General features: G+C 65.0%; 51 protein-coding genes and 1 riboswitch (1 of these 52 running past the window's edge). Of the genes, 30 read left to right on the top strand and 21 right to left on the bottom strand.

Annotation, left to right across the window (positions count from 1 at the left end; all coding sequences use genetic code 11):
- The 3 genes in view from sctN to sctT are tightly spaced (at most 16 nt apart) and all read left to right on the top strand, a layout consistent with a single transcriptional unit that may run on beyond the window.
- Nucleotides 1-58, top strand: partial view of a type III secretion system ATPase SctN gene (sctN, locus tag AACH06_RS00865; RefSeq protein ID WP_341424213.1) — the end only. The gene continues 1265 nt to the left of window position 1, outside the view; 58 of the gene's 1323 nt are visible here — the last part of the coding sequence; its start codon lies beyond the left edge, outside the window; it ends in the stop codon at nucleotides 56-58.
- Nucleotides 55-579 carry a hypothetical protein gene (locus tag AACH06_RS00870; RefSeq protein WP_341423696.1) on the top strand — a complete coding sequence of 175 codons (525 nt, stop codon included), beginning with the start codon at nucleotides 55-57 and terminating at the stop codon, nucleotides 577-579. Before sctN ends, AACH06_RS00870 begins: the two co-directional genes overlap by 4 nt.
- Before the next feature lie 16 nt (nucleotides 580-595).
- The gene (sctT, locus tag AACH06_RS00875; RefSeq protein WP_341423697.1) at nucleotides 596-1381 is read left to right on the top strand and encodes a type III secretion system export apparatus subunit SctT; all 786 of its coding nucleotides are present in this window, start codon (nucleotides 596-598) and stop codon (nucleotides 1379-1381) included.
- A gap of 74 nt (nucleotides 1382-1455) precedes the next feature.
- Here the strand turns inward: sctT and AACH06_RS00880 are convergent, their stop codons facing one another.
- Complete coding sequence (locus tag AACH06_RS00880; RefSeq protein WP_341423698.1) at nucleotides 1456-2238, bottom strand: response regulator transcription factor; 783 nt, start codon at nucleotides 2236-2238, stop codon at nucleotides 1456-1458.
- 185 nt (nucleotides 2239-2423) lie between these two features.
- Between AACH06_RS00880 and AACH06_RS00885 the strand changes: the two genes are divergently transcribed.
- Entirely contained in the window at nucleotides 2424-3008 is a 585-nt protein-coding gene (locus AACH06_RS00885) for an ECF-type sigma factor (RefSeq protein WP_341423699.1), read from the top strand.
- Between the two features lie 135 nt (nucleotides 3009-3143).
- Here the strand turns inward: AACH06_RS00885 and AACH06_RS00890 are convergent, their stop codons facing one another.
- The 3 genes from AACH06_RS00890 to AACH06_RS00900 are packed head-to-tail and all read right to left on the bottom strand — an operon-like array spanning nucleotide 3144 to nucleotide 8973.
- Nucleotides 3144-6257 (bottom strand): efflux RND transporter permease subunit, encoded by a 3114-nt coding sequence (locus AACH06_RS00890; RefSeq protein WP_341424214.1) that lies wholly within the window; start codon nucleotides 6255-6257, stop codon nucleotides 3144-3146.
- Nucleotides 6258-6273: 16 nt separating this feature from the next.
- Nucleotides 6274-7479 carry an efflux RND transporter periplasmic adaptor subunit gene (locus AACH06_RS00895; RefSeq protein ID WP_341423700.1) on the bottom strand — a complete coding sequence of 402 codons (1206 nt, stop codon included), beginning with the start codon at nucleotides 7477-7479 and terminating at the stop codon, nucleotides 6274-6276.
- 33 nt (nucleotides 7480-7512) lie between these two features.
- Entirely contained in the window at nucleotides 7513-8973 is a 1461-nt protein-coding gene (locus AACH06_RS00900) for an efflux transporter outer membrane subunit (RefSeq protein WP_341423701.1), read from the bottom strand.
- A 313-nt stretch (nucleotides 8974-9286) separates the two neighbouring features.
- Between AACH06_RS00900 and AACH06_RS00905 the strand changes: the two genes are divergently transcribed.
- Together AACH06_RS00905 and AACH06_RS00910 are read left to right on the top strand one after the other, a co-directional pair.
- Nucleotides 9287-9934, top strand: a complete 648-nt coding sequence (locus AACH06_RS00905) for a TetR/AcrR family transcriptional regulator C-terminal domain-containing protein (RefSeq protein WP_341423702.1) — start codon at nucleotides 9287-9289, stop codon at nucleotides 9932-9934.
- Nucleotides 9935-10013: 79 nt separating this feature from the next.
- Nucleotides 10014-11324, top strand: a complete 1311-nt coding sequence (locus tag AACH06_RS00910) for a glycoside hydrolase family 18 protein (RefSeq protein WP_341423703.1) — start codon at nucleotides 10014-10016, stop codon at nucleotides 11322-11324.
- A gap of 128 nt (nucleotides 11325-11452) precedes the next feature.
- On the opposite strand, the gene AACH06_RS00915 is transcribed toward AACH06_RS00910, so the two are convergent.
- Entirely contained in the window at nucleotides 11453-14002 is a 2550-nt protein-coding gene (locus AACH06_RS00915; RefSeq protein ID WP_341423704.1) for a GspE/PulE family protein, read from the bottom strand.
- A 187-nt stretch (nucleotides 14003-14189) separates the two neighbouring features.
- Here AACH06_RS00915 and AACH06_RS00920 point away from each other — a divergent pair, with 187 nt between their 5' ends.
- The 10 genes from AACH06_RS00920 to AACH06_RS00965 all read left to right on the top strand — a co-directional run bounded on the left by AACH06_RS00920 (nucleotide 14190) and on the right by AACH06_RS00965 (nucleotide 27263).
- Nucleotides 14190-15104, top strand: a complete 915-nt coding sequence (locus AACH06_RS00920) for a LysR family transcriptional regulator (RefSeq protein WP_341423705.1) — start codon at nucleotides 14190-14192, stop codon at nucleotides 15102-15104.
- Between the two features lie 232 nt (nucleotides 15105-15336).
- Nucleotides 15337-16134 carry a putative hydro-lyase gene (locus AACH06_RS00925; protein WP_341423706.1) on the top strand — a complete coding sequence of 266 codons (798 nt, stop codon included), beginning with the start codon at nucleotides 15337-15339 and terminating at the stop codon, nucleotides 16132-16134.
- An 81-nt stretch (nucleotides 16135-16215) separates the two neighbouring features.
- Nucleotides 16216-17184 (top strand): TRAP transporter substrate-binding protein, encoded by a 969-nt coding sequence (locus AACH06_RS00930; protein ID WP_341423707.1) that lies wholly within the window; start codon nucleotides 16216-16218, stop codon nucleotides 17182-17184.
- An 80-nt stretch (nucleotides 17185-17264) separates the two neighbouring features.
- Entirely contained in the window at nucleotides 17265-17798 is a 534-nt protein-coding gene (locus AACH06_RS00935) for a TRAP transporter small permease (protein WP_341424215.1), read from the top strand.
- Between the two features lie 20 nt (nucleotides 17799-17818).
- On the top strand, nucleotides 17819-19129 hold the full coding sequence (locus AACH06_RS00940) for a TRAP transporter large permease (RefSeq protein WP_341423708.1): 1311 nt from the start codon (nucleotides 17819-17821) through the stop codon (nucleotides 19127-19129).
- A 50-nt stretch (nucleotides 19130-19179) separates the two neighbouring features.
- On the top strand, nucleotides 19180-20184 hold the full coding sequence (locus AACH06_RS00945; RefSeq protein ID WP_341423709.1) for a TRAP transporter substrate-binding protein: 1005 nt from the start codon (nucleotides 19180-19182) through the stop codon (nucleotides 20182-20184).
- 57 nt (nucleotides 20185-20241) lie between these two features.
- Nucleotides 20242-23898 (top strand): hydantoinase B/oxoprolinase family protein, encoded by a 3657-nt coding sequence (locus AACH06_RS00950; RefSeq protein ID WP_341423710.1) that lies wholly within the window; start codon nucleotides 20242-20244, stop codon nucleotides 23896-23898.
- Nucleotides 23898-24554 carry a pyroglutamyl-peptidase I gene (gene pcp, locus AACH06_RS00955; RefSeq protein ID WP_341423711.1) on the top strand — a complete coding sequence of 219 codons (657 nt, stop codon included), beginning with the start codon at nucleotides 23898-23900 and terminating at the stop codon, nucleotides 24552-24554. The genes AACH06_RS00950 and pcp overlap by 1 nt, the downstream gene beginning before the upstream one ends.
- Before the next feature lie 108 nt (nucleotides 24555-24662).
- Nucleotides 24663-25838 carry a hypothetical protein gene (locus AACH06_RS00960; RefSeq protein WP_341423712.1) on the top strand — a complete coding sequence of 392 codons (1176 nt, stop codon included), beginning with the start codon at nucleotides 24663-24665 and terminating at the stop codon, nucleotides 25836-25838.
- A gap of 189 nt (nucleotides 25839-26027) precedes the next feature.
- Nucleotides 26028-27263, top strand: a complete 1236-nt coding sequence (locus AACH06_RS00965; protein WP_341423713.1) for a hypothetical protein — start codon at nucleotides 26028-26030, stop codon at nucleotides 27261-27263.
- 86 nt (nucleotides 27264-27349) lie between these two features.
- On the opposite strand, the gene AACH06_RS00970 is transcribed toward AACH06_RS00965, so the two are convergent.
- Both AACH06_RS00970 and AACH06_RS00975 read right to left on the bottom strand, forming a co-directional pair.
- Nucleotides 27350-27568 carry an anti-sigma factor family protein gene (locus AACH06_RS00970; protein WP_341423714.1) on the bottom strand — a complete coding sequence of 73 codons (219 nt, stop codon included), beginning with the start codon at nucleotides 27566-27568 and terminating at the stop codon, nucleotides 27350-27352.
- Nucleotides 27565-28140, bottom strand: coding sequence for a sigma-70 family RNA polymerase sigma factor (locus tag AACH06_RS00975; RefSeq protein WP_341423715.1), 576 nt, complete (start codon nucleotides 28138-28140; stop codon nucleotides 27565-27567). The genes AACH06_RS00970 and AACH06_RS00975 overlap by 4 nt, the downstream gene beginning before the upstream one ends.
- 101 nt (nucleotides 28141-28241) lie before the next feature.
- Between AACH06_RS00975 and AACH06_RS00980 the strand changes: the two genes are divergently transcribed.
- The 4 genes from AACH06_RS00980 to AACH06_RS00995 are packed head-to-tail and all read left to right on the top strand — an operon-like array spanning nucleotide 28242 to nucleotide 30738.
- Complete coding sequence (locus tag AACH06_RS00980) at nucleotides 28242-28523, top strand: BufA1 family periplasmic bufferin-type metallophore (RefSeq protein ID WP_341423716.1); 282 nt, start codon at nucleotides 28242-28244, stop codon at nucleotides 28521-28523.
- Nucleotides 28524-28547: 24 nt separating this feature from the next.
- Nucleotides 28548-29441 (top strand): MNIO family bufferin maturase, encoded by an 894-nt coding sequence (gene bufB / locus AACH06_RS00985; protein ID WP_341423717.1) that lies wholly within the window; start codon nucleotides 28548-28550, stop codon nucleotides 29439-29441.
- Complete coding sequence (locus AACH06_RS00990) at nucleotides 29438-30262, top strand: HvfC/BufC family peptide modification chaperone (protein ID WP_341423718.1); 825 nt, start codon at nucleotides 29438-29440, stop codon at nucleotides 30260-30262. The genes bufB and AACH06_RS00990 overlap by 4 nt, the downstream gene beginning before the upstream one ends.
- Before the next feature lie 11 nt (nucleotides 30263-30273).
- Nucleotides 30274-30738 carry a DoxX family protein gene (locus AACH06_RS00995; protein ID WP_341423719.1) on the top strand — a complete coding sequence of 155 codons (465 nt, stop codon included), beginning with the start codon at nucleotides 30274-30276 and terminating at the stop codon, nucleotides 30736-30738.
- Here the strand turns inward: AACH06_RS00995 and tolA are convergent.
- The 11 genes from tolA to ribD all read right to left on the bottom strand — a co-directional run bounded on the left by tolA (nucleotide 30710) and on the right by ribD (nucleotide 39895).
- Nucleotides 30710-31630, bottom strand: coding sequence for a cell envelope integrity protein TolA (gene tolA, locus AACH06_RS01000; protein WP_341423720.1), 921 nt, complete (start codon nucleotides 31628-31630; stop codon nucleotides 30710-30712). The genes AACH06_RS00995 and tolA overlap by 29 nt on opposite strands.
- A gap of 48 nt (nucleotides 31631-31678) precedes the next feature.
- Complete coding sequence (locus AACH06_RS01005) at nucleotides 31679-32110, bottom strand: ExbD/TolR family protein (protein ID WP_341423721.1); 432 nt, start codon at nucleotides 32108-32110, stop codon at nucleotides 31679-31681.
- 17 nt (nucleotides 32111-32127) lie between these two features.
- Nucleotides 32128-32820 carry a protein TolQ gene (tolQ, locus tag AACH06_RS01010; protein ID WP_341423722.1) on the bottom strand — a complete coding sequence of 231 codons (693 nt, stop codon included), beginning with the start codon at nucleotides 32818-32820 and terminating at the stop codon, nucleotides 32128-32130.
- Entirely contained in the window at nucleotides 32817-33212 is a 396-nt protein-coding gene (gene ybgC / locus AACH06_RS01015) for a tol-pal system-associated acyl-CoA thioesterase (protein ID WP_341423723.1), read from the bottom strand. The genes tolQ and ybgC overlap by 4 nt, the downstream gene beginning before the upstream one ends.
- A gap of 92 nt (nucleotides 33213-33304) precedes the next feature.
- The gene (locus tag AACH06_RS01020) at nucleotides 33305-33700 is read right to left on the bottom strand and encodes a TssQ family T6SS-associated lipoprotein (protein WP_341423724.1); all 396 of its coding nucleotides are present in this window, start codon (nucleotides 33698-33700) and stop codon (nucleotides 33305-33307) included.
- A complete protein-coding gene (locus tag AACH06_RS01025; RefSeq protein ID WP_341423725.1) occupies nucleotides 33700-35340 on the bottom strand; it encodes a serine/threonine-protein kinase in 1641 nt (546 codons plus the stop codon). Before AACH06_RS01025 ends, AACH06_RS01020 begins: the two co-directional genes overlap by 1 nt.
- A gap of 76 nt (nucleotides 35341-35416) precedes the next feature.
- Nucleotides 35417-36601, bottom strand: coding sequence for a pyridoxal phosphate-dependent aminotransferase (locus AACH06_RS01030; RefSeq protein ID WP_341423726.1), 1185 nt, complete (start codon nucleotides 36599-36601; stop codon nucleotides 35417-35419).
- Nucleotides 36602-36607: 6 nt separating this feature from the next.
- On the bottom strand, nucleotides 36608-37090 hold the full coding sequence (nusB, locus tag AACH06_RS01035) for a transcription antitermination factor NusB (RefSeq protein WP_341423727.1): 483 nt from the start codon (nucleotides 37088-37090) through the stop codon (nucleotides 36608-36610).
- A complete protein-coding gene (gene ribH / locus AACH06_RS01040; protein ID WP_341423728.1) occupies nucleotides 37087-37551 on the bottom strand; it encodes a 6,7-dimethyl-8-ribityllumazine synthase in 465 nt (154 codons plus the stop codon). The genes nusB and ribH overlap by 4 nt, the downstream gene beginning before the upstream one ends.
- A gap of 36 nt (nucleotides 37552-37587) precedes the next feature.
- Complete coding sequence (ribBA, locus tag AACH06_RS01045; protein ID WP_341423729.1) at nucleotides 37588-38685, bottom strand: bifunctional 3,4-dihydroxy-2-butanone-4-phosphate synthase/GTP cyclohydrolase II; 1098 nt, start codon at nucleotides 38683-38685, stop codon at nucleotides 37588-37590.
- Between the two features lie 88 nt (nucleotides 38686-38773).
- On the bottom strand, nucleotides 38774-39895 hold the full coding sequence (ribD, locus tag AACH06_RS01050) for a bifunctional diaminohydroxyphosphoribosylaminopyrimidine deaminase/5-amino-6-(5-phosphoribosylamino)uracil reductase RibD (RefSeq protein ID WP_341423730.1): 1122 nt from the start codon (nucleotides 39893-39895) through the stop codon (nucleotides 38774-38776).
- 226 nt (nucleotides 39896-40121) lie between these two features.
- Here ribD and AACH06_RS01055 point away from each other — a divergent pair, with 226 nt between their 5' ends.
- The 7 genes from AACH06_RS01055 (at nucleotide 40122) to AACH06_RS01085 (ending at nucleotide 47494) form a co-directional block, all read left to right on the top strand.
- Nucleotides 40122-40715 carry a GspH/FimT family pseudopilin gene (locus AACH06_RS01055; RefSeq protein WP_341423731.1) on the top strand — a complete coding sequence of 198 codons (594 nt, stop codon included), beginning with the start codon at nucleotides 40122-40124 and terminating at the stop codon, nucleotides 40713-40715.
- Between the two features lie 111 nt (nucleotides 40716-40826).
- Nucleotides 40827-41393: a GspH/FimT family pseudopilin gene (locus AACH06_RS01060; protein WP_341424216.1), complete on the top strand. Its 567-nt coding sequence runs from the start codon at nucleotides 40827-40829 to the stop codon at nucleotides 41391-41393.
- 2 nt (nucleotides 41394-41395) lie between these two features.
- Nucleotides 41396-41959: a type IV pilus modification protein PilV gene (gene pilV / locus AACH06_RS01065; RefSeq protein ID WP_341423732.1), complete on the top strand. Its 564-nt coding sequence runs from the start codon at nucleotides 41396-41398 to the stop codon at nucleotides 41957-41959.
- The gene (locus AACH06_RS01070; RefSeq protein ID WP_341423733.1) at nucleotides 41956-42831 is read left to right on the top strand and encodes a PilW family protein; all 876 of its coding nucleotides are present in this window, start codon (nucleotides 41956-41958) and stop codon (nucleotides 42829-42831) included. Before pilV ends, AACH06_RS01070 begins: the two co-directional genes overlap by 4 nt.
- A gap of 41 nt (nucleotides 42832-42872) precedes the next feature.
- On the top strand, nucleotides 42873-43346 hold the full coding sequence (locus AACH06_RS01075; protein WP_341423734.1) for a pilus assembly PilX family protein: 474 nt from the start codon (nucleotides 42873-42875) through the stop codon (nucleotides 43344-43346).
- 15 nt (nucleotides 43347-43361) lie between these two features.
- A complete protein-coding gene (locus AACH06_RS01080; RefSeq protein ID WP_341423735.1) occupies nucleotides 43362-47033 on the top strand; it encodes a pilus assembly protein in 3672 nt (1223 codons plus the stop codon).
- Nucleotides 47034-47044: 11 nt separating this feature from the next.
- Nucleotides 47045-47494, top strand: coding sequence for a type IV pilin protein (locus tag AACH06_RS01085; protein WP_341423736.1), 450 nt, complete (start codon nucleotides 47045-47047; stop codon nucleotides 47492-47494).
- A 70-nt stretch (nucleotides 47495-47564) separates the two neighbouring features.
- Here AACH06_RS01085 and nrdR read toward each other — a convergent pair whose 3' ends face one another.
- From nrdR to AACH06_RS01100, 3 genes are all read right to left on the bottom strand, one after another.
- Complete coding sequence (gene nrdR / locus AACH06_RS01090; protein ID WP_341423737.1) at nucleotides 47565-48008, bottom strand: transcriptional regulator NrdR; 444 nt, start codon at nucleotides 48006-48008, stop codon at nucleotides 47565-47567.
- 47 nt (nucleotides 48009-48055) lie between these two features.
- Complete coding sequence (gene glyA, locus AACH06_RS01095; protein ID WP_341423738.1) at nucleotides 48056-49306, bottom strand: serine hydroxymethyltransferase; 1251 nt, start codon at nucleotides 49304-49306, stop codon at nucleotides 48056-48058.
- A gap of 63 nt (nucleotides 49307-49369) precedes the next feature.
- Nucleotides 49370-49505: riboswitch (ZMP/ZTP riboswitch) on the bottom strand.
- A gap of 58 nt (nucleotides 49506-49563) precedes the next feature.
- Entirely contained in the window at nucleotides 49564-50469 is a 906-nt protein-coding gene (locus AACH06_RS01100; protein ID WP_341423739.1) for a transglycosylase SLT domain-containing protein, read from the bottom strand.
- A gap of 267 nt (nucleotides 50470-50736) precedes the next feature.
- On the opposite strand from AACH06_RS01100, the gene AACH06_RS01105 reads away from it, so the two are divergent.
- From AACH06_RS01105 to msrA, 3 genes are all read left to right on the top strand, one after another.
- Entirely contained in the window at nucleotides 50737-52293 is a 1557-nt protein-coding gene (locus tag AACH06_RS01105; protein WP_341423740.1) for a UbiD family decarboxylase, read from the top strand.
- 321 nt (nucleotides 52294-52614) lie between these two features.
- Nucleotides 52615-56313: a DUF748 domain-containing protein gene (locus AACH06_RS01110; RefSeq protein ID WP_479723917.1), complete on the top strand. Its 3699-nt coding sequence runs from the start codon at nucleotides 52615-52617 to the stop codon at nucleotides 56311-56313.
- Between the two features lie 40 nt (nucleotides 56314-56353).
- Nucleotides 56354-56890, top strand: coding sequence for a peptide-methionine (S)-S-oxide reductase MsrA (gene msrA / locus AACH06_RS01115; protein ID WP_341423742.1), 537 nt, complete (start codon nucleotides 56354-56356; stop codon nucleotides 56888-56890).
- Nucleotides 56891-57083 lie beyond the last annotated feature (193 nt).

The following is a 57083-nucleotide window of genomic DNA, read 5'->3' on the forward strand; positions in this document are numbered from 1 at the left end:
CGACCTGTGGGACTACCACCGCAGCGTGGAGGCGCTTGCTCGCGTGGCCAACGGATGAGCAACATCCGCTCGTGGCGGGCGCTGACACGCATCAAGGAGCGGCGCCTGGCGCAGCAGGACGAGGCCGTGCAGGCGGCCCGCAACGATCTCGCCGCCTGCCAGGCCGCGCAGGAAGAAGCCGAGCAGGTTGAATCGGAGCGACGCGCCGATTGGCAACGGGCGCGCGAACGGGTGCTGGGCCTGCTCGATGGCGAAGAGGCGTTCAAGCCCGACCTGCTGATGGCCCGGGGCCGGCAGGTGGACGACTGCGTGCAGGCGCTCCGGCGAGCCGAAGACGACACCGAGCGGCACCGGCAGCGGGTGAGGGTGGCCGAGCACGAGCTGCAGATGGCGCTGGCGCAACGGCAACGCCTGGATCAGCAACTGCAACTGGCGCGAGAGGCGCTGGACAAGGCGCTGGCCTGCCGAGAGCAAGCCGATCAGGATCAACAGGACGAAGACGCCGAAGAGACCGCCGTGGCACGCCTGCTGGCAGCTGCGCGCGCCTCGGCAGGGGAGGCCCGTGGGACAAGGGTTTGAGCGCTACCTGCTCCTCATGAACCATGGGGAGGAGCTGAAGAACATGGTGGCGCTGATCGCGCTGTGTGGCGCGCGGATCGTCGCGACGCTGTTGGTGCTGCCTGCCACCTCGGGCCAGAAGCTGCAGGGCATGAGCCGCGCCGCGTTGCCGGTGTGGATGGGGCTGTACATCGCCTGGGGCCAGCCGCTGGATGTGATCGCGGATCTGAACACGCCGATGCTGGCCGTGCTGATCCTGAAAGAGACGCTGATCGGCTTTCTGATCGGCTTTGCGGCCGCCACCATCTTCTGGGTCGCCGAAGGCGTGGGCTCGATGATCGACAACCTGGCGGGCTACAACAACGTCCAACAGTCGAACCCCAACAGCTCCGACCAGAGCACGCCGGTGGGCTCGTTCCTCTCCGAGCTGTCGATCTACTCGTTCTATGCACTGGGCGGCATGGTCGCCTTGCTGGGCACCTTGTTCGAGTCGTACAAGTGGTGGCCGCTCACCGCCACACTGCCCAACACGGCCAACCTGCTGGAGGTCTTCGCCCGCGAGCAGGTGATGACCTACATGACCACCGTGGCGCGCTTGGCCGCACCGGCCCTGCTCACCTTGTTGCTCATCGACCTGGGTTTCGGCCTGTTGACGAAGACCGCTGAAAAGCTGGAGCCCAACAGCCTCGCGCAGCCAGTGAAAGGGGCCGTCACGATGGTGCTGTTGTCACTGATCATCGCGGTCTTTTTCCAGCAGGTGCGCGCCGAGTTGTCGCTGAGCGATCTGGCGCGTCACCTGCAGGCGATGTGGGGGCCGCGTTGACGGAGAGGCCGAGAGTCTTTCAACCGTGCCCGCTTGGCACGGCCGAAGAAATCTCGGCCGCTGAGGGCACGCGATCAGCGTGAGTCGCCGGCGGTGGCACCGAACAGGAAGCGGTCGGTGTAGCCGGGGTGACCTTCCGCCACCTGGCGCTCTTGGGGCTCTTGGCGCTCTTGGCGTTGGTGAACCAGTTGGTAACCCTTGCCGTACACCGCGCGCAGCTGCACGCCCCGGTCCACGCCCAACTGCAGTTTCTTGCGCAGCGAATGCACGTGCTGCTCCATCGTTCGATTGGAGATGTCGGCGCCCACGCCCCAGACGGACAAGCTGATCGTGCGCCGGGAAACGCAGTCGCCCAGGTGTGAGAAGAGCAACCAGGCCAACGCGAACTCGCGCGGCGTGAGCAACACCTCTTCGCCGTGATCGCGAAGCGAACCCTCGTGGCGATCGAGCTCGAAGCCGCAGGCGCGCAGGATGGGCGCTTCGAGCTTGCCGCGGTATCGGCGGATGGCCGCGTGCAGCCTCGCCGCGAGTTCGAGCGCATCGGTGCCTCGCGTGACGACGTCTGCCGCGCCGGCTTCCAATGAGCGGGCCACGTGCGTGGACCGCGCGTCGGCCATCTGCATCACCACGGGCGTGTGGCGGTCGCGCCGAGCTTCGAGCCAGGCCAGCAGGTGCTCTTGCTCTTGTGCGCCGGCCCATCCGACATCGATCAGGCCCACGTCGGCCCCGGCGTGCTGCAGGCCTCGCAGCAGATCTACATCGGTTGAGCAGCGAGCGCATGAGAAATGATGGGCCGACAGACGGCGACGCACATCCTGAAAGACAAGGTCATCGGCGATGAGACAGGCGACTTGCATAATCACTCCAACGATCCAGTGTTCGGTTTCGAAGTTCGTTTCTGCTGAAGAGCCAGCGGCGCGCATAACGCAAACGGTCAGCGAATCCGGACATCACTTGATCGATGTCATTCAATTTCAGGGAAAACACGAAGCGCTTCGCCCGGGCGAGCCGGCGCTGAGTGACGTGCAATGGATGCATGACGATGTCCGTGACCGATGCCGCCGCCCACGCCGATGCCGAACCCGATGCCGACCCCGTGCTGCGCGAGGGTTCGCATCCGGTCGATGAGTTTTTTCTGGCCTCGTATCGCGAGTTGCGTCGCCTGGCGCACAGCCGCCTGCACGGCAACAACAACCTCACGCTGCTCGACACCACCTCGCTGGTGCACGAGTGTTACCTGCGCCTGAGCCACGGTGAGTTGCCCGCGTTCGAGCGGCCGGGAGACATCCTCGCCTACTCAGCGCGGGTGATGCGGTCGGTGGTGGTCGACTTCGCCCGGCGCCGCCTGGCTGAGCGCCGCGGGGGCGGCTCGGTGCACATGAGCCTGCAGGCAGACGATCTGCCGTGCGGTGCACCGGGTGCCTCCGAAGAGCAGATCCTCGAGGTGGACGAGGCACTCAGCCTGTTGGCCGAGGCCGAGCCGCGCCTGGCTCAGGTGGTCGAGATGAAGTACTTCGGTGGCTTCACCGAAGCCGAGATCGCCGACACGCTCGGCGTGGTCGAGCGCACCGTGCGCCGCGACTGGGAGAAGGCGCGAGCACTGCTGCGCGTGGCGCTCGGCCGTTGATTCCGAAACGCATCGAAAGGCCTCGAAGAGGCGAGGGCGCGAGAGGGCGCGCGACGCCGAGGTAAGCGCCCCGTGCCGACCGAAGCCGCGCATCTCAAGTGTCGAGCGGCAGCACCGCCCGACACTCGATGATGCTCAATGGGGCTCGGTGGCGTTGCTCTGGCCGACAGCCGAGTGGGGTTGCGCGGCCGCGTGATGACGATTCTTGAAGAAGCCCTGGATCTTGTGCACCACGTCGTCGACGAAGGTGAAGATCACTGGAATCACCAGCAGGCTCAGGAACGTCGAGGTGATCAGACCGCCGATCACGACGATCGCCATCGGTGAACGGAAGCTGGGGTCCACGCCCAGGCCCAGCGCGATCGGCATCATGCCGGCGCCCATAGCGATGGTGGTCATCACGATCGGTCGTGCACGCTTGTGGCAGGCGTCGAGCAGGGCTTCCATGCGCGACAGGCCATGCTCGCGCCGCGCCATGATGGCGTACTCGACCAGCAGGATCGAGTTCTTCGTCGCAATGCCCATCAGCATGATCAACCCGATCATCGAGGGCATCGACAACGCGGTGTGCGTGACGAACAGCGACAGGAAGGCGCCCGGGATCGACAACGCCAACGCACCGAGGATGGTCACCGGCTGCACGAAGTCCTTGAACAGCAGCACCAGCACGATGTAGATGCACAGCACGCCCGTGAGCATCGCCAGGCCGAAGCTGCCGAAGAGTTCGGCCATCGCCTCGGCGTCGCCCACGCTGCGCTGGATCACGCCTGGCGGCAGCTTGGCGAGGCTCGGCTTGGCGAGCGCCTGCTCTTCCACCTCGCCCAGGGGCTGGCCGTTGAGCTCGATCTCGAAATTGATGTTGCGCAGCCGGTCGTAGCGATCGATCTGCGCGGCGCCGCTGTCGATGCTCAGCGTGGCCACATTGCCCAGCATCACCGGGCCGCGCGCACCGGGCACCGACAGGCGCGACAGCAGATCGAGGTCCGTGCGCGCATCGTCGGTGAGCTTCACCACCACCGGCACCTGGCGTTGCGAGAGGTTCAGCTTGGGCAGCGCCTGGTCGTAGTCGCCCGAAAGTGCGATGCGCAGCGTGTCCGCGATGGCCGACGAGGTGACCCCCAGATCGGCAGCGCGCGCAAAGTCGGGCCGCACCACCACCTCGGGGCGCACCAGGCTCAGCGTCGACGTGACCGCGCCGATGCCGGGGATGGTGCGCAGATCACGTTCCACCAGGCGGGCGTGCTCGGCCAGCACCCGGCCGTCTTCACCGGCCAGCACGAGCAGGAACTTTTCGGCTGAGCCGCCGAAGCCCACTTTCACGCGGGCCCCCGGCAGCGGCTGCAGGGCCTCGCGCAGTTGTGCCTCGATGTCCTGCTTGCTGACGCCGTGGCGATCGCCGCGTGGCGTCATGTTGATCGTCAGCGTGGCCTTGCGCACATCGGCCGCGCCCGATGGCATGAAGGGGTCAGCGCCGGTAGAGCCACCGCCGATGGCGGTGTAGACCAGCTTGATGTGCGGATTGCGAATGATCAGCGCCCGCGCCTGCTCGGCAGCCGCGTAGGTCTGGTCGAAGGTGCTGCCCGGCGGCAGCGTGACCGTGACCTGGGTTTGCGAGAGATCATCGGGTGGCACGAAGCCGGTCGGCAACAACGGCACCAGTGCGAACGAGCCCACGGTGAAGCCGATGGCGGCCAAGGTCACCTTGATGCGGTGCTGCAGCGCCCAGGCCGCCCAGCGCATGTAGATCGACATCCACTTCGGATCCGGCTTCTCGGGCTGGGGCTTCAGCATGTAGGCGGCCATCATCGGCGTCAGCATCCGCGCCACCACCAGCGAGAAGAAGACCGCGATCGCGGCCGTCCAGCCGAACTGCACGAAGAACTTGCCCGGCACACCGGCCATGAAGGCGGTGGGCAGAAACACGGCGATCAGCGTGAAGCTCGTCGCGATCACGGCCAGGCCGATTTCGTCAGCGGCCTCCTTCGCGGCCTGCAGCGGCGTCTTGCCCATGCGCAGGTGGCGCATGATGTTCTCGATCTCGACGATCGCATCGTCGACCAGGATGCCCACCACCAGCGACAGCGACAGCAGCGTCACGATGTTGACGGTGAAGCCCATGAAGTACATGACGCCGAAGGCGGGGATCACCGACAGCGGCAGCGCTGTCGCCGAGACCACCGTGGCACGCCAGTCGCGCAGGAAGAACCACACGACGATCACCGCCAGCAGCGCGCCTTCGTACAGCAGCTTCATCGAGCCGTCGTAGTTCTCGACCACCGGGTCGACGAAGTTGAAGGCTTCGGTGATGGTGATGTCAGGGTGCAGTGCCTTGAGCTTGTCCAGCTCGGCCCGCACGCCGTCGGCCACGTCCACCTCGCCCGCGCCGCGGCTGCGCACGATCTCGAAGCCCACCACCGGTTTGCCGTCCAGCAGCGCGGCCGAGCGTCGCTCGGCCACCGTGTCCTGCACCGTGGCCACCTGGTCCAGGCGGATGTGGCGCCCGTCGCTGAGCGTGATGTCCATCGCGGCCAGTTCGTCGGCCGATTGCACGGTGGCGATGGTGCGCACCGATTGCTCGGCACCGCCCACGTCGGTGCGGCCGCCGGCGGCTTCCTGCTGAGTCTGTTGCAGCTGGCGCGAGATGTCGGCCGCGCTGGCGTTCAAGGCCTGCAGCTTCAACGGATCGAGCGCCACGCGCACTTCACGCGACACCCCGCCCACGCGGGTGACAGCGCCCACGCCCCGCACGCTGAGCATGGACTTGGCGACCTGGTTGTCGACGAACCACGACAGCGCCTCGTCGTCCATCCGTTCCGATGCCACGGTGTAGGTGAGGATGGGGGTGCCGGCCAGCTCCATCTTGCTGATCACCGGGTCGCGCAGATCGCCGGGCAGGTCGGAACGCACGCGCGACACGGCATCGCGCACATCGTCGACCGCCTGCTGCGTCGGCTTTTCCAGCCGGAACTCGACGGTGATCGTGGCCACGCCGTCCTGCACGGTGGTGTAGATGTGCTTGACACCTTGCACCGTGGCGACCGAGTTCTCGATCTTGCGGGCGACCTCGGTTTCGAGCTGCGAGGGCGCGGCCCCGGGCAGCGATGCCGTCACGATGACGGTGGGCAGGTCGATGTCGGGGAAGTTCTGGATCTTCATCCACCGAAAGCCCATCAGGCCCACGAGCGTGAGCATGATGAACAGCAACACCGAGGGAATCGGGTTGCGGATGGACCAGGTTGAAACATTCATCATGGAATGGGCTTCCTCACTTGGCCGAGGTGGCGGTCGGCACCACGGCACCGAGGGTGGACGCCGACGAGCGGCTGGCCTGCGCCTTGGGCGCGGCGGGAGGGGCGTCGACGATGCGCACGAGATCGCCATCGGCGAGGAAGGCGCCGCCCGAGGCCACCACGCGGGCCTGTGCATCGAGCCCGCTGGTGATCTCGACGCGGTCGCCCACACGGCGGCCCACGCTCACTTTGGTCTGTGCCACCTTGTTGCCGGCTCCGAGCTTCAGCACATAGCTGAAACCGTCACGCAGCACCACGGCGCTTTGCGGCAGGGTCAGGCCCTGGCCACTGCCGACCTCGAATTCACCGCGGGCGAACATCCCCGCCCGCACGTCCGGTGACGCGGCGAGATCGACGTACACCAGGGCGTTGCGGGTCTTGTCGTCGACCGTGGGTGCCAGCATCCGCACCTTGCCGCCGATGGTGCTGCCAGTGGGCAGGGCCACCTGCACCGGCATGCCCGGCTTCAGCTGCGGCAGGTCACTGGATGGCACTTCGGCGCGCCATTCGAGCCGGCCCTGGCGAATCAGGCGGAACATCTCGCTGCCGGCGGGCAGCACCGCGCCGATCGTGGCGTTGCGCGCCGAGATCACGCCGTTGTCCGGTGCCAGCACCTGCGTTTGCTTGAGGCGCAGTTCCTGCAGGCGGGCCATCGCCTTCTGGGCGTCGAGCCGGGCCCGCGCGGTGCGCTCGGCGGTGAGGTACTGGTTGATCTGCTGGGCGCTGAGTGCACCGGTGGCCGAGAGTTCGCGCGCGCGCTGCGCGTTGGCTTCAGCTTCGGCCAGCGTGGCTTCGGCCTCGCCCACCGCGGCGCGTGTCTGGTTCAGCTCGGCTTGCACGGTCTCGGCGGCGAAGGTGGCCAACACCTGGCCCTTCTTGACCACATCGCCCACGTTGACGCGAACGTCGGCCAGGCGCAGGCCATTGGCTTCGGTGCCGATCACGGCTTCCTGCCAGGCGGCAATGTTGCCGTTGGCGCTGAGCTTGTGGGCCAGCGTGGTGGCTTGTGCGGTGGTGGTCGTCACCGTGAGTGCGGCCTGAGCGGCCGACGCGCCCGCAGCGGCGGCGGCAGCCTTGTCCTTGTCGGCTGCTTGCACCCAGGTGGCCCAGGCGGCCAGGGTGAGGGTGGCCACGGCGGTGGGGGCAGCCCAGCGGGTGCGATGCCAGTGGGAGGTCTTCATGCTCTCGTCCTGTGAATGTCTTGGGTATGCGGTTCAGCGGGCGGCGACGTCGGTGCGGACGTCGTTGGCGAGATCGGCCTTCCAGCCGCCGCCGAGCGCGCGGTAGAGCGCGATCCAGGCGCTGACGCGCTCACGCTCGAGGTCGATCAGTTGGCTGCGGGCCAAGGCGGCGCTGCGGCGGGCGTCTTCCAGCTCGAACAGGCTGGCCAGGCCGCCGCGGTAGCGTGCCTCGGCGGCACGGAAGGAGGCGTCGAAGCCGTCCACCGCGAGGCTGGCGTCGTCGCGGCGGGCGGCGGTGCTGGCCAGTTGCACCAGCGCGCTTTCCACTTCCCGCACCGCTTCACGCAGCTTGCCGCGGTAGTTGGCCACCGCTTCGTCGTAGCGGGCGCGGGCGGCGTCCACATTGGCGGCGCGTCGGCCGGCGTCGAAGATCGGCAGCGACACGCTCAGCGGCCCCAGCGTCCAGAGGTTGCCCTCGGTGCTGAAGCCGGCCGTGTCGATGCGCGCGCGGGTCACCGAGCCGAGCAGGCTGACGCGCGGCAGGCGGTCGGCCTGGGCCTCGCTCACGTCGGCGCTGGCGGCTTCCACGGCGAGCGCCGCGGCGGCCACGTCGGGCCGCTGGCCCAGGGTCTCAGCGGGCACGGCCGATACGGCCAGCTGCGACGGCGCCGGCAGCTTGGCGCGGCCGGCTTCGAGCTTGCCGCGCAGGGTGGATTCGTCGATGGCGGTCAGGGCGACGAGCGATTTCAGCGCCAGGTCGCATTGGGCCGTCTGCGCGATGAGCTGGGCGCGGGCCTGGGCGGCGCTGGCCTGGGCCAGGGCTTCGTTGGCGGGCGGCTGGAATCCGGCCTTGGCGCTGAGGGTGGTCAGCCGCGCCGTCTCGATGCGCGAGCTGGCGTCGGTCTGGGTCTGCAACCACTGGGCTTCGCAGGCGCGCAGCGCCACATAGCTTTGTGCCGCCTCGGCGGCCACCAGCACGCGGGCGTCATGCCAGCCGGCTTCGGCGCCGGACAGGCGTGCGATCGCGGCGCTGCGGCCTGCCCGGCCCGCACCGAACACGTCGATCTCCCACGCCGCCTGGGCACCCGCCAACGTGGTGGTGGCGAGCGGCCCGCCGATTTCGGCGCGGCCGCGGCTGATGCTGGCGCTGGCGTCGAGCGTGGGCAGCAGGGCGGCACCAGCGGCCGTGCGCGCCGCCTGGGCCTGAGCCAGGCGCGACTGGGCTGCGGCCAGCGTCGGGCTGGCGGCCTGGGCGGCGCTCACCAGCTCGGCCACCAGCGGGTCATCGAACTGCTGCCACCAGCGGGCCAGATCGGCCTGGGTGCCCTGATGGGGCAGCTGGGGGTTCTGGCCGGGGGTGTCTTGAGGCAGTGGGCTGTGCCACTGGGCCGGCGAGGCGGTCTGCAAGGGTTCGGGGGCCGGCAGCGGGCCGGCGCAACCCGCGGCGAGCAGTGCCACCGCCGGCAGGGCGGCGGTCCACGTCGTGCGCGTCATCGAGAAATCTCCTGGTGCGCGCCGTGCGGGAGTCGCCGGTGCGCGATCTTCTGGTTAAAGGGGACGGGGAGGGCTGCGGGCAAGCAGCGGGCCGGCGGGTCCAGCGGGTTCACCCGGAGTGCGCCGCATGGTAGAAGCGTTCGATGCGGGATTCCGTCAGTTGACATTTAATGTTACGTGCCCGGGGAAACGAGAATTCGGAATCCCGGAGCGTCTGCTCTCGCCGCTCCTGATGTCCTGGGGCTGAACACCTAACGTTGTTAGTTTTTTGGCAGATGCTAATCTAACGTCGTTAGATTAGCAAGGAGCCCGGGTGGCGATACAGCGTGAAGAGGTGATCCGCAAGGCCTTGGACTTGCTGGACGAGGTGGGCCTGGAAGGCCTGACCATGCGTCGGCTGGCTGATGCGCTGGAGATCAAGGCCGCCTCGCTCTACTGGCACTTCACCAACAAGCAGGCGCTGATCGACGGCATGGCCGACGCCTTGCTGGACGATGTCGCGCAGGAGCCCGTGGCCGGCACGTGGCAAGACCAGATGCGGCACACCGCCCTGGAGCTGCGCCGCGCGTTGCTCAGCCGGCGCGACGGCGCCCGGGTGTTCGCCGGCACGACGCTGGCCACGCGCAACATGATGCGGGTGGCCGAGGCCCTGACCGCGCCGGCCTACGGCGCAGGCGCCAGCGCCCGCCTGGCCGGCTGGGGCGGCTTTTCGCTCGCGTGCTTCGTCTATGGCTTCGTGATCGAAGAACAGGGCTGGCTCGCCCAACTCGCCAGCGGGGTCGATCTGGACACCATTCGAGGGGCGATGCAGGGTGTGGTCGCCGGCGGCGAGTTTCCGGCGATCGAGGCGGCGATGGAGGAACTCACCCACATCGACGCCGACGTTCGCTTCGTCCACGGCGTGGACCTGTGGATCGCCGGCATCGAGGCCGGCCTGGCGCCCAATCGAGCTGCAGGCTGATCTGCAGGGTCGATTGGTATTTAACTGGTAGCTAACTGGTGCTAGCCTTGTGGTCCGATTCAGATCGAAAGGGTTCTCGGTGTCGCTGTCGTTGAAAACTGTGGCACGCGCGGGTCTGTGTGCGTGGATGGCGGCTGCGGCCGGCATGGTCCAGGCGGCCGATGCACCCGCGAAGGCCGCCAAGGAGCCGCCGGTCTCCACGCTGTTCAGCGGCCAGTTCATGGACTTCGAACGCAGCAGCGGCAAGGTGGTGGGCGTCTATGTGCCCAACTGGGAGCCGGTCTCGGTGGTCGACCGGCTGGGCGGCCACAACGTGAGCCATCTGCTCTATGCCTTCTTGCATGTCTGCGGCCCGGGCCAGCTCGACAAGGACGCGCCGCGCTGTGAAGGCAAGGGCGACCAGCAACTGGCGGTGTCGGCCATTGACAGCACCTTCAACGACGCCTTCCTGCGCCTGAAAGCCCGCGCGCCGCATGTGAAGGTGGTGGCGTCGGTGGGCGGCTGGGGCGGCTCGGACCCGTTCTTCCACCTCGCCAACGACGCCGCCAAACGCGCCCGCTTCGCCGAGTCGGTGGCCGATTTCCTGCGCAGCCACCCCGGCTTCGACGGCATCGACATCGACTGGGAGCACCCCACCTCCAACGGCAGCGCCAATGGCGTGCCGCTGGGCAGCCCGGCCGATGGGCAGGGCTATGCCGACCTGATGCACACGTTGCGCAAGACGCTGGACAAGCTGACCGGCGAAACCGGCCGCTCTTACCTCGTGACCAGCGCGATCAACACCAACGCGGAGATGGTCTCGAAGATCAACTACCGCGACGCGGCGAAGGCGCTGGATCTCATCTTTATGATGAGCTACGACTACTTCGGCCCTTGGACGCCCACCGCCGGGCACCACACCGCGCTGCACAGCCGCGGCAACTCCCCCGACGAAAGCCTGTCGGCCGGCTTGAAGACGATGCTGAGTGCCGGTGTGCCGGCGGCCAAGCTCGTGGCGGGCGTGGGCATGTACGGTCGCGGCTTCACGGGCGTGGTGCCGCCGCCGGCCGGCTCGCCCAACTTCAATGGCCAAAAGCGCGAGGGCGTCTTCGCCGGCGCCGATGGATCGGTGATCTACCGCGAGATCGTCGCCCGCTACCTTGATCGCCAGGGGCGGGGCAAGGCCGGCTACCAGGTCGTTTACGACCCGCAGGCCCAGGCCTATGCGCTGTGGAACCCGTCGACGCGCCTCTACCTGGGCTATGACGACCCGCGCGCGGTGTGGCACAAGGGCCGCTTCGCGGTCGAGCAGGGGCTGGCCGGCGTCTTCGCGTGGGAGCTGTCGCAAGACAACGGCGACCTGCTCAATGCGATGAATCTGGGCGTGGGGCACATCCCCCGCCCCCGTTGAACGACGGGCCCTCGTCCTGCCTCGCCGCTCATCCGTCCGCGGGCAGCTCGTCGGCCCACTCGTTGAGGTTGGCCTCGGTCTGGTGCGCGGGCCGAGCCGCCCTGGCGGTCGGTAGTGAATCGGCGCCCTCAGCCGTTGCTGGTGGCGCGCACTTCCTCAATGGTGGTGATGCCTGCCAGCACCTTCTCCAGGCCGTCCTGGCGCAAGGTGCGCATGCCTTCGGCCATCGCCTGACGCTGGATCTGTTCGGCGCGGGCGCCGGTCTGGATCATCTGCCGGACGCTGCGCGAGACGGTGAGCAGCTCATGGATGCCGGCGCGGCCGCGCAGGCCGCTGTGATCGCATTGCGGGCAGCCCGGCGCGCGCCAGGCTTGCAGTCGACCATCCGGGCCGGCGAACCGCTGTGTCCAGTCGGCGATCACCGCGTCCACGCTCGGCGAGGTGGCGTCACCATGCCACGAGTGAAGGTGGTCGTGCACCCACTCGTCCACCTCGTCCGCGTGGGCCGGGCGGCTTTGCCGGCAATGGGGGCACACCCGCCGCACCAGCCGCTGGGCCAGCACGGCCAGCAGCGAATCGGCGAAGTTGAAGGGGTCCATGCCCATGTCGAGCAGGCGGGTGATCGTCTCGGCGGCGCTGTTCGTGTGCAGCGTCGACAGCACGAGGTGGCCGGTGAGCGATGACTCGACGGCGATCTGCGCGGTCTCCTGGTCCCGGATTTCGCCGACCATGATCACGTCTGGGTCGGCGCGCAGGAAGGCGCGCAAGGCCTTGGCAAAGGTCCAGTCGATCTTCGGGTTCACCTGCACCTGACGCAGGCCGGCCTGGGTGATTTCGACCGGATCTTCGGCCGTCCAGATTTTGCGCTCGGGCGTGTTGATGTGGCTGAGCGCCGAGTGCAGGGTGGTCGTCTTGCCCGAACCCGTGGGGCCGACGCACAGCACCATGCCGTAGGGCCGCTCGATGGCCGTCTTCAGGGCCTCAAGGTTGGGCGGTGAGAGCCCCAGCTTGTCCAATGGCAGGGGCTTGGCCGAGGCCAGGATGCGCAGCACCGCATCTTCCAGGCCGTTGGCGGTGGGAATGGTTGCGACGCGCAGCTCGATCGGGCAACTGGTGACGAAGCGGCTGAAGGTGATCTTGCCGTCTTGCGGTCTGCGGCGCTCGGAGATGTCCAGGTCGCACATGATCTTCAGCCGCGCGATCAAGGCGTTGCGGTAGGTGTGCGGCAGCTCCAGATAGGGCCTGAGCGCGCCATCGCGCCGGAAGCGGATGCGCACCTTCTCGCGCCCCGGCTGGGTCTCGATGTGGATGTCCGACACGCCCTGGCCATGGGCCTCGACGATCATCGTATTGATCAGCCGGACGAGCGAGTTGTCGCTCTGCTCGATGGGCTTTTCTTCCTCGGACGGCGGCGAGGCGATGTCGTGTGACTGCTCCAGCGCGGCCAGCAACTGGTCGGTACCACCTTCGTCGAAGTTGAAGGCGGCCGACAGCTCGGCGGCCACGCCAGTGGCCGCCGCTTCGTCCAGACCGTGTTTTTGATAGACCTGCGCAATGCTGCGGGTGAGGTGGTCGCCCGCTGGCAGCACGGGAACGGCCTTGTTCTGCGAGATGAACTCCACCTCGTCCAGCACGTCGCGGCGAGAGGGATCCTCGATCGCGATGACCAGCCGGCCTGGCAGCAACTGAAGCGGCAACACCTGCAAGCGCTTGGCGGCTTGGGCCGGCAGCTGGCGCAATGCTTCGGCTTCGATGGGGTAGGCATCCACATCGACGACGGGGTAGCCCATCTTGCGTGACAGCGCGGTGCGCAGGTCGTGCCGTCGCACCGCGCCACTGCGCACCAGCAATTCGCCCAGCGGCACCGAGCGGTCGCTTTGCTGCTGCGCCAACGCATCGTCCAACTGGCCGGGCGAGATGTAGCCGAGTGCGATCAAGGCCTCGCCGACGCGCACCATGGGCATGCGCGACTGGCTCTCGATCGCCTGCATCAACTGCTCGGGCGTGACCACCCGGTTGCTCAGCAGCATGTCACCGATGCGCTGCTCGCGCAGCTTGGCCTGCTCGGCCAGCGCGGCGGCGATCTGGGCTGGGGTGGCGGTGTCATCGGCCAGCAATTGCTCGCCCAGTCGCGGCCCGTATTCGAAGGTTTCGTAGGCGCTGCGCGGGCAGAACATGCGCAGCACGCCGCCCTTGTCATCGACCGGCGGGAAGAAGTACAGGCCGTGCGACGTCTCGACATGGCCGATGCTGCGCCCGGTCAATTCGCCGCCGCCGACCAGTCGCACGGTGAAGGCCGTGGCGGGGAGAAAGTCCATCAGCGCCCCCGGGGCACCGGTGGCCGCGATGAGCCCGGGGCGCAGCGGCTGGGTGAGGGTGAGGCTGCGGAACTGCGACGAGCGCAGGGTCAGCGTGGTGCGAGAGGGGGGCACCTGCACCTGGGCCACGCCCTCGGCCGGGTCGAAGGTGACCAGCCGGGCCGCCATGGCTTTGCCGTTCAGGCCCAGCACCTCGCAAGGCTCGAACGCCGGATGGTCGGCGACGTTGGGGTAGACGGCGTACGGCGGCGTGGGCCACGCGAAGCCGGGCGCGGCAACGGGGGCTGCCGCTTCGGGGTCAGCGGCAGGGGCATCCGCGTCACGCGGGACGAGAGACAACTGCGAAGAAAGATCCGACATGGCCGTGGGTCAGGAAGGGCGCGTTTCGATGCTAGGCAGCCGGGCCTGGCGGCGATGTGCCGATAAGCGGCGCCCGGACGAGCCAGATCGATCGATGCCGAGGCGCCGCAGGGTTCGCGAGCGGAGCCGACCACGCATCAGCGGGCCGTCACAATGCAGCAGGGCAGTACTCACCAGCGCGCAGCCTATGAATCTTCGTTTCGTCGAGGCCTTTTACTGGGTGGCCACGCTCAAGAGCGTGTCGCGGGCTGCGGAAAAGTTGTTCATCACGCAGTCGGCGATGTCCAGCCGCATCGCAGCGCTGGAAGACGAGCTGGGTGTCTTGCTGCTGGACAGGCGCGACAAGCAGGTGCGCCTCACGGCAGCCGGTGGGCGCTTTCTGGTGATGGCCGAGCGGCTGCTCTCGCTGCAGCGTGAAATCCGAGACGAAATGGGCCGCAGTGCCGAATCGGGCCTCAGCCTTCGGATTGGTGCGATCGAGTCGGTGCTGCATTCCTGGCTGATCGACTGGGTGCGCGAGATGCGCGCCGCTCAACCCGGGCTGGAGCTGGAGCTGACGGTTGAAACCACACCGGTGCTGGTCGACCAGATGCGGCGTGGGCGGCTGGATCTGGCGCTGGCCGCGCTGCCGGCCTCAGGCGACGGGCTGCGCCAACGTGCGCTTCCGCCGATGCCGATGTGTTTCGTGGGCCACTCGCAGCTGCACAAAAAGCGCCGCTACTCGGCCGCGGACCTGGCCTCGCTGGAGCTGCTGACCTTCCAGCGCGGCTCCCAGCCCCATGTGGCGCTGGTGGACCTGATGCGCCAGGCCGGGCACAGCCGGTTGAAGATGCACGCCATCTCTTCGGTGTCGGCGATGGTCGAGCTGATCGAGGGCGGGCTCGGGGTGGCAACCTTGCCGCTGGCGGTGGTCAAGCGGCTGGCCGAGCGGCAGCCGCTGCGCGCGCTGCCCAGCGACATCGAGATGCCGCCGTTGCCGATCTTCTTGAGCTACCGGGACGACCCCGGATCGGGATTAACCCGTACGGTGGTCGACGCACTGCTCGGATTCGACCGCATTTTCCAAGCCGCTCCACGCGCCCGGAAGGTGCGCAGCGGGTGACTTTCGGCGTTCGCTGAACGAGCCGCCTGGCGCTAACTTCTGCGAGTGAAAAGCGGGCCCGCCGGCGTGGGGCCGAGCACGTTGATGCACCGCCACAAAGTGCGACGGCGATCCAACTTGGGTCATCGGAAAAATCGATGAGGTCATAGAGAAACTATCCGTTAGCATTCGTCGCGACCCACTTCCACAATCCGCCCCATTGTTGAACCCATAGCGAAAAAGGGGTGATTCGATGAGCATGGATGCGGCGTTTGCCGGCAGTGCTGCGCTGGCCCGAGCAGCGATTCGCTCGGGGCAGGTCGTGGGCCACACCAGTGGCCTGGCGGGCCGGCATGTGCAGGGCAATCTGGTGATCCTGCCCGCCGATTGGGCGGCGGAGTTTCTGCAGTACTGCGAGGCCAATCCGAAGCCTTGCCCGCTTCTGGCGGTGGGCGAGCCTGGCAACTGGGCGCTGCCCACACTGGGCGACGGCATCGACATCCGCACCGACGTGCCGCGCTACCGCGTCTGGCGTCATGGCCAGCTCGTCGACGAGCCCACCGACATCCGCGCGCTGTGGCGCGACGATCTGGTGAGCTTCGTGATCGGTTGCTCGTTTTCATTTGAGCAGGCGCTGGCCGACGAAGGCGTGCCACTGCGGCACATCGCGCAGGGGCGCAACGTGGCCATGTACCGCAGCGCCATCCAGACCGTGCCGGCCGGCCGCTTCGCGGGGCCGATGGTGGTGTCCATGCGGCCGCTGCGGGCGCCAGACGCCGAGCGCGCCGCCGAGATCACCGGCCGCTACCCCCGCGTGCATGGTGGCCCTGTCCACATCGGCGACCCGGCGGCGATCGGCATCACCGATCTGTCGCGGCCGGACTACGGCGATGCCGTCGATGTGCTGGACGACGAGCTGCCGGTGTTCTGGGCCTGTGGCGTCACACCGCAGGCGGCGCTGGCCGCTGCCAAGCCCGAGTTCTGCATCACCCACGCGCCAGGCGCCATGCTGATCACCGACTGGCTGAACCATCAAATGGCGGGCCATTGAGCCGCTCGCCACGTTGTCGCCCCGTTGTCGCCCGCACCTTTGATTTGTTGTTCGTCCCTACGGACTGGAGAGGAGACCGTCATGAAGACTCGCTGGATCCTGGCCACGCTGGCCGTCGCTGCTTGGGCCCCCACCGCATTCGCGCAGACCAAATGGGACCTTCCTTCGGGATATGGGACCAACACCTTCCAGGTGCAGAACCTGCAATGGTTCGCCGACGAGGTGGCGAAAGCGAGCGGGGGAAAGCTCAAGATCACGTTGCACCCCAACGCATCGCTGTTCAAGGCCAATGAAATCAAGCGGGCGGTGCAGTCCGGGCAGACGGCGATCGGCGAGTTCATCCTGTCAAGCGCCGCGAACGAACACCCGATGTTCGGCCTGGATTCGATTCCCTTCCTGGCGACGAGTTACGCCGAGGCCAAGAAGCTGGATGAAGTGTCCCACCCCCAGTTGGCGAAGGTGCTCAGTGACCAGGGGATCAAGCTGCTCTACACCGTGCCGTGGCCGCCCCAGGGCCTCTACTCCACGAAGCCGGTCGCGTCGATGCAGGATTTGAAGGGCACCAAGATGCGGGCGTACAACCCGGCCACCTCACGCATCGCAGAGTACGTCGGTGCGCAGCCAGTGACGATCCAGCTGGCCGAGTTGCCGCAGGGCCTGGCCACCGGGACGGTGCAGACCTTTCTCACTTCCAGTGCGTCAGGCGTCGACAGCAAGTTGTATGAGCAGGTCAAGTACTTCTACGACGTGAACGCCTGGCTGCCGCGAAATGCGGTCGTGGTGAACCAGAAGGCCTTTGATGCGCTGGACAAGCCCACCCAGGACGCGGTGGTGAAGGTGGCAGCCGAGGCGGCCAAGCGCGGCTGGCAGATCAGCGAGCAGAAAGACGCCGAATACATGAAGGAGTTGGCCTCCAAAGGCATGACCGTGGACACGACCAGCGATGCCCTCAAGCGTGAGCTGAAGGTGATCGGCGGTCGCATGACGATCGAATGGCTGAAGACCGCCGGTGACGACGGCAAGGCCGTGATCGACAACTTCCGCAAGTGAAGCAGGGCGACCACGTCATGGACAACACGGCAACACTGGCCGCCGCAGTGGTGCCCTCGTCGGCACCGTCCCTCGGGCCGATGCGAAGGGCACTGGATGGCTTGTTCCTCGCCGCCGGAGGGCTGGGGGCGATCTGCGTCGCATTGATCTGCGCGCTGATGATCTGGCAGAGCATTGGCCGAGAGCTGGGGGCGTCGACTGGCGCCATCACCGACATCGTGGCCTGGCTTTGCGCCGCCTCAGGCTTCTTCACCATGGCCCATGCGTTCAAGCATGGTGACTTCGTGCGGGTGACGCTGCTGATGGAGAAACTGCCCAGCAGACCGCGCCGCGCGATGGAAATCGCCTCGCTGGGCATCGCCGCAGTGGCGGTGGGCTACCTCGCCTGGTGGGCTTGCGCCTTCACCTACGAAAGCTGGCGCTTTCATGAGCTGGCCCAGGGCCTGCTGCCCATGCCGATGTGGATCCCTCAGTCCAGCTTCGCGGTGGGATCGATCCTGCTGTGGCTAGCCGTGTTGGACGAGCTGGTGATCGTGCTGCGCGGCGGTGTCCCGACCTATGTCCGTCTCGTGGCTGAGCGCCATGCTGCGGGCGACTACTCATCCGATCTTTGACCGCGCGGGAACCCTTGACCATGAGTACCTTGATGGTGGGCGGCGTTCTGCTGCTGTTGATGATGACGTTGCTGTCCGGCGGCGTCTGGATTGCGATGACGCTGGCGATCTGCGGTTGGGTGGGCCAGGCCTTCTTCACCAGCACCCAGCCCGGCCTGAACCTGTTTTCGGCCTTTTGGGAGTCGAACGCGAGCTGGGAACTGGCGGCGCTGCCGCTGTTCATCTGGATGGGCGAGATCCTGTTTCGCAGCAAGCTGAGTGAAGAGATGTTCGAAGGCCTCAGCCCCTGGTTGAGCCGCATCCCGGGCCGGTTGATGCACACGACGATTCTCGGGTGCGGCATCTTCGGCTCGGTCTCCGGCTCATCCGCGGCCACCTGCGCCACGATCTCGAAGGTGGCATTGCCCGAGTTGAAGAAGCGTGGCTACAACGAGAAGATGGTGCTGGGTTCGCTGGCCACGGCGGGCACGCTGGGCATCCTCATCCCGCCTTCGATCACGATGGTGGTGTACGCGGTGGCGGCCGACGCATCGATCATCCGGGTGTTCTTGGCGGGCTTCCTGCCAGGGGCGTTGCTGATGGCACTGTTCTCGGGCTACATCGTCTGGTGGAGCCTGAAGCACAAGGATCAGATGCCGCCCGCCGAGCCGCCGATGAGTTTCATGGAGAAGATCCGCCGCTCGCGCAATCTGATCCCCTGTGCGGCACTGATCCTGTTCATCGTGTGGGTGCTGCTGGCGGGTTTCGCCACCGCCACCGACTGCGCCGCCTACGGCGTGGTCGGGGCCCTGGTGCTCGCGGCCTGGAGCCGTTCGCTGACCTGGCAGAGCTTCAAGGACGGGTTGTTCGGCGCAGCGCGCACCAGCTGCATGATCATGTTCATCCTGGCTGGCGCGGCCTTCCTCACCAAGACGATGGCCTTCACCGGCATCCCGCGTGAGCTGGCCGAGTGGGTCGATGGCATGCACCTGCCGGGCTACGCGCTGATCTCGGTGCTGGTGCTGGTCTACCTCGTGCTCGGCACGGCACTCGACGGCATCTCGATGATCGTGTTGACGAGCGCGGTGGTGCTGCCGATGGTGCAGAAGGCCGGTTTCGACCTGGTGTGGTTTGGCATCTTCGTCGTGCTGCTGGTCGAGATCGCCGAAGTGACGCCGCCGGTGGGCTTCAACCTCTTCGTGCTTCAGAACATGACGGGCAAGGACGGCAACCTCATCGCCAAGGCCGCCATCCCGTTCTTCCTCTGCCTGGTGGTCTGCATCGCGCTGATCACCGCCTTCCCCGGCATCGTGACGATCGTGCCGGATCTGGTGATGGGCCCGGCCAGCTAGCAGGCCCGCCAACCCTCGTCGCTCCACCCCCTTCGGTCAGGAAGTACCAGATGACCTCTCTTGTGACGCCGACCCGGCGCGCTTGGCTGCGCGCGTCCATCGCCACCGTGGCGGCTGGCCTGCCCGCATGGGCTGGTGCCACGGCCTCACCCTGGCGATGTGCCACCGGCTACCGTGCGGATTCTTTCCACGGTCGCAATCTGGCGCAGTGCCTGGAGGAGTGGTCGGCGGCCTCCCAGCAGGCACCGAAGGTGGAGCTTCATCCGAATAACTCGCTCGTCAATCTGGCGGCCATCGCCGGGCACGTGAAGGCCCGCCAGATCGAGATGGGCGAGACCATCATGAGCACCCTGATCAACGACATGCCGGTGGCCGGGGCAGACAGTGTGCCGTTCGTGGTGCGCAGCTATGCAGACGCACGACGCCTGTGGCGCTGGCAGCGACCGCTGGTGGAGCAGGCGTTCGCGAGCATGGGGATCACCGTGCTGTATGCGGTGCCCTGGCCGCCGCAGGGGCTGTACACGATGCGGCCGCTGGGAAGCCTGGCCGAGCTGCGCGGCAGCCGCATGCGCAGCTACAACCGCAGCACCGCCCGGATCGCTGAACTGTTGGGGTGCACAGCGGTCGAGGTGCCCATGTCGGAGGTGGGCCAGGCCCTGGCGGATGGCCGGATCGATTGCATGATCACCTCGGCCGTCACCGGCGTCGAGAACCAGGCGTGGAAGCACTTGCGCCACTACCACGAGATCAATGCCTGGTTTCCCAAGAACATCGTGATCGCCAACGCGAAAGCGCTGGCCGAGTTGGATGCGTCCGCCCGGCGCGGGTTGCTGGGTGCTGCGTCGGCGGCCGAAGCGCGCGGCTGGGCGGCCAGTGAATCGGTGGCCGCCGAATCGGTTGCCGAACTCAAGCGCCAGGGCATGAAGGTCGAGCCGTTGCCGACCAATGCCATGGGTGAGATGCGTCGCCTGGGTGAACGGTGCTCGGTCGAGTGGATCCGCGAGGTGGGCCCCGAGGCGAACCAGATCTTTGTCCCTTACTACACGCAGGCCTGAGCCAGGCGCCGAGTACCAAGGCGCGAACGCCTGCCTACACTGTCCATTCCTAGAGTCATGAACATGCAAGAAACCACACCTTCCCGCTGGCAGTTCTGGATCGATCGAGGCGGCACGTTCACCGACATCGTGGCGCGTCGGCCCGATGGCAGCCTGGTCACCGCCAAGCTGCTGAGCGAGAACCCAGAGCAGTACCGCGACGCGGCGATCGAAGGGATACGCCGCCTGCTGGGGCTGAAGCAAGGTGAGCCGATCTCGGCAGACCAGGTCGAGTGCGTGAAGATGGGCACCACCGTGGCCACCAATGCGCTGCTCGAACGCAAGGGCGATCGCACGCTGCTCGTCACGACGAAGGGGTTTCGCGATGCACTGCGCATCGCTTACCAGGCGCGGCCGCGGCTGTTCGACCGCCACATTGTCTTGCCCGAGCTGTTGTATGACCAGGTGATCGAAGCCGACGAGCGCGTGGGCGCCGATGGCGATGTCGTTCAGCCGTTGGATGAAGGCGCACTGAAGGCAGCCTTGCAGCAGGCTTTTGCCACGGGCATCCGCGCTTGTGCCATTGCGTTCATGCACGGCTACCGCCACACGGCGCACGAGCAGGCGGCTGCCCGGCTGGCGTGCGAGGTGGGCTTCACCCAGGTGAGCGTGTCTCACGAGGTGAGCCCGATGATGAAACTGGTGGCCCGCGGGGACACGACCGTGGTCGATGCCTACCTGTCGCCGATCCTGCGCCGCTACGTCGAACAGGTGGCCAGCCAGATGCCCGGCGTGCCGCTGTACTTCATGCAGAGCTCGGGTGGCTTGACCGAGGCCCACCACTTCCAGGGCAAGGATGCCATCCTCTCTGGCCCGGCCGGGGGCATCGTGGGCATGGTGCGTACCGCGCTGGCGGCGGGGCACGACAAGGTCATCGGCTTCGACATGGGCGGCACCTCCACCGACGTGTCGCACTTTGCCGGCGAATTCGAGAGGGCTTTCGATACGCAGGTGGCCGGGGTGCGCGTTCGCGCGCCGATGATGAGCATCCACACCGTGGCGGCGGGCGGCGGCTCGATCATTCGCTTCGATGGTGCCCGGCTGCGCGTGGGGCCCGAATCGGCCGGCGCGAACCCTGGCCCCGCCAGCTATCGCCGCGGCGGCCCGTTGGCCACCACCGATGCGAACGTGATGCTGGGCAAGATCCAGCCGGATTGGTTCCCCAGGGTGTTCGGCCCTGCGGCGAACGAGCCGCTGGACCGTGCGACGGTGGTTCGCCGCTTCACCGAGTTGGCCGAGCAGATGAGCCGGGCTTCAGGCCGCGAGGTGAGCGCGGAGCAGGCGGCCCACGGTGCGCTGCAGATCGCGGTGCAGAGCATGGCCAATGCGATCAAGCGCATCTCGGTGGCGCGTGGCTACGATGTCACGCGCTACACGCTGCAGTGCTTTGGCGGCGCGGGCGGCCAGCATGCTTGCCTGGTGGCCGACGCGCTGGGCATGACGCGGGTGCTGGTGCATCCGCTGGCGGGCGTGCTGTCGGCCTATGGCATGGGCCTGGCGGATCAGATCGCGATGCGAGAGGTGTCGATCGAGGCCGGTCTCGATGATGCGGGCCTCGCGCTGGCTCGCCGCCGCGCCGCCTTGCTGGCCGAGTCGGCCACGGACGAACTGCTTCAGCAAGGCCTGCCGGCGCCGCGTATCGAAGTGAAGGTGGGGCTGCTGCTGCGCTATGAGGGCACCGACACGGCGCTGCGCGTGGACCTGGCCGACAGCGGACACGTGGCGCGCGATCTGGCGGCTCTGAAAGAATCGTTCGAAGCCGCGTACCGTCGCCGCTTTGCCTTCCTGATGGAAGGCCGCGGCCTGGTCATCGAGGCCGTCTCGGTGGAAGCCACCGGCGCCAGCGACGAACGGCCCGCGCAGGTGGCCGATGACCAGTCGGGCGAAGCCTTCTCGGCCAAGCCGGTGGATGCGGTGCGCATGTACGCCGAAGGCCTGGATGGACGCGAGGCCTGGCACGATGCCGGCCTGTACCTGCGCGAGAACCTGCTGACGGGCGCCACGGTCTCCGGGCCCGCCGTGATCGCCGAGGCGAACTCGACGACCGTGGTCGAGCCGGGCTGGCAGGCGGTGATGGCGGCCTGTGGCTCGCTGGAACTGAAGCGCGTGCATGCGCGTGCCACGCGCCACGCGGTGGGCACGCAGGTCGATCCGGTGATGCTCGAGGTGTTCAACAACCTCTTCATGAACATCGCCGAGCAGATGGGCCTGCGCCTGCAGAACACCGCGGTGTCGGTCAACATCAAAGAGCGTCTGGACTTCTCTTGCGCCCTGTTTGATGCCGCCGGCCAGCTCATCGCCAATGCGCCGCACATGCCGGTGCACCTGGGATCGATGAGCGAATCGATCCAGACGGTGATGGCCGGCAATCCGCAGATGCAGCCGGGCGACGTGTACGTGCTGAACGATCCGTACCACGGGGGCACGCACCTGCCCGACGTGACGGTGGTCACGCCCGTCTACCTGGAGGCGTCCGATGCGCGACCGTCGTTCTATGTGGCCGCGCGCGGGCACCATGCCGACATTGGCGGCCTCACGCCCGGCTCGATGCCCCCGTTGTCGAAGACGATCACCGAAGAAGGTGTGCTGATTGACAACTTCCTGCTGGTGCGTGACGGGCGCCTGCGCGAGGCTGAGTTCATGAGCCTGTTGCGCTCGGGGCCGTACCCCGCACGCAACCCGGAACAGACGCTGGCCGATTTGCGCGCGCAGATTGCTGCCAACGAGAAGGGCGTCCAAGAACTCAAGGCCATGGTGGCTCAGTTCGGGCGCGACACGGTGGCGGCCTACATGGGCCATGTGCAGGCGAATGCCGAGGAGTCGGTCCGCCGCGTGATCACCGCCTTGAACGACGGCGACTTCACGCTGCCGATGGACAACGGCGCCCAGATCCGGGTGTCGGTGACGGTAGACACGGCGGCGCGCGGCGCGACGATCGATTTCACCGGCACCAGCGCCCAGACGGACAACAACTTCAACGCGCCGAAGTCGGTGACGATGGCCGCGGTGCTGTATGTGTTCCGGACGCTGGTGGACGATGACATCCCACTCAACGCCGGCTGCCTGAAGCCGCTGAAGGTGATCGTGCCCGAGGGCTCGCTGCTGAACCCGCGTTCACCCGCTGCGGTGGTGGCCGGCAACGTCGAGACCTCGCAGTGCGTGACCAATGCGTTGTATGGCGCCTTGGGCGTGATGGCCTCGGGCCCCTGCACGATGAACAACTTCACCTTCGGCAATGCCGAGCACCAGTACTATGAAACGATCTCGGGAGGTTCGGGCGCTGGCGAAGGGTTCGACGGTACGGCGGTGGTGCAGACGCACATGACCAATTCGTACCTCACCGATCCCGAGGTGCTGGAGTTCCGCTTCCCCGTGCGGCTGGACAGCTACGAGATTCGCGGCGGATCTGGCGGGGCGGGGCGTTGGCGCGGTGGCGACGGTGGTACCCGGCGCGTACGCTTCCTCACCCCGATGACCGCCTCCATCCTGAGCAATGGCCGTGTGCACCCGGCCTTTGGCATGGCCGGCGGCCAGCCTGGCGCCACCGGGCAGAATCGGGTGGAAAGGGCGGATGGCCGCATCGAAGCGCTCTCGCACATCGCTTCGGTGAACATGAAGGAGAACGATGTGTTCGTGATCGAGACGCCCGGGGGCGGTGGATACGGGGCGGTGTGATGCCGCAGCCGGCAGTCATCCTGCTGACAGGCTTCGAGCCCTTTGGCGGCGAAGCCATCAACCCCAGCTGGGAGGTGGCACGCGCGCTGGACGGCGAGCTGGTGGCCGGTTCGCGCGTCGTGGCGCGCGAGCTGCCCTGCCGGTTTGGTGCCGCCGGTGAGGCCATGCGCCAACTGGTGGCCGAGTTGCGGCCAGTCTGCGTGCTGGCGCTCGGCCAGGCCAGCGGCCGCGCCGACTTCTCGATCGAGCGTGTGGCGATCAACGTCGACGATGCGCGCATCCCCGACAACGGCGGCGCCCAGCCGATCGACGAGCCGGTGGTGGCCGAAGGCCCGGCGGGCTACTTCGCGACGCTGCCGATCAAGGCGATGGTCGCCGGCCTGCGTGCCGAGGGGCTGCCCGCCTCGGTGTCGCAAACCGCCGGCACCTTCGTCTGCAACCACGTCTTCTATTCATTGATGCACAGCCTGCGCCAGCACCCGGACGTGCGCGCCGGCTTCATGCACCTGCCCCTGCTGCCTGCCCAGGCCTCACGCCATCCCGGCCTGCCCTGCATGCCGCTGCCGTTGATGATCGAAGGCGTGCGCCAGTCGCTGCACATCGCCGCGACGCACCATGGGCGCGATACCGTGCAGGCTGAAGGTCAGGTGGCGTGACAACTGCATATTAGGGGGGCACGTCGGCCGATGCGGCAGCCCACTGAATAATCCGCCGCACATCGACGTGGGGCAGTCGGCCCTGCGCGGTTCAATGGAGGAGAGTTCATGATTCGGTTTCATCGCCTCGGGCGAGGCGCGGCCATGTCTGCCGCGGTGTTGTCGGCTTGCCTTGCGATGCCGGCGGCTGCGGCTGGCACCAAGTCAACCGCCTACTACGCGTCCGACAGCAACGACACGGCCTATCTCATCGATTGGTATGCCACGGGCAATAAGGTTCGCGTGGCGGGTCAGGGTGGGGCATCGACCGGCACCTATGTGGACGACGGCACGCAGAAGCTCATCACGCTGGCGACCCCGCTGAGCGAAACGTGGTTGTATACGTATGACGACTGCGGCACGGTGTACGCCAAGTCTGCGGTGCGCCAGCTGGTGGTGCGCGATCTGCCAGGCGGCCTGGCGCAAACCGTCCCGATCGGCGAATACACCCAGATCGGCGGCTGCCATGAAGGCGAGGTCACGCCCTTCGGTTCGGTGACCGACGAGGGCGCGGGTATGAATCGCCTGGCCATGAATGCGCGTCCAGCGATGGACGACTTGCAGTTCGGCCTGGAGATCGCGGGGTTCAGCGAAGATCACCTCGCATTCGCCGAGACCACCTATGCGCAGGACGTGGTCACGTTCCTGGACAACCGCGTTCGCTTCCGCGCCACGGGAGACACCGTGCCCGCTGCCGTCAACGCGAAGAAGTGGCTGGTGATGACGCTGCCGCAGGGCGACCAGCGCGCGTTCACCCGCCTGGCGGTGAACAACACGACGCAAGGCGAAACCTGGCTGATGGCCGGCTGGGCCAAGGATCAAGCGACGTGGACGACCAAGATTCAGGTCGTCAAGACGCTGGAGGGGGCCAGCTTCGGTACCGTCGCCCAGGCCTCGCGCAAGTGGGAGTCCGGCCTGTTCCGCGGCACACGTACACCGTTCTTCATCTATCTCTACGGAGACACGACCGGCGAGCGCGTGCAGAAGGATCTGGACGCGGGCACCGAGAGGCGTACGCCGATCAGCGAATGGGGCTTCCAGGGCCTCACTCTGTGGCAAGAGCGCCCGCTGGGTGGCGACGACGTGGCGGTTCGCCGTTGGCAGCCGTTGCGCAATGAGGGCACCAAGACGCACTGGGTGCTCGAGTCCGAGTCGTGGGTGCGAAGCGGTGTGGACACCGTCTCGATCAAGCCGCGGGTGAACTACTACGTGGATACGGGCAAGGCCGTGCCGGCTGCCCGGTGAGCGTGGGCGCTACGATCGTTGAAGGCCCCGAACGGGGCCTTTTTTGTGGGTCGACGTCTGGCTTGATCAATGAATTGACGATCGTTTGATGGCGCCGGGGCGAAATCCCATTGATCTACGCAGGTGCAGCGGCAACACTTCAGGTTTTGCCCGCTCCAGGGCCATTCCAAGTTCAGGAGGGAACGTTTCATGTCATTCCAACGTCGCCATGTGATCAGCCTGGCTGCAGGCGCCGCATTGATTGCCAGCTTGGCACCTGCGGCCGCCACGGCCGGCACGGCCGGCGCCGCCAAGTCTTTGGGTTACTTCATGCCCGGCGATGGGCGCAGTGATGCCTATCTGATCGATTGGCTTCCAAAGAACAAGGCGCGCTTGGTCAGCATCGCGGGCGCCCAGTCGGGCCGGGTGACGGACGACGGGGTGCAAAAGCTGGTCGCGCTTGACGCTCCATTGACCATGAGCTTCACCAATTACGACGAGTGCGGTGAAGAGATCCAGCAGCGCCGCGACGTGAACCAAGTAGTGGTGCGTGATTTGCCGGACAGCGTGACCCAGTTTGTCGAGATGGGCACCGTCACCAACATCGGGGGTTGCCAAGACGGGCTCGTGACGCCCTTTGGCGCTGTGGGCGATGCGGGTCAGTCATTCCAGCGGCTGAACATGAAGAATCGCCCTTCGGTGGGTGATCTGGTGCCGGGTAGCCAGGTGGCGGGCTTCAGCGAAGACGTGCAACTGCCCGGGGAGTCCACCATCGCGGAAGATGTGGTCATGCTCCAGGAGGGCGGCTCGGCCATGTTCCAGGTGACCGGTCACGTGGTGCCGGCGGCTTTCGACGCCAATCAGTGGCTGGTCTTCACCTTCACGTTCGGTCAGCGCGCATACACCCGCGTGGACGTTGATTCAGCGATCGGGGGTGAAACCTGGCTGATGGCCGACTGGGTCGGCGGCCAGCCGGTGCGGGTCGAAGAGAAGTTGATGGTCAAGCCGGAGGCTGGCGCCGGCTTCGGCACCGTGGCCCAGGCTTCACGAATCTGGAATTCAGGCCTGTTCATCGACAGCCGCACCCCCTTCTACTTCTACCTGTACAAGAACGGCACAGGCGAGCGGGTGTTGAAGGACCTGGATCTCGGCACGGAGTCGCGCACCCCCATCACGGCGTGGGGCTTTGAGGGGCTCAACCTGGTGCAGCGCCGAAAGCTGAGTGCATCGGCCCGGCGTGACCGCACCTGGGTGCCGCTGCGCAACGTGGGCAAGGTCCGCTGGATCATGGAGAGCGAAGTCTTCCTGGATCGTTCGGGCACGACGGTACTGATCAAGCCGCGGGTCAACTACGTGCAGGACGAAGGCAAGGCCGTTCCGCCTGCGGCTGCCGTGCCCAGCGCTGGCTTTGTGTCGATGAACGACAAGCCGACTTTGCCTCGATGAGCGCGGGCGGCAACCCGCAAACAACAAGGGGACCGTGTGGTCCCCTTTTTTCTTGCTGCAAGGTTGCCGCGGGCACCAAACCGTCGTCATGAGGGAGGGTCCGCGTCTGCGTCCCCGTCATTCCGGTAAGCGCGCCATCCTCCCATGGCACGGCGCATCAGTGCCACCTGTCGCACGAAGCGAGGGCAGGTGACGCAGATGGCCAGGTGCATGCGCAGGCGCAGGCGACTGCCCCAGCCCAAGGCCTGGTCTTCGCCCTGAAGCACCAGGTGCGTGGCTTCTCGGCAGTTGATCATCCAGGTCATGCGTGGCTCCCGGCGCCGCCGATCGCGCTGAACCAGCTCGCCTGCAGGCAGTCCCGCAGGCGCAACCGGGCTCTGTGCAGCAGCACCCACAGGTTGGTCGTGCTGATCGCCAATTCCTTACAAATCTCGTCGGTGTCGAGTTCGAGCCACTCGCGCATCATGAAAACCCGGCCCTGGGTGGGGGGCAGCTTCTCGACGCAGGCATCGAGCACCGCCAGGAACTGGCGCTGGCCGCACAGGGCTTCGGGCTGATCGCTCCAATCTGCCGGGGTTTCTCGCCAATGGCCGGTTTCGTCGAACATCAGGGCGTCGAGGTCTTCGGAGTCGTCCTTGTCCAGCACGGTGGCTTCTCGGGCGTGGCGGCGAAGCTGGTCGATCAGCTTGTGCTTCAGGATGCCGACGAGCCAGGTTTTCAGCGCTGAGCCTCCGGAAAAGGATTGGGGCTTTTCCAGGGCGGCGAGCAAGGTGTCCGAGACGGCGTCCTCGGCCCAGGCGTCATTGCGCAGCTGGCTGCGCGCATACCGCAACAACTGAGGCCGCAAAAGCTCGACCTGTTGCGCAAAATCCGTCATGCGGGCGCTTTCTCAGAAAGTGTTGGCCGGCAGTGTAAGGAATTAGGCCTGCGGTCGACCTACGCTTGTCCCGTTCATCAACCCATCAGGAGATTGAATCCATGAGCCAACAACGTCAGATCGTCGCTTCAGCCCTTGCCACCGCATTGGCCCTCGGCCTGGGCAGCGCGAGCGCTCACGCCGAAGACAAGGCGAAGGAGAAGTGCTACGGCATCGTCAAGGCAGGCCAGAACGACTGCTCGAACCTGAGCGGCACGCACTCGTGTGCGGGCCAGGCCAAGACCGACATGGACGTCAACGAGTGGAAGTATGTGGCCAAGGGCACCTGCAAGGAGCTCAAGGGCCTGACCGCCGACGAAGCCAAGGCCAAGGCGAAGAAGTAAGGCGCGGCCGTTCTGCCTTTGTTCGTGAATCGAGCCTCTGCCGTGATGCCGATGCCTGCGCCGCCGAGCCAGACCGCCACGCCGGCGCCCACACCGGTGGGCATCGGCTGGCGCCAGCCCCACTACCGCGAGCTGCTGGAACGCCGGCCGGCATTGGGCTTCATCGAGGTTCACTCGGAGAACTTTTTCGCCGAGGGCGGGGCTGCGCTGGCCATGCTGGGTGAGGCTCGTCAGTGCTACGAGGTGAGTCTGCACGGCGTGGGGCTGGCCTTGGGCTCGGCGGTCGGCCTCGACCCCTGGCACCTGGACCAGCTTGCCGCCCTGGTGGCGCGCATGGAGCCGGCCCGGGTCTCTGACCATGCCAGCTTCGCCCGCGTGCCCTCGGCCGACGGGGCTGCAGTGATCCACGGCAGCGATCTGCTGCCCATTGCCTTCACCCAGGCCTCGCTCGAACTGATGGTGCAGCACGTCCAGCAGGTGCAAGAGCGTCTGAAACGGCCGTTGCTGGTCGAAAACATCTCGGCCTACCTGGGATGGCAGGACGACGCCATGTCCGAGCCGGAATTCTTCAACGAGCTGGCGCGGCGCAGCGGCTGCGGTGTGCTGCTCGATGTGAACAACCTGGTCGTCAATGCCCTCAACCGGGGTGCCGATGACCCGGCTGGCGATGCCTGCCGCTGGATCGATCGGCTGCGTCCCGATGTGGTGGGAGAGATCCATCTGGCGGGCTACAACGACCAAGGCCCGCTGGTGATCGATGACCACGGAACGGCGGTGCACGCCCCGGTCTGGCAGGCTTATCGCCATGCCATCGAGCGGCTCGGGCCGTGCCCGACGCTGGTCGAGTGGGACACCGACTTGCCGCCGCTGGACGTGTTGCTGGCCGAAGCGCAGCGCGCGCGGGAGGTGGCGGCATGACGCGCCATGCCGAGCTCGTGCGCCAGCAGGCGCTGATCGAGGCCTTGCGCACACCAGGCGCCGCGTGGCCCGAGGCGGCCGCGCGTTTGCCCGGGCGTGCTGACGGGTCCCGGCCCGAACCGTCGGCCGGCATGCAGGCCTACCGGACCAATGCGCAGGCCGTGGCAGAGCGCGCCTTGGCGGCGGCCTATCCGGTGGTCGCTCGTCTGGTCGGCGACGAGGCGGTATCGGCGCTCGCGCGAGACCTGTGGCGACATCATCCGCCTGTCCGGGGCGACTTGGCCTGGTTTGGTGCGGAGTTGGCGGCCTGGATAGAGCGCGTGCCCGAGTGGCGCGAATGGCCCTATCTGGCCGACGTCGCCCGGCTGGAGTGGGCGGTTCACCGTGCCCACACCGCGCCCGACATGGCCGACACCCCGGCGGGGCTGGATGCGTTGGCGCAGGTCGACCCGGACGACCTGGCGGTCGATTTCGTCGCCGGAGCGGTCGGCCTGGCGTCCAACTGGCCTCTGGTGGCCCTGTGGCAGGCCCACCAGGGGCCTGTCGGGGCCACCCCAGACTTGGCGGCGGTGCGCGTCGCATTGCAGGCCGGGCAAGGTGAACTGGCCTGGGTGTGGCGACGCGGCCATCAGGTCCAGGTGGTGGCGTTGCCACCGGATCAGTTTCTCTTCAACGCCGAGTTGCTCGCAGGCCGGGCGCTCGGGCAGGCGCTGCAAGGCGCTTTGTCTGCTCACGCCGACTTCAGTTTCGAGAACTGGCTCATCCGCGCTTTGCGCGATGGCTGGCTCGCCGGGCTGAGGCGGTTGAATTCAAACCACTGAAGGAGATTTTCATGTTGACTGCGCCCCCTGTGCTGGCGCGTGCCTGGCTGCGCGCGATGGCTGGGCTTGAAGCCCTGCAGCCCTTGGCGTTGCTCGCCGCGCGCCTGTATGTGGCGAAGGCGTTCTTCCTCTCCGGGCTCACCAAGATCCAGGACTGGGACACCACGCTTGCCCTGTTTGCGGACGAGTACCACGTGCCGCTGCTGCCACCCGAAGTGGCCGCGGTGGCAGGCACCACGGGCGAGCTCGTCCTGCCGGTGCTGCTGGCGTTCGGACTGGCGGGCCGCTTCGGTGCGATGGGCTTGTTCGTGATGAACATCGTCGCCGTGCTGAGCCTGCAGGACATCCCGGAGCCTGCGCTGCAGCAGCACATCTTCTGGGGCAGTCTGCTCACTGGCGTGATCCTCTGGGGGCCCGGCCGTTGGTCGGTCGACCGGTTCGTGGCGCCTAGTTTCTTGCGTAGCGCGACACGCTGAGCACCATCGGTGACGGGACGCGTCCGTTTTCGTCACGCGGCAGCACGGCGGTCTTCTCCACCGCCCGCATCACCGCGTCGTCCCATTCCTTGACGCCGCTCGACTTGACCACCTCCCACTTGGTGATGGTGCCGTCGGGCATGACCACCAGGCGCACATCGGTCGTCGGGTTGCCGTTGAGCTCGAACGGGAAGACGATGTTGGGCCGGATGCGGGCCACGATGCGCCCGGCATAGCTGGCGGAGGGGCCCGCGTCGCGCGCCGCGTTGCCGGTGCTCGTCGGGGCGCCGTTGCCGCCCAGTTGCTCGCTCATGCGGCGCAATTGGTCCTGGCGGGCCTTCTCGCGTGCGGCGGCAGCGGCCTTTTCCTTGCGCTGTTCTTCGAGCTTGTCCTTCTCGCGCTCTTTCGCTTCGGCCCGCTCTCTTTCAAGCCGTTCTTTCTCGGCTTCCTTCTGCAGCTGTTCCTTGCGCTCTTTCTCATCGCGCTGGCGCTTTTCTCGGGCTTTCTGGTCGAGCGCTTCTTTGCGTTCCTTCTCCAGCTTTTCTTGCCTGGCCTTCTCGATGGCGATGTCGGCATCGCGCTCAGCAGGCGTGGGCTGGGGCGGCGTCACTGCCTTGGGCGGCGGCGGTGGGGCTACTTCTGGTTCGGGTTGAGGCTCGGCGCGGGGGGCGGCGATTTCGGGCACCGCGGCCCACAGCTCAGCTTGCACGCCGGCCGGGTCTTCGGTGTGCCAGTTCACCCCGATGGCGAGCGCCGCGATCAGCCCACCGTGCGCCAGCACCGACAGCGCCATGCCAAGCCTGCGGCTGTCGGCACTCGGCGGCCGCAAGGCATCGCGCGGAACCGTCAGCGATTTCAGCGGATGCATCGGATCGAACGAGGCGGCGCTCACGGCGGGGCAGTCTCTTGGGCTTTCAGAGGCGGAACCAGGGCGACATCGTCAGCCGCCTTGCTTGACCGACAGGCCCACGCGCTGCACGCCGGCGCGCTGCAGGGTGTCCATCACCTTGACCACGGTTTCGTACTTCACCTGACGATCGGCCGAGATGACGACCGGCACTTCGGCCTGGCCGCGCTGCGCCTCCTTCACGCGAGCCACCAACTGCGGCAGGGCGACGGACGATGGATCGCCTTTGTCCACCTTGATCTTCAGGCGCTCATCCAGGCCGACCACGATCTCGATCACGCTCTGCGGCCGCTGTTTGGCGCGGCCCACGCTGGGGAGATCGACCACGCCGGTGGTGATCAGCGGCGCGCTGACCATGAAGATGATGAGCAGCACCAGCATCACATCGATGAACGGCACCATGTTGATCTCGTTCATCGATCGACGGCGCCGCACCGGGCCGCCACGAGCCATCACGCCAGGCATGGGTGATCTCCCGCCGGTCAGCGCGTCGACGGCGCCGCAGTGGGCGTGGCGACGTTGCGCTGCAGGATGTTGGAGAACTCTTCCGTGAAGCTCTCGAGCTGGATCGCGATGCGATCAATGTCGCGGGCGAAACGGTTGTAGCCGATGACCGCCGGAATGGCCGCGAACAGGCCAATGGCGGTGGCCACCAAGGCCTCGGCGATGCCCGGGGCCACGGTGGCCAGTGTCACTTGCTGCAGGTTGGACAGGCCGACAAACGCATGCATGATCCCCCACACCGTGCCGAACAGGCCTACGTAGGGGCTCACGGAGCCCACGGTGCCGAGAAAGCCGAGGTTGCCTTCGATCGCATCGAGTTCGCGTTGCAGGCTGGCGCGCATGGCCCGCCGTGCGCCGTCGAGCTGGGCGCCGATGTCGAGCCGGCGTTCGCGAAGTTTCAGAAACTCGCGCATGCCGATGGCGAACAATCGCTCCATCGGCGCGGTGTCGGCGCTGTTGCTGGCCGTCTGGTACAGATCGTTCAGGTTCTTGCCCGACCAGAACTCTTGCTCGAACTGCTCGTTGCGGCCGCGGATGCGCGCCAATCCCACCAGCTTGGCAAAGATCACCGACCAGCTGGCCAGGGAGACCAGCAGCAGGCCGGCGATGACCAACTGCACCACCCAGCTGGCGCCCATGACGAGGGAGATGATGGAAAGATCCTGGCTCATGAGGTGAGGGTGTCGAGAATGTCGTTCGGAATTCGGCACGGGCGGAAGGTTCCGCGGTCCACGCAGGCGATGCTGATCTCGCCTTCACACAGCAACTCTTCGCCGCACCACGCTTGCTGGTCGATGGTGATCCGCGCCCGGCCGAAGCGTGTCGGGTCCACGGTGATGGTCAGCAAGTCGTCCAGCCGCGCGGGCCGAAGGTAGCGCACCCGGCTGTCGGTGACGACGAACATGGTGCCGGTCGATTCCACCAGCGATTGCTGGCCATGGCCGGAAGCTCGGAGCCACTCCGTGCGAGCGCGCTCGAAAAACTTCAGGTAGTTGGCGTAGAAGACGACGCCGCCAGCGTCAGTGTCTTCCCAATAGACGCGCAGCGGAAAGGAGAAGCGCACGGCGCGAGACAGGCAGGTGACAACAAGCCGGCGATGATACGCGACGGCTTGCGAGCCCTTGTCGCAGGCTGCATCCTCCTGCCGGGCCGGCTTCAGAACTTGGAGTGCTCGTACACCGGGCCCCAGACCGGGTGGCCGGCTTCGGCCTTGCTGAGGCTGAACGTCGGGTCGGCAGCCCGGGCGGATTTGAATGCGGCGCCGCATTCGCCCGTTCGCCCACTGGTGCAGTAGATGAAGGCCAGCGTCTTGTAGGCCGTCGCCTTGTCCTTCGGCGCCGTCAGCTTCAATCTCAAGGCCTCGTTCAAAGCCCGCTCAGCCTCCGGATATTGCCCCTCGTCGTACGCGCGCAGCCCCAGCAACAGATTGCGTTCGGCAGGTTTGTCGAAGGCATCGCTGACGCTCTTCGGTTCATTGGGCACGGCGCAACCCACGAGCGTGGCGAGCACGGCGGCACTCAGAACAACGGCGTATCGCAGAGGCAGGGTCATTATTCGAAACGGTGCTTGATCACCACGGGGCGATCGGCGGAAATCTCAATCTGCCGAACCACTGGAGGAAAGTCGCCGTTTCGAATTGTGATCGTGTGTGTGCCGCCCGGCAAACTCACCTGGTTCAGCGGTGGCGCCAAGCCGACAAATTTGCCGTCCACCTCGATCTGGCCCCAAGGGCTGATGGCCAGTTGCACCACGCCGGGCTGGGGCGGCGCCACCGGAATGGGCTCGGCCACGACCGGTGCGCTCACGGTAGGCTTGGGCGGCTGCTTGGCGTTCTTCGGGTTTGCGGGCGCCGCCGGTTTCGGTTTGGCTGGCTCTTCGACCACCGCCACCGGGGCGGGGGCTGGCTCGGCCACGGTGGCCGCCGAAGCAGGCATGTCCTGGGGCGGCGTCGTTGCAGATGCCGAAGGAGGCAACGCGGGAGGGTCGGCTGCTGCCACTTGGCTCGGGACCGGTGCCACAGACGGCGCCGCCGCCACGGTCGGCTCGGTGCGTGAGGCGTCGCTGGCCCACGGCTGCCAGGCTTGCAGGCCCGCAGCCACTGCGGCCGTACCGGCAACGAGCGCCGCCAAGGTGAGGCGACGGCGCCGCACACTGTCCGGGCTTTCGATCATCGCCCGCGCTTCGGGCTGCTCAAGCCAGTGTCGCAACTCGGCGGACAAATGCCGCGCCGAGGGGTAGCGGTCTCCTGGGCTGCGTGACATCGCCCTGGCCACGATGGCGGCGAGCGAGGCCGGCACTTTGGCGTTGACCTGTCGGGCGTTCGGTGTGGTCGAGTGCAGGACGGCGTTGTTGATGTCTTCGATCGTCTGGCCAGTGAACGGCCGGTGTCCGGTCAGCAACTCGAACAGCACCACGCCCAGCGAGTACACATCACATCGGCGGTCGATGGCCTCGCCACGCAATTGTTCTGGGGCCAGGTAGTAAGGCGAGCCGGCGACCGGGCCTTCAAATGACGGGGTTTCGCGGTGCGCCACCCGGGCAATACCGAAATCCAGCACCTTGGGCTGCCGGCGGCCGACCATGAAAATGTTCGCGGGCTTGATGTCGCAATGCACCACGCCTTTGCCGTGGGCGTAGGCCAGCGCGTCGGCGACTCGCCGCACGATCTGAACCGCTTCGACAGGGTTGGGGCGCCAGCCTTCATGCAGCATGTGGCGCAAATCGCGGCCGCGAAGCGGCTCCATCGCAATGTAGATGCCCTGGTCAGACGGGCCCGCATCGAACACCGTGACGATGTGCGGGTGCGACAACCTGGCGGCCGCACGTGCCTCGTTCAGGATCAGGTCATCCAGCGCACCGACCGATTGGGTTTCGAGGTGCAGGCGCAGCGTCTTGACCGCCACGGCCCGCGACAGCAGCGGATCCCAAGCCGCGTACACGGTGCCCAGCCCGCCCTCGCCGAGCACGGCCTTCAGGGCGTAGCGGCCGACGTGGCCGATCACGGGGCGTTTCACCGGCAAGGTTGAAGCGGCCACTTCGGGCCGTTCTGCGGTGGGCGGGGTGCTCTTGCGGTTGGTACTTGCATCTGTCAGCAACCCGGACGTGGCCAACAGATCATCGGCCACGGTGGCTTCGAAGGCGGAGTCGCTCGCATCAGACGAGGACGCTCGCCGGAACGGGTTCCAACGCATGGGCGCAAGCATAGCCAAGGCGGTCACCCGGCAACGGTAGAAATGAGCAGGTTCAAGCTGGGTGGTTAACGGCTTGTCACTGAATCAGTGCCTGTTCAATGCGTTTGACGGCTTCTTGCAACAAAGGCAAGCTCGTCGCAAAGGACAGGCGCACATAACGTTCAGCAGCAGCGGGGCCGAAATCCCGCCCGGGTGTCAGCGCCACATGCGCACGCTGGACCAACTGCTCGCAAAAGGCCCAACTGCTATCGGCGTGGGCACTGCAATCGGCCCAAGCGTAAAACGCCCCGTCCGGCAGCACCGGCACTGTAAGCCCGAGGGCGTTCAATGCTGGCACCACAAAATCACGCCGCGCGCGGAAAGATTCGCGTCGTCGTTCGTACTCGGCCAACGACTCTGGCTCGAAGCAGGCGAGTGCCGCGTGCTGCGCAATGGTCGAGGGGCAGATATAGAGGTTCTGCGCCAGTTTCTCGATCGGCCCCACGAGTTGAGGTGGTACGACCAGCCAACCCAGTCGCCAGCCCGTCATCGAAAAATATTTGGAGAAGCTGTTGATCGAGATGACATCGTCACCGAGAGCCAGCACGCTGTGGCTGAAAGCGCTGTCGTAACTCAGCCCGAGGTAGATCTCGTCGACGATGCTCACGCCACCACGTTGGCGAACAGCCTGCACGATGCGTGCGAGTTCGGTTGGGGCGATCGATGTCCCCGTGGGATTCGACGGCGAAGCCAGCAGCACACCTCGCGTCGCCTCCGACCAGTGGCCCTCAACGTGCTCGGCACTCAGCTGAAAACGAGTCTGTGGCCCTGCCGCAATCAACTTGGCGCGCGCACCTGTGGCAGCCACGAAGTGCCGATTGCACGGGTAGCACGGATCGGGCATCAGCACCTCGTCACCGGTCTCGAACAGCGCGAGGGTGGCCAACTGCAACGCGGCCGAGGCGCCGGCCGTCACGATGATGCGCGCTGGGTCGATGGCCAGGCCGTGCTGCTGGCCGTACCACTGCGAAATGCGCTCTCTCAGGGGCAAGAGCCCTACGGCATCGGTGTACTGGCTCAGGCCGGCGTCAACGGCGGTGCGGGCGGCGGCCTGAACCATTGGTGGAGCGGTGAAGTCCGGCTCGCCGATGTTCAAGTAGATCATCGGGCGGCCGCCTTGTGCCGGGTCGCACGCCGGAGAACGCGCCACTTCGCGCGCCGCCTTCGCGAACTCCATGACGTAGAACGGCTCGATGCGGTCGAGCCGTGAGCTCAGCTTCATGTTGGGTCAGCGGCGTGGGCCGCGTGCCGCGCCCACTTCGGCCGGGCGCAGCTCTGCAGCGGCCTTGTCCAGGACACCGTTCACGTACTTGTGGCCATCGGTTCCGCCGAAGCTCTTGGCCAGCTCAACCGCCTCGTTGATGGCGACCTTGTATGGCACGTCGAGGCAGTTCTTCAACTCATAGGCCCCCACCAGCAGCACCCCGTGTTCGATCGGTGAGAGCTCGTTGGTGGGGCGATCGACATGACGCGACAGCACCGCATCCAGCGTTGCCGCATCCCGGATGCAGCCGTGCAGCAGGGCATCGAAATGCACGGTGTCGCACTTGTCGAAGCCTTCTTGCTCACGCATGTGGGCGTCGATCACGCCGGCATCGCTGCCGGCGATCAGCCATTCGTAGAGGCCCTGCAGAGCGATCTCGCGCGACCGGCGACGAGCGGACTTGGGGGCGGTGCGCTTCTTCGGCGCGCTGGCGGCAGGGGAGTTCACAACAAATCGTCCAGCAGATTGGCCATTTCGACGGCCACGCGGGCGGCGTCGCGCCCCTTGTCGGCCGCGCGGGCCCAGGCTTGTTCTTCGTTCTCGACCGTCAGTATCGCGTTGGCGACCGGAATCTGGTGATCGAGCGCGACGCGCGTCACGCCCGCGCCGCTTTCATTGGCGACCAACTCGAAGTGGTAGGTCTCGCCGCGGATGATGCAGCCCAGCGCGATCAACGCGTCGAAATCCTCGCTGTCGGCCATCACCTTCAGTGCCACGGGCACCTCCAGCGCGCCCGGCACGGTGACCTGCACGATGTGCTTGTCCGCCACGCCCAGCGCCGCCAGCTCCGCCAGACACGCGTCGGCAAGCGCGCGGGTGACGGTGTCATTGAATCGGGCCCGAACGATGCCGATCGACAGCCCGTCGCCGTTCAGCGGAGCGCTCTGGCCTTGGTCAGCACCTTGCATGAGTTGTTCCTGTGAGATGGAGAGATTCAGAAGTCATCATTCGGCGGCCATGAAGCCCGTGACCTCAAGTCCGTAGCCGGTCATGCTGGGCATGCGCCGGGGGCTGCCCAGCAGCCGCATCCGGGTGACGCCGAGTTCGCGCAGGATTTGAGCGCCGACACCGTAGGTGCGCAGGTCCATCACCGAAGTGGTCGCCCGAGCCGGTTCGCCATCAGGCAGCAGGCCGCTCACCAGCCGTTCAGCTTCTGCGGCGCCGCAGTTCAGCAGCACGGCGACCCCGCGCTCGGCGGTTTGCAGCTTGGCAAGCGCCTTGGGAAGCGGCCAGGAGTGGCCGCAGGTGCCGGTGTCCAACAGGTCGAGGACGGACAACGGTTCGTGAACGCGGACGAGCACCTCTTCGCCAGCCTGCCATCGGCCTTTGACCAGCGCCAAATGCACGCCGCCTGACCGATCGCGGAACACCTGGGCCTGAAAGCCACCCTGGGCCGTCTGGAGGGTGCGTTCACCGACACGGGTGACCAGCGATTCGTTGCGGCTGCGATAGTGGATGAGGTCGGCGATGGTGCCGATCTTCAGGCCGTGCTCTCGGGCGAACACTTCGAGATCGGGCAGTCGAGCCATCGTCCCGTCGTCGTTCATGATTTCGCAGATGACGGCGGCTGGCGTGAGGCCCGCCATGGCTGCCATATCGCAGCCCGCCTCGGTGTGGCCGGCACGCATCAGCACGCCACCGTCTTGTGCCTGCAACGGGAAGATGTGCCCCGGTTGCACGAGATCGGTGGGTTTGGCATCGCGTGCGACGGCTGCCTGCACCGTACGGGCGCGATCGGCGGCGGAGATGCCCGTGGTCACGCCGGTGGCGGCTTCGATCGAGACGGTGAAAGCGGTGCCATGGACGGTGCCATTGCGGCTGGCCATCGGCGTCAGGTTCAGGCGCTCGCAGCGCTCTTTGGTGAGCGTCAGGCAGATCAGCCCTCGGCCATGCTTGGCCATGAAGTTGATGGCCTCGGCGCTGACGTGGTCAGCGGCGAGCACAAGGTCGCCTTCGTTTTCGCGATCCTCTTCGTCGACGAGGATCACCATACGGCCGGCGGCGAGCTCGGCCACCAGCTCTGGAACGGGAGAAATGGGCATCTCGCGATTGTAGGCGGCGGGTCCAGACGGATCGGGGTGCGAGGTGATGCTGCTGCCCCCGCACGACACTCCCGGCCTGGGACGGGTGTCAGGCTTGGCGCCGCAAGATCAGGCGCACGTCCTCGCCCACCGTCTGAGCGCCGTGGAAGGAAAAGCGTCTCACGCCGCTGAGCTCGTGGAGTGGTGACAGGGCTGCAATGCCACGGCCGGGACCCAGCAGCATCGGAGCCAGGTAGACCAGCAACTCGTCGACCAGATCGTGTTGCAGCAGTGAGGCGTTGAGCCGGGCGCCTGCCTCGACGTGAATCTCGTTGATGCCACGCCGCCCGAGCTCATCCATCAGCGCGGGCAAATCGATGCGGCCTTCAGATGAGGGCTGGGTCAAGACGTCCGCGCCGAGGTCTCGCAGCGCGGCCTCCCGGGAGGGCTCCGGGCGGCTGGCGACGAACAACACCGGTCCGCCCACGCGCAGCAGTTGGGCATCAGGCGGCGTCTGCAGACATGAATCGAGAACGATTCGCAACGGCTGCCGTGCAATGGGATGGCCGCGTACATCGAGGCGTGGGTTGTCGGCCAACACCGTGCCAGACCCGGTCATCAGAGCCGATGCGCGTTTGCGCCAGGCGTGCCCATCGTGGCGCGCCGATTCGCCGGTGATCCACTGGCTGACGCCGTTCTCCAAAGCGGTTCGGCCGTCCAGTGAGGCTGCCGCCTTGAGGCGGATCCACGGCCTCCCGCGTTGCATGCGAGAGAAGAACCCGATGTTCAGTTCGCGCGATGCGGCTTCGGCGTCGCCGTCGGCCGCCATCACATCGATGCCGGCGGCTCGCATCCGTTCGACGCCGCGACCGTTGACCTGCGGATTCGGATCCCCCGCCGCGACAACCACCCGTGCGACTTTCGCGGCAATCAATGCGTCGCAGCACGGCGGCGTCCGGCCGTAGTGCGAACACGGCTCCAGGGTGACATAAGCCGTGGCCCCTTCTACGGAGTGACCCTTCGCTTGGGCGTCTCGAAGCGCCATCACTTCGGCGTGCGCTGAGCCTGCGGCTTGGGTATGGCCCTCGCCGATCCACTGGCCATCGGCCGACACCAAGACACATCCAACCCGCGGATTGGGTTCGGTGAGGCCCACGGCCATTTCAGCCAAGGCCAAAGCGCGCCGCATTGGCAACGCCCAATCCTCTTTACCTGATGGCGATCGCGTCATTGACTGAAGTTTAAGCCGCCGCAGCAATCACAGCGTCGACCCCACCAAAGGGGGATCTGACAACACTTTGTGGAGCCCTTTGGGGGGAGAGACGGGTATGGGGCGCGTGGGCAAGAATTTCAGTGTCCACCTCGAACTGAGAGTGACTTAATCTGTACTTTGAGCGTCTGGGGTCGTCAAGAAATATAGGGGTGCCAGATATTGGCGCCGATCACCTGGAGGGAATATGTATCTGAAGTCGAATTATTTGCGGCGTGACTGCCGGATTCCAAAAGCCCAGCGCGGCGTCACGCTGATTGAAACGTTGGCTTCACTTGCGGTAGCTGGAGTGCTTGCCACCATGGGCGTGCCGTCGATGAATCAATTCAAAGCCAGCGCTGCCGTGAATGCCCAAATGGCAGAACTGGAGTCGGCCATACATCGCGCTCGGCTTGTTGCCACCACAAGAGGAGAGTTGGTCTCCATCTGTGCGTTGGATGCTGAGTCGCTGAAGTTGGGTGAGCCAGATTGCGTCGCGACGGGCAAGGATTGGAGCGCGGGTTGGTTGGTGTTCGTAGACAGGGGAGAGCGCGGCACCGTTGGCGAAGCAGATCAGATCCTTGCCATCCGAGAAGCTCCCACAGGAGCGGGTGGCTTGATAGCCACGACGCGGTACCTCACTTACCGCGCCAGTGGTGAATTGCTGAGCATCGCGGCGCACTTTCGCGCTGTTCCTCAGGGGCAGCCGTTGCTGGATCAGGAGCTGCCCGGCTCGAAGCTCATGTGCGTCAACAAGCCGGGCAATACCCGCGTCGCGACCGTCGGCAAGTGTGCGGGATGACCAAGCCTGCCAACCGAGCAGGAGGCGCAACGTCTCACCGCTCGTCGCCAAGCGGGGGCCGCTTGTCACCACCCCGTCCCCTACGCCTCGGTCATGAACGAAGATGGCCTTATGAATGCTCCGTTCATACGCCTAGTTCCCCGCCGGACGCGCTTGACCAGGGCGGCATCGAGCCGCGGATTCACGTTGGTCGAGTTGTTGGTGACCATGGCCATCGCCGGCATCGTCCTGATGCTCGCTGTGCCGTCCATGACTCAGTTTCTCTCGGATCGCGCGGCTGAAGCCAACGCGCAAGAGTTTGTGGAGGCGATCCGGTTCGCTCGTACCGAAGCAATGAAGCGGTCTCGCCCAGTTTCCATCTGCGCCACCAGCGCGCCGGAGGACGAGGCGCCAGTTTGCTCCGGAAAGCCGGACTGGGATAAGGGGTGGTTGGTCATCTACCCCGAGTCTCAGCAAGTCTTGCGAATCCAGAATGGCCTGCGTGCTATGAGGGCCGATACTCCGGTGGATACTGACGAGTCGCAGATCGACTTTCAGTCGACGGGTATTGTGACCTTGGGTGCCGACACGTACGACTTCTATCCTGTCGGCGATACCGGAGATGATGATTATAAAAAGCGCGTTCGGCGAGTTGAAATCAGTGTGCAAGGCCGCGCTAAGGTGACGAAGGGGATTTGACGATGCGCCGTATCACGGTTCGAAGAGTTCGAGGCGTTTCGCTGATTGAAGTGCTCGTTGCAATGTTGGTCGTCTCATTCGGCGTGCTGGCCTTGAGTGGTTTGATGGCTGCAGCGTCCCGGCTGGGCAAAACGAGCGAGTTCCGGGCCGTCGCAACTCTTTTGGCATCCGACATGGCCGACCGTATGCGGGCCAACAAGTTGGGTGTCAACAACGGAGCGTATGAATTGTTGAACGCCTACGAGCCGCCGTCAGACGAGCCTCCGGATCCTGTGGCTTGCGCGAAGAAGACTGAATGTTCCCCGGCTGAGTTGGCCGCCCAAGATTTGGCGGAATGGAATCAGGCGCTCTACCATTCGCTACCGAGTGCTCAAGGATACGTCGCGGCAGATGGTTCTCAAACTCCGCCGGTGGCGGCGGACATCTGGGTAGCCTGGTTGGATCCCAAGGCCAGCGAAAATGAAGACGCCTTCGGATCAGATTCGGGTTCCCATCAGGAATGTCCGCCGGGCTTCCGCGACAAGGATCCCCAACCTCGTTGCTTGTACTTTCGGGTGAGCCTGTGATTCAGTACACAAAACACCGTTTGCACGGCGCGCGCGCGCAGGGCGGCTTCTCACTGATTGAGTTGATGATCTCACTGGTCATCGGCTTGGTCGTGGTGGGCGCTGTGTTTGCGGCGTACCTGAGTACCGGAACCAGCGGCCGAAACGGGCGAGCCCTCTCGCAAGTCACCGAAGACGCGAGCATCGCATTGAATGTGCTGCGGACCGGGGTGGCGATGGTAGGTTACGGTGCGCCCCAGGACTTTGACAAAACTACCGGGCGCTTTGTCAAGCAGTATGCAGGTGTAGGGATATTTGGATGCGATAGCGCATTTTCCGATTTGGGGAAACCCATCGATCAACTGACCTGCAACGCCAAGGGTGACGCAGATTCAGTGGCGGTGGCGTATCAGGCTGATCAGTGGAACAGCGTCACGTCGAGCAATGTGCCGTTGGACTGTCTGGGTGGTGCCTTAACTGCGGTGAGCGGGATGTATCTGAATTACAGCCGATACTACGTGCAGGATGGTCAGCTTTTGTGCAGAGGACCGGCGAACGATGCTGGCCAGGCATTGGTTGATAATGTTGTCGACTTGCAGATCAGATATGGCGTTGCGAACCGAGTCAACGGTACCCCGGACAGTTACGGCGCGGCCTACTACGCCACGGCAGATGAAATCGGTGCTGTTCCTAACTCTGCGGGCTGGACGAACGTCGTGGCTGTCCGAATCTGTGTGGTTGTTCGCAGTGCCGAAAATGCACTGAATGAATCTGTCGGTACCTATCAAGGGTGCTCGGGGCCTGTTGAGGTGAAGGACGACGGCGATCTTCGTATGTATCGCGCCTTCACGACAACCGTGGTTCTGCAAAATCGTTTGGGAGCAGTCCTGTGAGGCATTCGGCAGCCCGCGCAAAGCGGAATCGGGAGCGCGGCGTGACATTGTTGGTAGCGCTGATCGTTCTGGTCATCATTGGCTTGACGTCAGCTTCGGTGATGCGTAGCGTCCTGAGCACCGACGTTGTGGCTAACAACACTCGCGTCCAGACACTGGCAACGCAAGCCGCCCAAATCGGCTTGCGCTATTGCGAGACGCAGGCGGTTGCAGACGCTAACGGTACACCCGCTGCTTTACCCGCCTCGCCTGCCGATTACTGGAACACCTACAGCCACTGGGCAGAAAAAAAGGTTGGCATCTACGAGGTGCCGGAAGATTACATGCTTTCTTCAAACAGCACGTTTTCGCCGGAAAAGCTACCCCAGTGCATGGTTCAGCAATTGGTTATCAACGGCAAGACCGTCTACCAGGTTACGGCACAGGGGTACAGCCCCGATTACTCAGCCGATGGCGACGGATATACAGATACCGGATCCGTCGTCTGGCTTCAATCAGTGGTCTATCTCAATTAACGAGTCGAGGGCACCATGGCACACTCGATTGCTCGCCTGAACGGCCGCATTCAGAACGTATCGATTGTGGCCGTGTTTGCGGCCGCCGTGATTCCTACGGCGATTTGGGGGGGCGAGCCTGCCCAGATTCCATTGTCAAGCAGGGTGGCTGAGCCGCCTATCCCTAACGTCAACTTGACCATTGATGATTCAGGGTCGATGTTGGCTGATTTCATGCCCGAAGGCAGCTTTACCGTCAATGGCAAATCAGTCACGTTGGCCAACGGGTGGATTGCTGCATTTCCTGGCGACTGGCGAAAGCTATGCCAAGATGGAAAAAAGGGAAGCTGCGTTGCCGGTACGTGGCCAACGGGTGGATATCTTGACGGGGTGGTTACATCGATCAAGAATCCGACCGAAGTCTATCAAATGCAGTACCGATCGCCCGATGTCAATGCGATCTATTACAACCCTGACATTCGGTATCTGCCCTGGTACAAGCCGGACGGGACGCGCTTCCCCAATGCAAAGCCATCCGCGGCGCCGTACGACCCGGTGATCACCGACGCCACCTTCAATCTTTCGATCAACTACACCAAGCCAACCGGTGCAGACGCCAAAATCAGCACGGTCTGGTATACGAAGTACAACAGTACCAGCAACTCGTCACAAGAGTTTTACCCGGGCTACGTGTATCGGTTGAAATCAGGGGCGGATCCTACTTCAAAATCCAATTTCACCCTTTACGACGTCAATGCGACTGACGGAAGTCACGCGCCCGCCGAAAAGAACGCGAATCGCACCGATTGTGCAGGGAAGAAGTGCACTCAGGTGGAGGAACTACAAAACTTCGCCAACTGGTTCACCTACTATCGAATGCGTGAATCATTGACGAAGGCGGCCGTTTCCGAGTCTTTTGTTCAATTCAAAGACAAGCTCCGAGTCAGTTGGGGCCGCATCAACAACGGTTCAAGCACTAGTATTGACGGCAGCTCCAAAAAATACTCCATCATTGAATCTGAGAGCAATGGTGGGCCGATGCGTCCGCTTGATGCGACACGTCTGAACAAGGTGTTGACCGGCGTGCAAAAAGTGTCCTCGTGGCCCAGTACACCCTTGCGCACCGCACTGAATACTGTGGGGACATATTTCGACCGTTCGAGCGATCAGACCGGCAGTCCGTGGTTGACCGACCCGTCGTCGAAGACGAACAAGGAAAAGCTTTCGTGCCGCAGATCTGTCAGCTTGCTCATGACAGATGGCTATTACAACGACAGCTATAGTGGCGCCGGTGATATAGATGGGGTGAGCGGAACAGATTACGCCGGCAGCAACCCCAATAGCTATAGCCCGACGCAGTACAAGCCGGTCCGGCCGTTCATTGACTCGCCGACGGCCCTTTCGAACACGTTGGCAGACGTGGCAATGAAATTCTTCGTGACGGATTTGGATACGAATCTGGCCAACAAGGTGCCACCGTTGACGGGTGACATTGCCTACTGGCAACACCTGACCCAATTCATGGTGGGCTTGGGTGTGATTGGCACTTTGGATTCGTCCACGCCGGCGCAGAAGACCGCGACATTGAAGGCGATCACGGAAGGTTCAAAGAACTGGCCTGACCCGACCAAAGGTAACCCCCAGAAGATCGACGACATGTGGCATGCCGCGGTCAACACGGGAGGAGACTTCTACTCGGTTCGCAACGTCACTGAATTGACCGCGGCACTGAAGGATGCCTTCGGTCGCTCTGCAGGTAACGAAGCGAAGGAGGCTGGTGTAGCCACGGCTTCAGGCTACATCGTTGCCGGCAACGTTAAGTACGTGCCGAAGTACAAATCGGTGTCGTGGTGGGGTGACCTGGAAGCTTGGCCGCTGGGGATCGACGGCCGCGAGGGTGACTCGGTGCTGTGGCGAGCGAGCGAGCATCTGCCGGCAGCCGCAAAGCGAAACCTTTTTACTTGGTATGGATCGGAGCCCGGAGCGTTTGTCTGGGATTCGATGCCCTCCAGTATTCAGAGTCTTGTGGGATCCAAAGGACTCACCAATTACATTCGTGGAGATGACACGGATACGGGCTACACGGGAACATACAGGAGCCGAGATGGCAAGTATCTCGGGGACTTCGTCAACTCCCCGCCGGTTCTGGTCAAAGGTCTCCTCAATTTGGGTTACACGGCGTTTGATTCGAACTACACGACGTTTGTAGCCGCCAAGAAGAGCCGATCTGACGGATTGGTTTTTGCGGGTGCGAACGATGGCATGCTGCACGCCTTCCGTTCTTCTGACGGAACCGAAGTCTTTGGTTACCTGCCGAAGGAGGGGCTTTCGCGACTTGGCACGATCGCGTCAAAGGACTATGGCACGACGGCGAATTACCACCGCTTTTTCGTCGATGGCCCCATCAATGAAACCGACGCGTTCATCCGCCCGCGCGGCGCGAGTTCGGCGGAATGGTCGAATCTGCTGATTGGGAGTATGGGGGCGGGAGGCAGGACGTTTTTTGCGCTACACATCCCAACCAGTTTTGGTTCGACCCTCGACGCCGCTGACCTCGGTGCGAACACGATCATGTGGGAGAAGAGTTCCGCCGACGATGAAGATATTGGGTACATGTTCGCCGATTTCGCCGTTGGGAAAATCAAGGGCGGAGGTTGGAAAGCATTCGTCGGAAACGGGGTTTATTCGAAAGACGGCAAGGCGGTTCTTCTGGTCGTTGACTTGGAGGATGGCGACATCGAGCAGAAGATTGTGGTCGATAGCTCAAGTGGTACGGGTCTGATGGGGGTTTCTCTTATCAAGGATGAAACTTCTCATGAGGTCGTGGGCGCCTACGCCGGTGATTTGAAGGGTAACTTGTGGCGCTTTGACATCAAGGACGGTGAAGTCGTGGTTGGTTTCTCTGGCGAAGCCTTGTTCCGAGCTACAGATAAAGACGGTCACGCTCAGCCAATTACCATACCGCCGGCTACTGTCCACCATCCGGAGTATGGCCAGGTTGTACTCTTCGGTACCGGACGACTGATCGATACCACGGATGCGGATTCGTCCGCAACGCAAACTTTCTATGGGGTTTGGGATACCACGAAAATCGGGGAATCCTCGGCAGCTGCCACGAGCCCGTTCCACGGGGTTTCTCGACATCGCGAAAAGCTGCAAGTCCAGAAGGCGTCGACCACACCCTCCGATACCAACGGCAAGTACTTCGATGTGGAAACGGAGGAGGTCGATTGGAAGAGTCAGTTGGGATGGTTGATGGATTTGCCGTTCTCAAGGCAGCGCGTTCTGTTCCCATCATTTGTTCTCGCCGATACCTATGTGTTCTTCAGCACATCGGTGCCTGCCACTGAAGCTGCGGTGTGTTCGACCAGTACCGGCGTTGGATACAACTATCTTCTGATCGCGGCCAATGGCATGACCCAAGACACCCCGACTTACGATACAAACGGAGACGGGAAGGTTGACGAGCAAGATATCATTGCCGCAGGATTCAAGACTGGCAATGACGGCCGCGACGCTATTGTGATGCGCGGCAACGAAGACGAAGACGATGGTGCCGAGTGCGAGGATGGTTTCCGCAAATATCTTGACTGCCACACTGGCAAGGCATGTGAATGGGTTCGCGTTCAGTGCACTGCGGACAATTTCACTGTCAAGGACAGAATCTGGAAGCAGATTGTCAACCCGCCTGTTCCTGCGAAGAAATAGGATTTTCTGTGATGTCTAGCAAGCAATTCCCGTGGTGTGGATCTCGTGGAAGGGTGAAAGGATTCACCTTGATCGAACTCATGATCGTGGTGGCGATCATCGGGATCTTGGCTGCGATCGCCTATCCGGCTTATACGGAACAGGTGCGTCGTGCAAAGCGCAACGAGGCGGCGACTGCGTTGATGCAGGCGTCGCAATACATGCAGCGGTACTATTCGGCGAACAACACGTTCACCGGAGCTGGAGACAAGTTGGAAGCTGCCGGTATGAACTGGGCGCCGGTTGGTGTCGAAAAGGACAAACGCACCTACGACATTGAGGTTGCTGAAAACTGCAGCGGCCGTTGTTATACGTTGACCGCGAAACCTGTTCTGAACGACCCTGTGTGTGGTGACCTGACCCTTACGGATACAGGTTTGAAAGGGCAAGGCTCTGGCACGACGAGCGAGTGCTGGAAGTAGGCTATTGAGATCAACGGTGCGGAATACAGAAGCGGCCGTTTGGCCGCTATCGCGCACGTTTAGGCGATAGTCAAATTTCTTTGATCAGCCTACTGAATTCATCCACGTCTTCGAAGCTGCGGTATACCGACGCGAATCGGACGTAGGCCACCTTGTCGAGGCGCTTGAGTTCGCGCATCACCAATTCGCCGATCCGCGTCGAGGGGATCTCGCGTTGGCCGCTCGTCAGCATCTTTTCCTGGATGCGTTCGATGGCGGCATCCACCTGCTCAATGCTGACCTGGCGCTTGCGGAGCGCCAAGGTCATGGAGGCACGCAACTTGGCCGGGTCGAAATCCACCCGGGCGCCGCTGCGCTTCACGATGGCTGGCAGTGCAATTTCCGCTCGCTCATAGGTCGTGAATCGCTTGTCGCACTTGGTGCATTTGCGCCGCCGGCGAACCACGTCACCTTCGTCCGATTCCCGGGTCTCAACGACCTGGGTTTCGACGTGTGAGCAGTAGGGGCAGCGCATGTTGCTGACGCGATGGCGGTGTGGGGCAGCGGCGGTCTAGCGCCTTTTCAGCGGTAGACGGGGAAGTCGCGCGTCAGAGCGGCAACCTTGTCTCTCACGCGCGCGATGTTCGCTTCGTCGTGGGGGTTGTCGAGCACGTCGGCGATCAGATGCGCGGTGGCACGTGCCTGCTCTTCCTTGAAACCCCGCGTCGTCATGGCGGGGCTGCCAAGGCGGATGCCGCTGGTGACCATCGGCTTCTGGGGGTCGTTCGGGATGCCGTTCTTGTTGCAGGTCATGTGGGCGGCACCCAGAATCGCTTCAGCATCTTTCCCCGTGAGGTTCTTGGGGCGCAGGTCCACCAGCATGACGTGGCTCTCGGTGCGACCGCTCACGATGCGCAGGCCGCGTTCGGTCAGCGTGTCGGCCAGCACCTTGGCGTTCGCCACGACTTGCTGCTGATAGGCCTTGAACTCCGGGCTCAATGCCTCTTTGAACGCGACCGCCTTGCCGGCGATCACGTGCATCAGCGGTCCGCCTTGGATGCCGGGGAAGATCGCGCTGTTGATCTTCTTGGCAATCGCCTCGTCGTTCATCAGAACGATGCCACCGCGCGGGCCACGCAGGCTCTTGTGGGTGGTCGAGGTGACGACATCGGCGTGCGGCACTGGATTGGGGTAGACGCCAGCGGCGATCAGGCCGGCATAGTGCGCCATGTCGACCATGAAGAAGGCGCCGATCGCCTTGGCGACTTTGGCAAAGCGCTCGAAGTCGATGCGCAGGCTGTACGCGGACGCGCCGGCGATGATGAGCTTCGGCTTGTGTTCGTGGGCCAGGCGCTCCATCGCGTCATAGTCGATGGCCTCGTTGGCATCGAGGCCGTAGCTGACGACCTTGAACCACTTGCCGCTCATGTTCAGCGACATGCCGTGGGTGAGATGGCCGCCTTCGGCGAGGCTCATCCCCATGATGGTGTCGCCGGGCTGCAGCAGGCCGAAAAAGACGGCCTGATTGGCCTGCGAGCCTGAGTTGGCCTGCACATTGGCGAACTGCGCGCCGTAGAGCTGCTTCAGACGATCGATGGCCAGTTGCTCAACGACATCGACATTCTCGCAACCGCCGTAGTAGCGCTTGCCGGGATAGCCCTCTGCGTACTTGTTGGTGAGTTGCGAGCCTTGCGCTGCCATCACGGCCGGCGAGGTGTAGTTTTCCGAGGCAATCAGCTCGATGTGTTCTTCTTGCCGGCGGTTCTCGGCCTGGATGGCGGCCCAGATTTCGGGGTCGACATGGGCGATCGTCGATTGGGTGCGGTCGAACATTGGTGGCTTCCTTGTGAACGGGCGATCACGCCAGCGCCGGCTACATGGCGTTGCATGCAGATGGCGGGCTGCCCAGGCGAACGGCTGTTCTAGGCAGCAGGCTTGCCGCCCCGCGCTTCCCGGTGGTGATCCACCTCGCGGCGCCCAAAGAAACCAGTAGGGAGTGTTGGAGCCGCTATCGCCAGTTGCGCGTGGAAACTAGTGTATCCCGCCTGTCGGCAAAGGGGTTCTCCGCCGTTTGGCGTGGCGGAGACACGTCAGCGGGCGGAAGCCACCTGTTCGTGATCGAGGGGCTTTGCGTCTGCCTTTGGCGCTTCGGCGGGTGACGTGGGGGTCGGGGCCGAAGGGGCGGTCGCGGCCACTGCAGGTGCAGCCACGGTGGGGACGGTCACTGGCACGGGTTGCCCGGCGGCCACGCGGCTAAGGTGGCGCTGCTCGGCCAGCACCTTTGCCGCATAGCCACCGTCATCGGCCGTGTTGGCGCTTCCCACGTAAAACTTCAGGCCCGCCTCCAGACTTCCGGCGCGAGAGATGCACTCTTTCAAGACTTGAACGCCCACGCGCAAGTTGGTGGTGGGGTCGAAGGCCGTGAGTGAGCCTCCGAATACCTCGTATTTGTCGTTGTGCACCCGCGTCATGACCTGCATCAGGCCTTGGGCACCGACGGGGCTCTGTGCGAAGGGGTTGAAGCTGGATTCAATGGCGACGATGGCCAAGATCAGCGTGGGGTCCAGGTTGGCGCGTTGGCCGACGCGCCAAGCTTCTTGCACCAGACGTGCCACTGGTTCGGGGGCGACACGGTATCGGCGCGACAGCCAAGTCGCCACCGCCGCTTGTTGGCGGTTCAATTCCGATGGATCGGTCGCCAGCGCCTTGGCGAGCGCGGCGCTGTCCGGGTCGTCCGGTTCCGCAACGTAGCCGGTGATCTCTTCAGTGCGCGCGCTCTGCCGTTGTTGCAGCCAGTCGAGTGCTTGCTGTTCGACGGTCGCCCGAAGGTCGGCCCGGCCGGCGGCGAAGACCGCCAAAGCGACGACCAGCAGGCCGACCAAAGCGAGCATGTTGTGGCTGACCTCCAGAAGGCCGTTGCCGACATCGCGCAGGAAGACTGCGCTGGCGTGTCGGGCGGCCTGGGCCATGCGCAGCCACCACTGGGGCTCGTTCATGTCCATCCTTCCTCTCTCACACCGGTCCTGCAGCGCGGCGGGCAATGGCCCGGGCCCGTGCTCTAAGGGCTGGTGATAATCGGCTGCCACCTCGCAAAGGTGCGCTGCGTGGCAGGCGCTCCGGCGGCAGGGCGGGGTGGTTACCTTGAGGGGGCACTCCTCAGAGGGCGCCCGGGTAAACCCTTGTTTCGGTTGTTGCGGCGAATTGTAGGAAGCCTATAAATAACCAGTCAAGCATATGAATCCTGAATCTAATAACAAATCGATATGAAGTACCGAGATCTCCGAGGCTTTCTGGACAACCTGGAACGCATGGGTGAACTGCGGCAGGTGGCCGATCCGGTATCGCCCCGTCTGGAGATGACAGCGCTGGCGGACGAGGTTTTGAGGGCTGCGGGCCCGGCTTTGCTGCTCAAAAGCGCGCCGGGACCCGCGAAATCCGTGTTGTTGAACCTGTTCGGCACGCCGCGTCGGGTGGCCCTGGGAATGGGTGCCGACGACGTTTCCGAGTTGCGGGAAGTGGGCAGGCTGCTGGCGGCGCTCAAAGAACCGGAACCCCCTAGTTCCTTGAGGGAGGCCGGCAAACTTTGGGACATGGCCAAGGCCGTCTGGGACATGAAACCCACCCGGGTGAGCCTGCCGGTGTGCCAGGAGGTGGTGCAGGAAGGTTCCGAGATCGATCTGGCCCGGTGGCCCGTACAGTTTTGCTGGCCCGGGGACGCGGGGCCACTGATCACCTGGGGACTGGTGATCACCCGTGGGCCGCGCAACGTGCCGCGGCCCCGTCTTCGCCAGAACCTGGGGATCTACCGCCAACAAGTGATTGGGCCGCGCCAAGTCATCATGCGTTGGCTGGCGCATCGCGGCGGGGCGCTTGATTTTCGTGACTTCGCTCGGGTGAATCCGGGCAAGCCGTTCCCGATCGCCGTGGCGCTGGGGGCCGATCCGGCCACCACCTTGGGTGCGGTCACCCCGGTGCCCGACAGCCTGTCGGAGTACCAGTTCGCCGGACTCTTGCGCGGCGGTCGGACAGAGCTCGCTGACAGCTCGGTGGGGGAGGGCGATCTCAAGCTGCAGGTGCCTGCACGTGCCGAGGTGGTGCTGGAGGGGCATATCCCGCCCGCGCCCGTCGGCTTCGAAGGACGCAGCGAGCATGGCGTGCCGCTGCGCGAGATCAACGGTTACCTTCACGCGCTGGAAGGCCCTTTTGGCGACCACACGGGCTACTACAACGAGCAGGATTGGTTTCCGGTCTTCGAGTTGAGCCGCCTCACGCATCGGCGAGACCCGATCTATCACTCCACCTACACCGGCAAGCCGCCTGATGAGCCGGCGGTGCTCGGGGTGGCACTCAACGAGGTGTTCGTCCCCATCCTGCAGAAGCAGTTTCCGGAGATCGTCGACTTTTATCTGCCGCCCGAAGGCTGCAGCTACCGCTTGGCGGTGATCTCGATCAAGAAGAGCTACCCCGGTCATGCCAAGCGCTTGATGTTCGGCCTGTGGAGCTTCTTGCGCCAGTTCATGTACACCAAGTTCATCGTCGTGACGGACGATGACGTGAACATCCGAGACTGGAAGGAAGTGATCTGGGCCATCACCACGCGAATGGATCCCGTTCGCGACACGACGTTGGTGGGCGAGACGCCGATCGACTACCTTGACTTCGCCTCTCCAGTGAGCGGGTTGGGCGGCAAGATGGGGCTCGATGCCACCCACAAGTGGCCCGGTGAAACCAGCCGTGAGTGGGGCCGCACGATCCAGATGGACGCAGACGTCAAGGCGCGCATGGCGGGCCTGGTCGACCGGGTGCTCGCTGGCCGCTGAGCCGCCCCGTGCCGAAGCATGGGCGGGAACAGTTCACGCCCTGCATACAGGGGCACTGGATGATCTTGTAAAGATGCTTGCGGTGCGGCTTTCACGGGCGCACACTGAATTCGCCTCGATGAGGCAACACCCTGTAAGCGCAATTCCCGCGCCTACGGAGCCCCGGCCCACTTCCCTGCCGGAGCCCCACGGAGTGGCAGTGCCACTCACAGGCCCCTCCACCCGCAAGGGCTCGGAGGGGCTTCGTCATTGGGCCGTCGGTTTCAGACGCTCACACGACGGTCCGCCACAATCGCGGCCATCTTGGATGCTGTGCTGCGTGTGCCCTTGAAGCCTTCCGTTCACTTGTTCGCCGTTTGGCGGTCAGCCACCCGCACGACGGGGCGGCGAGTCTTCAGCGCTGTGGTTGGCGGCGTAGGCGCGGTCTTGCTGCTGACCTGGTTGGTGCTGCCGCTTTGGCTTCGCGGGTACGCGGAGGAAACGGCTTCGTCTGTGCTTGGGCGGGCGGTGACCATCGAACGCTTGCATATCAATCCGCTCACGCTGAGCGTGTCCGCCGACGGCATCACGATCGCTGGCGCCGCGCCCGCGACGGGGGCCACCACGTCGGCTGCGTTGCTGACACTCGCACATGCGCATGTGAATGCTGAGTTGCGCAGCTTGTGGAAGCGGGCGCCGGTGATCCAGGCTGTCGAGTTGGAGTCGCCCGTGATCCAGTTCGCCAGGCTCTCAGACGGCCACTACGACCTGGACGACCTGCTGGCGCGCTTCCGGCGGCCGGCTGGCTCGGAAGAGGCGGCTCCGCAGCGATTTGCCCTCTACAACCTCAGCATTCGGGGCGGTCGTGTTCGGTTTGATGACCGCCCCAAGTCGAAGGTTCATGACATCACCGAGATTCAACTCGGGCTGCCGTTCATCTCGAACCTGGATGACGCGATCGACGCCACCGTCGAGCCGCACCTTTCTTTTCGCACCGAAGACACGTCTTTCGACACCGGCGCGCAGGCCACCCTGTTCACACGGGACAGGGCGGGCGTTTTCACCGTCAAGACGGGCGAGATCGATCTTGCCGATTGGCTGGCCTATCTGCCGGCACAACTGCCCGCGCGGCCGGTGGCGGGTTGGGTGTCCGCCGACCTGGCACTGCACTTCAAGTGGCCAGCCTCTGGCGACCCTGACATCAGCTTGCGTGGTGCCATCAACGCCAAGTCACTCCGTGTACAAGCCCCCGGTGGCGAGGGGCTGGCCGAGTTGGGGGCCGCCGCGATCCAGCTGACCGATGTCCAGCCACTGAAGCGGCGCCTGGCTTTGGGCGCGGTCGAGTTGGATGAGTTGGCGGTGCATGTCGTTCGAGATGAATCTTCCCGTCTGAACTGGATTGCCTCGTCGGTGGCACCGGACCGAGCCTTGCGGCCCCAGCCCCAGCCTGCCATTCCGGCGCCCACCACTTCGCCGCCGTGGCAAGTTCAACTGGGGCGCTTTCGCTTGAAAGACAGCCGGGTCGAATGGCGCGACCAAGCCGTTTCACCGGCTGTGAACTGGGGCTTCGAGGCGATCCAGGTCGACGCATCGGACGTGCAGTGGCCCGCCGCCAAAGGGGCGGCCGCGGGGCGCATCAAGGGGCGCACCCACTGGACCAACGACGATGTTTCTTCGAAGCCGCCAAAGGCTGCCACCACGTCACCCGAGGCGCAATGGGAGGGCCAGTGGACGTCTGACGGTGGCCGGTTGACTCTGCAACTGAACGATGTGCCCATCGATTGGGCCGGGCCCTACCTGCAACCACTTCTCCAGCCGCAACTGCGCGGACGAGCGGGGCTGGCCGTCACCGCCCAATGGGAGGGGCAGATCGGAGAAAAGCTGCCTCGGCTCGAGGCCGGTGAGCTGACCGTGTCCGACTTCACCGCCACGGTGCCCGACCAGCGGGCGCCGGCCGTCGCGTGGAAGCAGTGGCGCGTCAGTGACGGCGCCGTGGACCTCGCGCAGCGCACGGTCCGGATCGGTCGTTGGCAATGGGATGGCCTGCAAGGCCGCGTCCATCGAACGGCAGACGGACAACTCGATGTCGCAGGTTGGTGGAAAGCGCCGGCCGCAACCCAACCCCCTGTGGCGGAGGCTGCCCCGGCTGCCCCGTGGCAGGTGAGTCTTGCCGACGCATCGATCGACGAAGGCAGCTTCTCTTGGCGGGACGACGGGGTGTCGCCGGTGGACGGTGCAGCCATAGAGCTTCAGCGGGTGAAGCTGGGCGTGAAAGGGCTGCAATGGCCCGCTGCCCCAGGTGCCACCTCGTCCTGGCAGTTCAGCGCCCGGTGGTCACGGCCCGCTTCACGATCCGCGCCGGCACGGATCGAATACGCAGGGGAGGTGGGGCTGTCCCCCGTGGCGTGGCGTGGCAAGGCGCAGCTCGTCAACCTGCCATTGCCAAGCGTGTTGTCGCAGGCTCGGGTGGCGCTGCCGGTGACCTTGCGACGGGGCGACTTCAGCTGGACGGGTGAGGTGGCCGGGGCGCTTGCCGAGCCCGGATTGCGTCTCGCGATGAAGGGCGACGCCAAGGTGTCGGACGTGCAGGCGGTTCCGCGCCAAATGGCCGCCGCCTCGGGTGACGACCTGCTGCGTTGGCAAATGCTGGACGTGCCCGGTGTTCAGGTGACGCTGGAGCCGGGACAGCGCCCGCGCATCGAGCTGGGTGCCGCCCAGGTGAACGACTTTTACGCCCAGCTGATGGTGAGCGAGGAGGGGCGCTTCAACCTGGCCGATCTCAATGCACCGTCGCCCGCCCCAGCACAGCCCGTGGAGGTGGCCGCGGCGGTGCCCGAATCGCCGGCCTGGCCGGTGGACCTCATCGTCGGTGGGGTGCGGTTGAAGAATGGCCGGGTCGACTTTGCCGACCGTTTCGTCAAACCCAGCTACAGCGCCTCAATGACCGATCTGAACGGCCAGGTGGGTGCGTTTCGCAGTAACAGCCACGAGACCGCGTCGCTGGAGTTGCTGGGCCGGGTCGCGGGTACGGCCCAGCTCGACGTGCGCGGTGCGCTCAATCCCTTGGCTCGCCCATTGGTGCTGAACGTTCAGGCCCGTGCGACCGATCTGGAGCTGGCCCCCTTGTCGCCCTACGCCGCGAAGTACGCGGGCTATGCGATCGAGCGCGGGAAACTGTCGATGGACGTCGCCTACCGGGTCGGCGCGGATGGGCGTCTGGATGCCACCAACCGCCTGGTGCTGAACCAGCTCACCTTTGGCGATCGCGTCGACAGCCCGAGTGCCACGAAGCTGCCGGTGTTGTTGGCTGTTTCGCTGCTCAAGGACCGCGATGGCGTCATCGACCTGAACCTGCCGGTCGGCGGCTCGTTCAACGATCCCGAGTTCAGCGTGGGTGGGGTGATCGCCCAATTGATCGGCAGTCTGTTGACCAAAGCCATCACGGCACCCTTTTCTCTGCTGTCGGGCAGCGATGAGGTGGATCTCAGTGTGGTCGAGTTTGTGCCCGGCCGCGCCCGGCTCAGCGATGCAGGCACGGCCGCGCTGGACAAGGTGGCTCGTGCTTTGTCGGCCCGGGACGACCTGCGGCTCACCATCACGCCCGCCGCCGACCCTTCCGGCGAACGTGAGGCGATCCAGGCGGCGTGGCTCGATGATCTGGTGGCGGCGGCTTCAAGCGCCACCGGGGCAGGCACCGGGGCGGACGCCGCCACCGAAGCAGCTCCGACCCGCGAGCAGATCGTCAGCCGCCTCTATGCAGATGCCCGGTTGCCGAACAAGCCACGCAATGTGCTGGGCTTGCCCAAGGACATCCCGCTGGCCGAGATGGAAACCCTGCTCAGGGCGTCCCATGCGGTCAGCGAAGACAATGCGCGTGAACTGGCCCTGCAGCGTGGCCTGGCAGTGCGAGAGGCGCTGATGGCCAAAGGCTTGCCGGGAGAGCGCCTGTTCCTGGCGGCGCCGCGATGGCAGTCGGCCGACGGTGCGGGCACGGACGAGCGGTGGGGCGCGCGCGCCCAGCTCAGCCTGGAAACACCTTGATGCCTGGCCTCGGCCCGGCCCGATGACGTAGGAGAACGCCATGATCCGCACGGAAACCATCACGCTTGGCGGTGGTTGCTTCTGGTGCCTGGAAGCCGTATATGAGCAGGTGCGCGGTGTTGTTACCGTCGAATCGGGCTACAGCAACGGCCAGGTGGTGAACCCCCGCTACGAGCAAGTGTGCGAGGGCGATACCGGCCACGCCGAAGTGGTTCGTGTCGAGTTCGATCCTGCGGTCGTGAGCCTGCGCGAAATCTTGGAGGTGTTCTTCAGCATCCACGATCCGACCTCGCTGAACCGCCAAGGCAATGACGTGGGGCCGCAGTACCGTTCGGGCATCTACACCCACGATGAGAAGCAGGCTGAATTGGCACGTGAGGTGCTGGCCGAAGTGAATGCGGCGACCGGCCATCGCGTGGTGACCGAGCTGCAACCGGTGTCCAACTACTGGCGCGCCGAGGACTATCACCAGCACTACTTTGCACAGCATCCCGGCCAGGGCTATTGCGCCGTGGTGGTCGCGCCGAAAGTCGAGAAGTTCAGGCACACGTTTCGGCGCCTTTTGAAGTCGGCTTAGTCCGGCCGTGAGCGCGGCCAGGCTGCGTCGGAGCCCCCACATCCTGTGGCCCGCGGCCACTAGGTGCTGAGTTCGTTCGACGCGCGCGTGTCGCAGAGTCGTGCGACGGGTGAGCGGCTTCAAGGCCGCCCCCGGGCTGCCAGCCCACCGCTACACTCTGCCCAGGGTCACCGACAACCGTCTTGACACGGCA

The organism is Ideonella lacteola (assembly GCF_038066555.1).
Classification (GTDB): domain Bacteria; phylum Pseudomonadota; class Gammaproteobacteria; order Burkholderiales; family Burkholderiaceae_C; genus Ideonella; species Ideonella lacteola.

Coding starts and splice junctions, on each gene's coding strand:
- AACH06_RS00870 (WP_341423696.1), top strand. CDS start 55: ATGAGCAACATCCGCTCGTGGCGGGCGCTGACACGCATCAAGGAGCGG.
- sctT (WP_341423697.1), top strand. CDS start 596: ATGAACCATGGGGAGGAGCTGAAGAACATGGTGGCGCTGATCGCGCTG.
- AACH06_RS00880 (WP_341423698.1), bottom strand. CDS start 2,238: ATGCAAGTCGCCTGTCTCATCGCCGATGACCTTGTCTTTCAGGATGTG.
- AACH06_RS00885 (WP_341423699.1), top strand. CDS start 2,424: ATGTCCGTGACCGATGCCGCCGCCCACGCCGATGCCGAACCCGATGCC.
- AACH06_RS00890 (WP_341424214.1), bottom strand. CDS start 6,257: ATGAATGTTTCAACCTGGTCCATCCGCAACCCGATTCCCTCGGTGTTG.
- AACH06_RS00895 (WP_341423700.1), bottom strand. CDS start 7,479: ATGAAGACCTCCCACTGGCATCGCACCCGCTGGGCTGCCCCCACCGCC.
- AACH06_RS00900 (WP_341423701.1), bottom strand. CDS start 8,973: ATGACGCGCACGACGTGGACCGCCGCCCTGCCGGCGGTGGCACTGCTC.
- AACH06_RS00915 (WP_341423704.1), bottom strand. CDS start 14,002: ATGTCGGATCTTTCTTCGCAGTTGTCTCTCGTCCCGCGTGACGCGGAT.
- AACH06_RS00920 (WP_341423705.1), top strand. CDS start 14,190: ATGAATCTTCGTTTCGTCGAGGCCTTTTACTGGGTGGCCACGCTCAAG.
- AACH06_RS00925 (WP_341423706.1), top strand. CDS start 15,337: ATGAGCATGGATGCGGCGTTTGCCGGCAGTGCTGCGCTGGCCCGAGCA.
- AACH06_RS00930 (WP_341423707.1), top strand. CDS start 16,216: ATGAAGACTCGCTGGATCCTGGCCACGCTGGCCGTCGCTGCTTGGGCC.
- AACH06_RS00935 (WP_341424215.1), top strand. CDS start 17,265: ATGCGAAGGGCACTGGATGGCTTGTTCCTCGCCGCCGGAGGGCTGGGG.
- AACH06_RS00940 (WP_341423708.1), top strand. CDS start 17,819: ATGAGTACCTTGATGGTGGGCGGCGTTCTGCTGCTGTTGATGATGACG.
- AACH06_RS00945 (WP_341423709.1), top strand. CDS start 19,180: ATGACCTCTCTTGTGACGCCGACCCGGCGCGCTTGGCTGCGCGCGTCC.
- AACH06_RS00950 (WP_341423710.1), top strand. CDS start 20,242: ATGAACATGCAAGAAACCACACCTTCCCGCTGGCAGTTCTGGATCGAT.
- pcp (WP_341423711.1), top strand. CDS start 23,898: ATGCCGCAGCCGGCAGTCATCCTGCTGACAGGCTTCGAGCCCTTTGGC.
- AACH06_RS00960 (WP_341423712.1), top strand. CDS start 24,663: ATGATTCGGTTTCATCGCCTCGGGCGAGGCGCGGCCATGTCTGCCGCG.
- AACH06_RS00965 (WP_341423713.1), top strand. CDS start 26,028: ATGTCATTCCAACGTCGCCATGTGATCAGCCTGGCTGCAGGCGCCGCA.
- AACH06_RS00970 (WP_341423714.1), bottom strand. CDS start 27,568: ATGACCTGGATGATCAACTGCCGAGAAGCCACGCACCTGGTGCTTCAG.
- AACH06_RS00975 (WP_341423715.1), bottom strand. CDS start 28,140: ATGACGGATTTTGCGCAACAGGTCGAGCTTTTGCGGCCTCAGTTGTTG.
- AACH06_RS00980 (WP_341423716.1), top strand. CDS start 28,242: ATGAGCCAACAACGTCAGATCGTCGCTTCAGCCCTTGCCACCGCATTG.
- AACH06_RS00990 (WP_341423718.1), top strand. CDS start 29,438: ATGACGCGCCATGCCGAGCTCGTGCGCCAGCAGGCGCTGATCGAGGCC.
- AACH06_RS00995 (WP_341423719.1), top strand. CDS start 30,274: ATGTTGACTGCGCCCCCTGTGCTGGCGCGTGCCTGGCTGCGCGCGATG.
- AACH06_RS01005 (WP_341423721.1), bottom strand. CDS start 32,110: ATGCCTGGCGTGATGGCTCGTGGCGGCCCGGTGCGGCGCCGTCGATCG.
- tolQ (WP_341423722.1), bottom strand. CDS start 32,820: ATGAGCCAGGATCTTTCCATCATCTCCCTCGTCATGGGCGCCAGCTGG.
- AACH06_RS01020 (WP_341423724.1), bottom strand. CDS start 33,700: ATGACCCTGCCTCTGCGATACGCCGTTGTTCTGAGTGCCGCCGTGCTC.
- AACH06_RS01025 (WP_341423725.1), bottom strand. CDS start 35,340: ATGCGTTGGAACCCGTTCCGGCGAGCGTCCTCGTCTGATGCGAGCGAC.
- AACH06_RS01030 (WP_341423726.1), bottom strand. CDS start 36,601: ATGAAGCTGAGCTCACGGCTCGACCGCATCGAGCCGTTCTACGTCATG.
- ribH (WP_341423728.1), bottom strand. CDS start 37,551: ATGCAAGGTGCTGACCAAGGCCAGAGCGCTCCGCTGAACGGCGACGGG.
- ribBA (WP_341423729.1), bottom strand. CDS start 38,685: ATGCCCATTTCTCCCGTTCCAGAGCTGGTGGCCGAGCTCGCCGCCGGC.
- ribD (WP_341423730.1), bottom strand. CDS start 39,895: ATGACGCGATCGCCATCAGGTAAAGAGGATTGGGCGTTGCCAATGCGG.
- AACH06_RS01055 (WP_341423731.1), top strand. CDS start 40,122: ATGTATCTGAAGTCGAATTATTTGCGGCGTGACTGCCGGATTCCAAAA.
- AACH06_RS01060 (WP_341424216.1), top strand. CDS start 40,827: ATGAATGCTCCGTTCATACGCCTAGTTCCCCGCCGGACGCGCTTGACC.
- pilV (WP_341423732.1), top strand. CDS start 41,396: ATGCGCCGTATCACGGTTCGAAGAGTTCGAGGCGTTTCGCTGATTGAA.
- AACH06_RS01080 (WP_341423735.1), top strand. CDS start 43,362: ATGGCACACTCGATTGCTCGCCTGAACGGCCGCATTCAGAACGTATCG.
- AACH06_RS01085 (WP_341423736.1), top strand. CDS start 47,045: ATGTCTAGCAAGCAATTCCCGTGGTGTGGATCTCGTGGAAGGGTGAAA.
- nrdR (WP_341423737.1), bottom strand. CDS start 48,008: ATGCGCTGCCCCTACTGCTCACACGTCGAAACCCAGGTCGTTGAGACC.
- glyA (WP_341423738.1), bottom strand. CDS start 49,306: ATGTTCGACCGCACCCAATCGACGATCGCCCATGTCGACCCCGAAATC.
- AACH06_RS01100 (WP_341423739.1), bottom strand. CDS start 50,469: ATGAACGAGCCCCAGTGGTGGCTGCGCATGGCCCAGGCCGCCCGACAC.
- AACH06_RS01105 (WP_341423740.1), top strand. CDS start 50,737: ATGAAGTACCGAGATCTCCGAGGCTTTCTGGACAACCTGGAACGCATG.
- msrA (WP_341423742.1), top strand. CDS start 56,354: ATGATCCGCACGGAAACCATCACGCTTGGCGGTGGTTGCTTCTGGTGC.